This is a genomic window from Nitratireductor sp. XY-223, assembly GCF_004959855.1.
Lineage (GTDB): Bacteria > Pseudomonadota > Alphaproteobacteria > Rhizobiales > Rhizobiaceae > Hoeflea_A.
On record NZ_SPNT01000019.1, the window covers coordinates 1 to 40,894 of the forward strand.

The following is a 40,894-nucleotide window of genomic DNA, read 5'->3' on the forward strand; positions in this document are numbered from 1 at the left end:
ATGTGCTAATCGTCTTCATGGTGTTGCTTCCTTTCAGGTTCAATGCCCTGAGCTTAATGCTCAGGGGAAGCAACGCCACCCAATCCTCAGTTCTTTTTCAACAGAGAACGGGACATCCCCCGCCGGTGTCCGGGTTCAAAGCAACGATGGATGCCAGAAACAGGTTGTCGCCGCCCGCCGGACTGCGCAGATGGCGGTTCCAGGGGCTGCCGTTGCCCGTGCCGACATAGAGCATGTTCAATTCGGGATCGTAGGCCATGGCATCCCAGATCGTCCCGCCGCCACCGGCCTCCCAGTACTTGCCCGACGGATCCCAGGTCTCCGCGGCCATCTTCATGGATTCGTTTTCGTATGGCTTGGACGGATCGCCCGGCACGACATACCATCGCCAGGCCATGTCGCCGGTTCCCACGTCATAGGCCGACACATAGCCGCGCACGCCATATTCGGCGCCTCCGTTGCCGATGATGACCTTGCCGTTGATGACGCGCGGCGCCCCGGTGATGGTGTAGGACATTTCGCGATTTTCTATCGTGTCCGTCTTCCAGACCCGTTCACCGGTGGCGGCGTCCAAAGCATGCAGGTATCCGTCAAAGGCACCGACAAAGACCTTGCCGTCATAGACGGCGACCCCCCGATTGACCACGTCGCAACAGCCCTTATGGGCGAACTCGCGTGGAACCTCCGGATCATAGACCCAGAGTTCTTCACCCGTTACGGCGTCCACCGCGTGGACAACAGACCAGGACGCCGTGACGAACATGACGCCGTCGACCACGATGGGCGTCGCCTCGACACCGCGGCGTGACTCAAGGCCCAACGACCAGGCCAGGCCCAATTCGCCTACGTTGTCTTCATTGATTGCATTCAACTGCGAAAATCGCGTCTCCGCATAGTTCAGTCCATAGTTCAGCCAGTTTCGGTCATGGGCATCATTTTCGATGATCGCCGCCGTATCGACGGCGCCCACTGCGGCGCGGATCTCCTCTTGTGTGATCACGTCTGCCGTGGCCAGTGCCTGCGTGGCAAAAAGGGCGATCGCTGCCCCGATAATGCGTTTCATTCCTTCCTCCCTTCTGAATGCTGCTGCTGTGGATTCCGCGCCTCTACGGGGGCTTTTCCATTCCGGCCTTCAGTTCATCCATCATGCTGTCGCGCATGACGAATTTCTGCGGCTTGCCGGTGGCCGTCATCGGCAATTCGGTTTTGAACCGCACATGGGTGGGAACCTTGAAATGTGAAATCCGCTCTTTACAAAAGGCGCGGACCTCCTCATCAGTCAGGCTATCGTCCGATGGCACAATCCACGCGCAGACAACCTCACCGAATTTCTCGTCCGGAATGCCGAAGATCTGGACCTGAGAAATTCCAGGATGGGTGAACAGAAAGTCCTCGACCTCGCGCGGATAGATATTCTCGCCGCCGCGAATGATCATATCCTTGACCCGGCCTGTGATGTCGCAATAACCCTCGCTGTCGATGACGGCCAGATCACCGGTATGCATCCAGCCGTCGCGGATGCTCTCGGTCGTCCTCTCATCGTCGTTCCAATAGCCTTGCATGACGGAATAACCCCGGGTCAGAAGTTCGCCCTGCTTGCCAACCGGCAAGGTTTGACCTCGGTCATCGACGACCTTGCATTCGACATGCGGGTGGATCCGGCCCACAGTGCTGACCCGCTTTTCGATCGGATCGTCGACATCCGATTGAAACGACACCGGAGATGTCTCGGTCATGCCGTAGGCAATGGTGACCTCACCCATGTTCATGCGTGCCTGAACCTGTTTCATGACCTCGATCGGACAGGAGGCACCGGCCATGATCCCGGTCCGCAGATGGCTGAGGTCGAACCGGTCGAAATCCGGCAATTCCAGCTCGGCGACGAACATTGTCGGCACTCCGTAGAGCGCGGTGCAGCGCTGGTCAGAGACAGCCTGAAGCGTCTGGGCGGGGTCGAACCCTTCGCCCGGGATAACCATCGTGGCCCCCTTGGTCACGCAACCGAGCGTTCCCATCACCATCCCGAAACAATGGTAGAACGGCACCGGAATGCAAAGCCGGTCCGCCTTGGAGAACCGCATCGTCGCGGTGACATTGTCGGCATTGTTGACGATATTGCGGTGCGTGAGGCAGGCGCCTTTCGGACTGCCGGTGGTCCCCGAGGTGAACTGAATGTTGATCGGCTCCCTGTTGGAGAGACTTTCGCTGATCGTATCGAGATGTGCAGGTTCAACCGTATCGCCCATGGACGCCACATCGCTGAAACTCAGAAAGCCCGGTGCCGTGTTCTCACCGATCTGGATGAGACGTTTGAGATGCGGCAGCCGTCCCGAACTGAGGTCTCCGGGTGTTGAATCCGCAATCTCGGGCGCGAGTGCGTTCAGCATGGCCAGGTAGTCGGACGACTTGAAGGCGGCCGCTGTCACCAACGTGCTACAGCCGACCTTGTTGAGGGCGTAGTCCAACTCGTGATTGCGGTATGCCGGATTGATACAAACCAGGATCGCGCCGATGCGGGCTGTCGCGAATTGCGTCAACAGCCAGGCGCTGTTGTTTGGCGACCAGATACCGACCCGGTCACCCTTGCGGACGCCAAGACGCACAAGACCGCCGGCAAACCGGTCAACCTCCCGGGCAAAGGTGCTGTAGCTCCAGTTCAGGCCTTCCTGAACGAAGACCGCTGCCTCACGGTCCGGGTGCGCAGCGACCGTGCGCGCCAGAACCTGAGGTATCGTAAGCTCAAGCAGGGGTTGATCAATCGTGCCGACGACATGTGATAGCCCTGATTGCGGCTGGCGGTTGCCCATTTCACTCCTCCACGAGATGGATCGGGCGGCTTGTGACGGACGGGCGGCGCAGTTCTTCCTGTCTACGCCGACCGCGCCACGTTGATGACTTGCATCTGGGTATATTCCGCCAGACCCTCGACCGACTGTTCGACACCGAGCCCTGACCCTTTGAAGCCCGCCATCGGGATGTGTGGTCCGATGTTAAGTTGCTGGTTCACCCAGACGCTGCCGGATTCGATCTGCCCGGCAATTTCGGTTGCTCTGTCGACGTCCTTGGAATGGACGGAACCGCCGAGGCCGTAGTCGCAGTCGTTTGCCCGTTCGATGACGTCATCCACATCATCGAAGGAGATCACCGGCAGGATCGGGCCGAATTGTTCCTCGTCGACAACCTTCTGGCCGTCCCTTACATCGCGTACGATTGTCGGCTCAACGAAATATCCCTGGCGTTCCACCGTCGCACCGCCGGCAATGATCCGGCCATGGGTCCTGGCATCCTCAAGATAGCCTTTGACTTTCTCGAACTGCTTTTTGTTCTGGATCGGACCTATTGTCGTTCCCTGTTCAAGTCCGTCACCGACGACCGCCTGAGCGGCGATATCGACGAGGGCATCACAGAAGCTGTCATAGATGTCTTCGTGCACATAAGCCCGTTTGACCGCGAGACAGACCTGGCCGGCGTTCAGAAAAGCGCCGGCATAGACCTTTTCGGCAGCAGCCTGAACGTCCACATCGGGCATGACGATGGATGGATCATTGCCACCCATTTCAAGCGTAACCCGCTTCATTGTGTCGGCAGCGCCGGCCATGATCCGCTTGCCGGTTTCCGAGGAGCCCGTGAAGCCGATCTTGGAGATGCCCGGGTGCGCCGTCATCTTCGGGCCAAGGTCGTTATTGTCGGTGATGATGTTCACGAGACCCGCAGGGAAGATCTCGGCACAGATTTCTGCCAGTTTGAGGGCCGCTACCGGTGTCGTCGGCGCCGGTTTCAAAACGATGGCATTGCCCGCCATCAACGCCGGACCGATTTTCCAGCAGCACAACAGCAGCGGGAAATTCCAGGCGATGATGCCGCCCACCACGCCCAGCGGCTTGTGGCGCGTCTCGATGAAGAACGCTTCGTCGTCCTGAATGACACGATCGGGCAGTTCCAACGTTGCGGTATGCCCGAGATATCCGACACTCCATTGGACCTCGCCGGCTGCCTCGGGAAGCGGTTTGCCCTGTTCCAGCGTGATCAGCCGCGCCAGTTCGCTCTCGCGTTCGGCGATCGCGGCTGCAAGCGCTTCGACCTTCGCGCGCCGCTCCGCCATCGGGGTCTTTTCCCATTGTTTCTGGGCTGCCGCTGCCGCCGCCACTGCTTCATCAAGATGCGTTTCCGTTGCGTGCGGCACGCGCGCGAACACCTCTTCCGTCGCAGGATTGATCACATCTATCAGAGCATCCGATGTAACAAACCGCCCACCGATAAGCATTGCCATATCCATTTTGGTTTCCTCCCTTGTGCCGGGCGGCGCACGGTCTGAGGGCGACCGTTCCCCGGCATCTGGCCTGAGTGAAACCAAAACGCATCATCCTGTCTTGGATGAGCGCGCCAAACTTTTGGCGTTACGCGCCAAAAAAATCCATCAATTCAAATAGGCTGGGCGATTTACCCTGTTGATTTCGAAATACTCGCGCGGAGCCACGCCATAGTGCTGCCGGAAGACCCGGTTGAAATGCGACTGATCGTTGAAACCGGAAGACAGAACGAGTTCGGCAAGCGAAACCCGGTGACCCAAACGATCGCCGCGGGTTTTGGACGCGATCAGGTGGCGTAGACGCCGCTGTTGGAGCAGACGTGAATAGGTGGTCCCCGAGGCGGTCAGCTCGCGCTGAAGCTGGCGGCGGGACAAGCCGACCAGTGACGCCAGCATATCGATGCAAAAGCCCTTGCGCTTCAGGTTCAGATCGATGGTTTCCCTGATAAACCGCATGCGTCCATGGCGATTGCGGAAGCCGGAAGCTTGAGAGGATTGCTGGTCCGGCCCGAATACCATCGACACATAGTCAAAAAGGTAGTCCGCCGCGCCGGCCTCATCTTCCTGGTCTTTGCTGAACAGGATGTTAGCCAGGCTGGAATGCAGCGGATGGCGGCGGGACAGATTGCTGCCCACGCACGGAACATGGCTGCGGCCGGCCAGAAACAGGCTGCGCGGCATATGGATCGAGCGGAAATCGGACATGCCGCCGTCAAAAAGGAGTTCTGCCGGCCGAACCGAGTCGAGCAGCAGAAAATCTCCGGGCTCCATCGTCGTTTCACGGCTGTTGTGAATGACATGGGTCTGACCGGCGACCTGATACAACAGGAAAAGATGTTCGGCGTCGTCGCGGCGGATGCCCTGGTTGGTTCGCGAGATCCGGTCTATTGTGCATCGAATGGAGGCCACGTCCATGCCGTGGATATCCAGCACATCAAATCCATTCGAAGTCTTTTGGCGGCGCGTCGGAACACTGTAATAGTGGCCGCAACATGCACGCAAGGCAGCGTTCCACTCTTCATAACACATCATTTCTGATGTCCTCCCGATTCAACCCAGTGCCCAGCTATCCCTTGGCTAAACCCCTCTGACGCCTTGTAAATGTCTTGACCAACATTGTCAGGAATTCGATTTCACGCGAATGACAATAAGATGCGGGCAGTGCTTTTGCAAAATTTTTGAGTCTCCTAGCCAAGCGCCGGCCAAAGCGAACTGACGTTTCGTAGCGGGAAAACATATCGCAGGTCCTGGCCGGTCACAGGCTCGGCATCAAGGAGGTGGACGATGGCATTTGGCTCATTAGTTTCATGAGCTTTGATCTGGGAAACATCGACCTGGAGCAAAGAACACTGCAAACAATCGACAACCCGTTCGGCACGAGGTTGTCACCCATGTCTTAGGTACGTTCTGTTACCTAATGTCTCCAAACCGGCTCCAAACCGCGTCGGAGAATTGCAAAATGATTTTGGCTAAGTCGTTGAAAAACTTGGTAGCGGGAGACCGCTACCACTTGTCACCCCCGACTGGAGACGCTGCCATTTTCGTGTTTGTGGTGCGGGGCAACTGCAGATAAAAGACATCGGACTTCTATAGGGCCACAATCAAACACAAGAGACCGAAATTTCAGGATTGGTGATGGAAGGCGTGGCGTTCAATGCCCGCCAGTGCATAGAGGCGCTGGATACGGCCGGGCATTGAGCAGCGAGATACGGCTGGCTGAGGGCGGCGCCCGGTCCGTCACCTGGTGCCAGATCATCGCCGACTGTTTGGGGCGCCGGGTTGACCTGATCTCGGAACGCGACACATCCGCCGCCGGGGCTGCAATCATCGGTCATGCAGCGCACACGGGCGCTGCCGTCGAGGAGATCGCGCAACGCTCGGTCCGGATCGATCGCGCGTTCGAACCCGGGGCACACAACCGGGAAGTGCTGGAGGCGTCGTATCAGCGCTATCGGGCGATGTGCCCCCTTATCGGCTGCTGATTTCACGTTCGTGCGGCATCTTGATGTGCCGCGGCTTGGGGAATGAGCGCCCGTGCGAGCAGTTTTCCGCGATCATCGAGATCATCTCGAACATGATCGCAGCGGCGCGAAGAGCGGTGATCTGGTTGGCGCTGTCCTTTGTCGGCATCAGGCACACGACATCGCCGCCGACAATGTTCAGACCCCGCACGGCGCGCACCAGTTCCACCGCCTCATCCATCGAAAAGCCGCAAACCCCCGCCTCGAGGTTGGAAACGCCGGGGGCAACCGCCGGGTCGAGGCAATCGAGGTCGAACGTGATATAGACCGGCCGATCGCCGAGAACATCCTTGATCTGCGCAACCACGTCCGCCGCGCCACGCCGGCGGTAATCCTTCATGGTTACGATGTTGTAGCCGACGTCGTAGGAGGGCTGAAGCCAGTCGAGTGTGCGGGTATGGCCGCGCAGGCCGATCTGCATGGAATGTGTCGGATCCACATTGCCCTGGTCCGCGAGATAGGCACCCCAGTGTGCCGCCGATTTCTTGGCGCCAAGGAAATGATCCACGGTCGTATAGACGTCCGTATGGGCGTCGAGATGCAGGAAACAGACCGGTTCCCCGCCGGCGATGCTGCCGCGCCCCAGCGCCTGGACGATGCCGCCCGTGATCGAATGGTCGCCGCCGATCGACACCGGCCGGGCGCCTGCAGCATCGATATCGCCGTAGAACCGCGTGATCTGCTCGATGCAGTCCTCGTTGTCATTGGCGCGCGGAAAGGGAACATCGCCGACATCGACGATGCCGGCTGCCGACCAAGGATCGATCTCGAATTCACCGTGCACGCGCCGCAACATGGCCGATACGTTCCGCACCGCACGCGGCCCCAGGTGCTGGTCGCGCTCCGTCGTGCCGTTGCCGGTCGAGTGCGGAACGCCGACGAGTGCAATTTCCTGTCCGGCAGGCCCTCTGTTGTCGCAGCGAAACAGCGTCGGAACACCCCACCAGTAGAGGTTGCTCATCATGCTCACATCATGTTCTTCTGCCACGGACGGTTTCCTTTTCGGTTGAAATGCGGTCCTGCCCGTATGCCGAGACGCGACCGGTCGGAAGCTGGTTCCCTGTCCGGACGGTCAGCCGCCGCCGGCCCGCCTGCGATAGACCCCCTGCGCAATGCGGTCGATCACCATGGCACAGAACAGGATGGCCAGCCCGCCGAGCAGCCCCTGGCCCTTGGCGGCGTATTGCAGCGCCTCCAGTATGAGCGCGCCGAGCCCCTCGGCACCGATCAGCGAGGCAATCACCACCATCGACAGCGACATCAGGATCGTCTGATTGATGCCGGTCATGATGGATGGCAGCGCCAGCGGCAATTCGACAAAAAACAGCAATTGCCGTTTCGAACAGCCGAAGGCGACAGCCGCCTCTTTGGTCGTTTCGGGCACACCGCGCATGCCGAGCGCTGTCAGCCGGATGACCGGCGGCATGGCAAAGATGATCGTCGCCAGAACGCCGGGCGGCTTGCCCGTGCCGAAGAAGGCGATGATGGGTATGAGATAGACGAAGGCCGGCATCGTCTGCATGAAATCGAGAACCGGTTCCGCCAGCGCGTAGGCGCGGCGCGATTTGCCAAACCAGATGCCGAGCGGAATGCCGAACAGGATGCACAGGAACGCGCCGGCGCCGATCAGGGCAACGGTGATCATGGAGATCTCCCACAATCCCATGAAGGCAAGATAGGCAAGCGCCGCCGCGGTGAAGATCGCCACCCGCGGTCCGGCAAGACGGTAGGCCATGACCACGATCATCAGCATGACCACCGGCCACGGTGTCTGGATCAGCAGCACTTCCAGGCTGTCGAGCACCCAACGCACCGCCGCCGTCACCCCGTCGAAGACGCCGCCGAACTTGTTGGCCAGCCAGTCGAAACCCTCATCGCCCTTCCTTGCCAGATAGGCGAAATACTGTTTCTGGACGGGAAACTGCGTGATGGAAATCCTGTCGCCCAGCAGCCCGTTCGTCAGTTGCGCGATCCACTTGTTGGGATCGGCGACGGTGAAGCGGATGAGGGTCAGCGGCCAGATCGCAAGCAGCAGCAGGGCACCGATGCCGGCATTGGTCCAATTGACGCCGGACTGTATCTTCGGATTGGTTCGCCATTTGAGGTACTGCGCCTCATAGGCCACATTCGCATAAAAGCCCTCCGACAGCTTGACGACGAAAAGCACGGCGAGGCCGACGAGCAGGATCATGCTGGCTTCGTTGGAGGCGAGATCGGCCTGCTCCTTCGCCGCTGCCGCGACCTTTTTCAGGTTTTCCGCGATATTCAGCTTGCTCTCTGCCTCCGCCGCGTTTCCGGCGGCAATCAGTTCCCTGGCCTGTTCTTCTCTTCTGGCGATATTGGCCTGCAGGCGCTCGTACTTGGCCGGTTGATCCGCGCCGAGATCGCCCCACAATCCGCGCCCGATCTGGACAAACGCGAAGAGTTCCAGAATGAGGTATATCCAGAAGAAGCCCCAGACGCCGCGTAGCGCGCCCCAAAGCGGACCGAAGACGGCCGCCATTGTATTCCACGACCAGGCAAATCCCGTCGTGCCCTGGATCTTTTCGAATTCCGCCTCGTAGTAGGCGCTGTTTTCGCCGGCAAATTCGCCTGTTTGTGCGCTGGAGGCGTCCGCAATGGCGTCGATCGCGGTGTCGGTCATGCCTTGCCTCCCTGGATGCCGGCAAGCAGCGTCGACTTGTTGATCACGCCGATATCGGTGCCGTCATCGTCATTGATGACGATCGGCTGTTCGGTGGTGATCGCAATATCGATGAGTTGATCGAGGTCGGTTCCGTGATGGGCGCGCGGGCTCTGCCGCAGGTCCTCATTGGGCCCCGGACGATAGCTGTCGAACGGCTCCATGATGGTGTGCGCAAACACCAGCTTCAGCTTGGAAATGCCCTCGACGAAATCGCGCACATAGTCGTCCGCCGGTTTGGTGACGATGTCTTCGGGTGTGCCGATCTGGACGATCCGCCCGTCCTTCATGATGGCGATGCGGTTGCCGATACGGATGGCCTCGTCGAGATCGTGGGTAATGAAGACCGTCGTCTTGTTGAGCTCTGCCGACAGCGCCATGAACTGGTCCTGCAGCTGTCGCCGGATCAGCGGGTCCAGAGCTGAAAACGGCTCATCCATCAACAGCACGTCCGGGTCCGATGCCAGCGCCCTTGCAAGACCGACGCGCTGTTGCATTCCGCCGGACAGTTCGTGCGGAAACCGGTCCTCGTATCCATGCAGGTTGACCATCCGCAAGCAGCGCTGGGAGACATCCCAGCGTTGCGACTTGGGCTCACCGCGCACCTGCAGCGGAAAGCCCACATTGTCACGCACGGTGCGATGCGGCAGCAACGCCATATGCTGGAACACCATGCCGAGATTGCGCGCACGCATTTCGCGCAACTCGGCGCCTTTCATGGCGATCATATCCTTGCCGAGAACCGATATTTGGCCCGCCGTGGGTTCGATCAGCCGGTTGAGGTGGCGCACCAGCGTCGATTTGCCGGAGCCGGACAGGCCCATGATGCAGAAGATTTCGCCGCGCCTGACGCGGAACGAACAGTCGGCGAGACCGACGACGCAACCGAATTCATCCAGGACCTGGGATTTCGACAGGCCGCGCTGCTCAATCGCCTGCATGGCGTCGTCGACATCTGCGCCGAATATCTTCCAGACGCCGTTGACGACAATGACATCGTCGTTCACGGTCTCGTTCATATGCCCTGCTCACATTTCCGTTGCCTTGATCGCCCGGGCAAAACGGCAACAGGCTTTGCCCGGGCGCCACAGCAGATCAGTTCAGCCAGGAATCGACAAGGTCGGCATTGTCGGACACCCATTTGCGGGCGAACTCTTCCGGGTCCATCTTTTTGACAACCAGCGCGTAGGTCATGTCCGACACGATGTCTGTGTCCAGTTTGACCTTGGACAGGATGGCGGCCGCTTCCGGATTGGCTTCCTCGAGGGCGGCGGCATAGTGGATATGCAAATAGGCAGGGCTCCATGCCACCGGAGCATCCGACTTTTCCAGCCACTCGGGGTCGTCCGTCGGCTGTACGATCTTCCACTTGGCCGGATCGTGCTCCGGTTCCCTCAGGATGACCAGGTCATAAAGGGCGAACATGTGGTGCGGTGTGTAGCAATAAAAGACAATGTTCTCGTCCTGCGCGATCGCATTGTCGACCTCCGCGATCGCCAGCGCCTCGTCCATTTCCTTCAACTTCATGGTTTCATCGTAACCGTATGACTTGGCTCGGATTTTTTCGATGTTTGTCGATGCCCAGCCGGCACCTCCGACCCACATTTCGCCCTTGCCGTCGCCATCGGTGTCGAAAAGCGCCGCCATGTCCGGATCGGTCAGTTCCGACAGTTCGGTAATGCCGGTGCGTTCCTGCGTGGCCTTGGAAACGCATATCGCCTGATCGGACACCACGCCGTTGGGATTCATCCGGACGGATTTCTTTTCCCGTACGAACTTGTCGTTGAGATTGACCTGGTTGGGCAGCCACACCTCCGGATGCACCTGCATTGCACCTGAATCCATCGCTTCGAAGATGATCGGATTGGTGCCGTTCTGCAGCTCGACATCAAGGCCGAGATTGTCTTCAAGCACCACCTTGAGCACGTTTGCCGTCGCGCGTACCGACGGCCAGTTCGGCACACCGATCACCACGTCGGCCGCTTGAGCGAAGCCGCTCAATGTGAGTGCGCCCGCCAGCGTAAAGCCGGCCAGAAAATTTCCCGTATGCATGAAATCGTTCCTCTTACTTCTGATTGACATTTTTGTTTGAAACAGCAGGCCGCAGGCTCCAGACGCTCAGACGTCTTCGCGGCAAAGCGCCTGACAGAGGCAATGCACACCGCCACCGCCAAGCGTGAACATGGACATGTCCGGATCGTAGACCTTGAAGCCCAGCGCCCGCATCTTGGCGTTGAGTTCGTCGGCTCCTTTCATCGACAGCACCTTGTCTCCCCCAAGGGCCACCAGGTTCACGCCGAGGTTCCGGGCTTCGCGATACGAAACGTCGACAAAATCGAAACCCCAATGATCCAGCTGTTCCACGATCCACGGCTCCAGTGCGTCAACGCAGGCAACGAGAAGCTTCGCGGCCAGCGGCACGACCAACCCGTCCATGTGGACAAATTCGCGGCTGATCGGCGCGGTTATGGCCTCCCAGCCCTCCTTTCGAACGAATTCGGCGACCTGCTCTGCCCCCTCCTTCTCCGAGCGCTCGCCGCAATATCCGATCAGCACCTTGCCGGGTTCGAGGATGACGAAGTCACCGCCCTCGAAATGGCCGGCGGTCGCGAATTTCCAGATCGGAATGTCACGCTCCTGATAAAACCGGATGGCACTCACATAGTCCGCGCGGCGCACCTTGAGCTGCATATGGCAGATCAGGGCACCCCAGGGCGTCATGGCGGATGAATCGCGCGCAAAGAAATTGCGGTGAAGCGCCTCGTCCGGCTCGAGATAGTGGCATGTCACGCCGTTCTCTTCGTATATCGACACCATCTCGGCGTGCTGGGACATCGCCGTCTGCAGATCGAACTTGATGCCGGTCTTGTGCGCATTCGCCATCGTGCGGCCGATCAGTGGTCCGGCTTCCACCCATCGATAGTATTCAGGCTTGCCCAGAAGCACATCGGTCAGGACGGCATAGTCATTGTTGATGCCCCAATTTTTCGTCGAAGTTGCAGCGTCAAGCATGAATCCCCCGCTTCAGAAAATGACAATTTCGCGTTTACAGCGGTAGAACCTGACAGCCGCCTTATTCAAAATAAATTACAAATGTTGCATATTAAGTTGTATATAAATGAAACTGATTTGAGGTCCTTATGCGCCTGTCCCGCCTGTCAAAAGTGGATCTTCACCTGCTCCAGGTCTTTGTTTCCGTCGTCAAGGCACAAGGATTTTCTGCAGCCCAGGTCTCGCTGAACGTTTCGACATCCACAATCAGCCGGCAGATTGCCGATCTCGAATTGCGATTGGGAATGCGTCTTTGCCAGCGGGGCCGTGTCGGGTTTCGGCTGACCGACAAGGGACAGCTGGTTTACAACGCGGCCTTGAAGCTGTTTGCATCGCTTGAAGAGTTCAGTGGCACCATCGAAGGATCCCGCGGCAAACTTGTCGGGCAACTGTCCCTGGCGGTGATCGACAACTGGATCACAAACCCCGAAGCCTCGATCGTCCCTGTTCTTGCGAAATTCTGCATGGCAGCGCCGGATGTCCATATCGAACTGCATTCGCTGGCACCGGACGACATCGAATACAGCGTTCTGGACGGCCACATAACCATCGGTATCGGCGTGTTTCACAATCACAAGCCGGGCCTGCTCTATCAGCAGATCAGTTCGGAATTCATGGGGCTCTATTGCGGGCGCGGCCATCCGCTGTTCGAGATCAGCGATCCGCAGGAAGAAGAAAGACTCTTGCAGGCCGCCAATCTTGCGAAACGCGCCTATCTGTCCGAGGAAAAGGTGGCGCCTGTCTCGATCGGCCTGAAATCGACCGCCAACGCACACCAGGTCGAAAGTGTCGCACTGTTGGTCCTGACCGGCAATTTCGTCGGCTATCTGCCGGAATCCTATGCACATCCCTGGGTGGTGGAAGGCCGGATGAAGAAGGTCCTTGACGGAAAATACGACCTGCCGACGAACATAGAGATCGTGACGAAACGGGGAAGCAAGCTGAATCTGGTTGCCAGGACGTTCCTTAAATACGTCGGGGAAGAAACCGGTACAGACTCATGCCCCTGATAAGGTTCGGCGAATTTCAGGTGTTGTTCAGATTAAGGCCACGGAGAAATATCCGGGTTGCCAATTGCCTCGCGTCTTCGAAATCGCCTTTGTCGAGAGCGCTTTTTTTCAGAACCATTTCTGCCTGCGCCGCGTCCTCGGCCAGGGTCTGGGTGGAAGCCCACAAGAGAAACAGGAGATGATGCGGGTTCACCGGTTCCATCTTGCCGGCGGCGATCCAGCCATCGATCACATTGCATTTTTCTTCTACGATATCGAACACGCGTTGCCGCAGTTCAGCCTGAAAATGTCTGGCGCCTCCGGTCATCTCCATGGCCCAAAGCCTTGTGGGTTCCGGGTAGATTCTTGAATATTCGATCTTTCGGGCAACATAATTCTGAATCGCGACATGCGGCTCCACGTCCGCGTCGATTTCCTCCAGAGCGCTTACCCAAAGATCGAGGATGCGGTTCATTACGGCTTCATAAATTTCTTCCTTTGTGCCGAAATAGTAGTGCAGCGTCGACTTCGAGACGCCTGCCTTCTTGGCGATTTCAGCCGTTGTGGCACCGTCAAATCCACGAATTGAAAAAACCCTTTCGCCGGCTTTCAATAGCTTTTCAGTGTTCTGTGCGCGCATGAGGACCTGTTTTTGGTCCACCCGCTTGCGTTGCCGGCCGTCAACGCCGGCTCCGGTTTTTTCCGTTTTCAACTTCATGCAGGTTCCCGTTTCCAGAAGTCCGTAAGTTGTCGCTCATATACGCCGAATGGTCAAAGTGATCACTCGCTCGAAGAGGAGCGAACCATCTGAAAATGATCCCGGGCGCGTGATCTCCTGAAGCGTGATTGGAGCAATCCTCCGTCGATCCTGATTCCGTTCGGCACGGCTTAAACGGTAGAGGCAATCACAAAATAAGGTTGACCAATTGGTCAGTCTTATGTTTGGATTGTGTCGCGATCGCTCTTCCACGCCACTTCCGGGATCGAAGTTCCCGGTCGCAGATGCCAACAGGGAGGGAAACAAAATGGAAGCAACAAATTCAATGAGACGCTGGGTGCTTGCAGGCAGCGTCCTGATGCTCGGGCTGACTGCCGCTTCATCGGCAGCCACGGCAGCGGACAAAATCACCGTGGCCGGGGTCTATACCGCGCCGATAGAGCAACAGTGGATCAACAGGATCCACGAAGCGCTTTCGGCGGCCGAGGCGCGGGGCGATATAGAGTACACCTTCTCCGAAAACGTCGCCCAGGTTGACGCACAGCGTGTGCAACGCGAGTACGCAAACAGGGGGGTCGACCTGGTCGTCGGAGATTCCTTTCACGACGAGCGCGGCTTTCGACGCCTGGCCGAGGATTATCCCGAAACCGATTTTCTTATGGGCTCCAGTTTTCCGCCGCAGGGACAGAACTTTTCCGTATTCGACAACTTCATTCAGGAGTGCTCGTATCTGACGGGAATGATCGCCGGCGGCCTGACGGAAACGAACACCATCGGTCTTATTGGCGGGTTCGCAATTCCAGAGGTGAACCGTCTTATGCACGGGTTCATGGCCGGCGTGCGGGAGGTAAACCCCGACGTCCGGTTCATCGTCAATTTCATCGACAGCTGGTACGACCCGCCGAAAGCCAAGGAAAGCGCCTTCGCCATGATGGATGCCGGAGCGGACATCATGTACGCCGAGCGCTTTGGCGTGTCGGACGCGGCCGAAGAACGCGGAGCACTCGCAATCGGAAATGTGATCGACACGCAGCATCAATATCCGGACACGGTCGTGGCGTCGGCCATATGGAACTTCGAACCGACGGCCGATGCAGCGATCGCCCGCGTCAGGGATGGAACCTTTACCGGCGAAGATTATGGCAAACTGTCGCATCTCGCCCACGGCGGGTGTGAATTGGCCCCGCTTGGAACGTTTAAAGGCAAGGTTCCTGATGATCTGATGGCCAGGGTGAACGAACGTGCCGGGCAGATCAAATCGGGTGAATTCACTGTCGAAGTCGACGATTCCGAACCCAGGTCAAACTGAGGCTTGCGAGGCACCTTTCCTCCGCACCCGGGTGTGACGAAATCGATCCGGCAACTGTCGCGAACGATCGGATCGACCCGAATTGCGTGCAGGAGAGGTGCCGGTTTTGTTGAACCGCAATCATCAACAAAGGGATATTGCCTTGTTTGACCTGATCATAAGGAACGCGACCCTTCAGGACGGCCGTCAGAACATTGATATCGCGTGCCGCGAAGGAAAGATCGTCGCTGTGGCAAGCAATATTGACGGCGATGCGCGCGACGTCATCGACGCAGAAGGGTTCCTCGTCACGCCACCATTCGTCGACGCGCACTTCCATCTGGACGGCGCTCTCACCCACGGCAATCCGATGTCAAATCAGAGCGGCGAGCTTTACGAGGGCATCAACATCTGGAACAGGCTCAAGGACACATTGACAGCGGAGGAAGTGAAGGACCGAGCGCGAAGGATCTGCCTTTGGGCCCTCGCCAACGGTACTTTGCACCTGCGGGCGCAAACCGATATTTGCGATCCGAAACTGCGCGCCATTGAAGCGCTGATCGAATTGCGGGACGAACTCAGGCCATTGATGGACCTGCAGATCGTCGCATTTCCCCAGGACGGGTATCTGCGTACGCCTGGTGCCGTCGAAACCATGGCACGCGCCATCGAGATGGGCGTGGACGTGGTTGGCGGCATCCCTGATTACGAATTGACGGCCGCATTGGGTCAGCAGTCCGTGCGGGAACTGTGCGAACTTGCGCACCGGCACGGTTTGCTGGTCGACATGCACACCGACCAGACGCCCGACCCGCAATCGCGCCAGGTGGAAACGCTGACCGCGGAAACCATCCGTCTGGGGCTGGGGTCGCGCGTCTCCGCGTCCCATTGCCCCTCGCTCGCGAATTTCGACGACTATTACGCGAACAAGCTGATGGCACAGATGGCTGTATCGGGCATGAACGTCGTGGTCTGTCCTTTGACTGCGGCGACCTGCTGGGGCGTCATGACGCGTGTCGGGGAACTTTACGAGGCGGGTGTGAACATTGCCTTCGGCTATGATTGCGTGCTTGACCCATGGTATCCGCTCGGCACCGCCGACATTTTGGATGTCGCCCACATGGCGGTCGTATTTGGCCGGCTGATGAGTGCCACGCAGCAAACTCGCGTATTCGAAAGCATCACATATCAAGGCGCCAAGGCACTTGGGATCGACCGGTACGGTATTGCCGAGGGTTGCAATGCAGATCTTGTCCTGCTGCAAGCCCGTAATCCGATCGAGGCGATCAGGCTTCAACCCCCGCGGCTTGCCGTGGTCCGCCGCGGAAAAATCATCGCCACACAGCCCAAGCGATCCGCAATGTTGCTGTTTGAAGGCGACGAGCGGCTTATTGACTTCACTCAAAAGAACCTGATGGACACGAAGTTCGATACGAGCCTTTCCAATTGAATTGCGGACCGGCCTCTCAAAAGGCACCGTCAGAGTCCACGTTCAGCATGCAGCCGCGCGGCCTGTGCGGACTGCAGCGAAGCAGAGCTGCCTGATCGGGCATTCAAGCCCCAGGAGACAGCGCTGAAGAGATTGTCCATGAAGAGACTTGCAACAATTCTCAATCTGGGCTCCCCAACGAAATTGCCAAGCAGAAGATGCGTCCCAAATCGGTTGCAAAACGTGCCAGTACGATATCGAGGACTTGAGGAACTGGATAAGGTCATCCGGGGCAACAAGGTATGAGACTAAAGAGAGATGATGGTCGTCCCACCTTCAGCCAAGGGTGCATTTGTCTACGATGGCCGGGTTGTTATCATGATGGCGACCGGCGGCAGCCGGCAGACATCGAAAGGGCCTGCTTCCAGAATGGCGACGGTTCGCCATAAAGATGAACCTCCATTTGATATTTTTGAGCCGGCGCTCGATACCGTCAACCCAATCGAAAACGTTCTGCGCGAGGGGCAGCTATGCGATTATGACGGCCGGCGCGGTACGCTTTTGCACTCCGAATACTGGTTCGAGGAACGCGAAATTGACGGATATGCCCAATACATCATCACACGCCTTTTCGTTTCGGATATTGAACAAGACGACGTTGTAGAAGTTCCACAAGAACGGTTTCGCTTTCTGACCATTCTGAAGGGGCATTGGCCAAGGCCGGACTGGCTTCAATACAAAATCGGCAATTGGTTTGAATACGAAAACCGTATCGTGAAAATCGACAGCTACATCCATCTCGCCGATCAGTGCATATGGGGTATGCCGGAATGGATCACCGTCAGGTCACCGGAAGGACGCTTGGGCAAGATCGATATCATCCACCGCAGCGACTTTGCCAAACTCGTGCGCAGACCCGAAAAAAGTGAGGCAGGGGTTCAGAGAATCACGGTGTTTGAATCGGTCGTGAACGAGAAGGGACTGCATGACGGCGAGGGTGTAACGGTTGTCGGCAGAACCACATGGAAAAGCAAAGACAATCCGGCGGTGGGGTACACGGTCGTCCACTTCGGCAAACGCGGCCAGCCCGAACCGGTCAAATCAGTACAGAACGCGCCGCTCGAATTTGTTTTGCATTGTGAAGACTACGGGCGATGAACATTCAGTCCAGATAAAGAAAGGCTTTTCCCAAACATGGTGGAGATCGCATTGGGAAATCGCACTGGCCGATTTACCGAATGTGATCAATCGGCTTCACCCCCACATTCGTCCCGCGATTTCCAACTCCTCATTGCCGACCGCGTTGCCGTAGATCGCCGTGGTGATCATGGAGGTGTGACCCATCCAGCGCGAGAGGAGGTTCAGGGGTATGCCCATCCGGAGAGCGTGCACACCGTAACCATGGCGCAGCCCCTTGGGGCTGGCTTGGGCACCGCGAATATCCGCCTTGTCCATGACCCGCTTGATCCACCGATAGCCGGTGATCCGGTTCAGGGGCCGGCCTTTGTGGGTCCAGAGCGGCAACGCATCCTTGTCGGACCGGTTCTCGTCCAGGCGCTTTTCCTTGAGCGTCACCAGGATGTCTGCCAACTCGGGCGGTATCGGCACCTCCCGTATATGATGCCGATCCCGTTGCTTCAGCGTTCGAATGGAAACGAGCCGGCTTTCCGGATCGATCGAGGCGGTGGTGAGATTGAGCGCTTCGGACAGGCGGCAGCCGGTATACAGGAGCGTCAAGCAAAAAGCACGCACCGGTAGTAGTGATTTATTGGCTTCGCGCAAGAAGCGCAGCCGTTCCGGTCCGTTTATATACAACCTTTGCTGGCGCTCATCATAGAGCCGCATCTTTGAATTCATAAGACTGCTTACAGAATGCAACATTATTCTTCTTCCGGTAGCTAAAATACTGTCCGTAATATCACTCTTTACCGTCGCTGTAGCGAGCGTGCAACACTATTAATCAATAGTGTGTCCCCAACAAAAAGTAAAGTGTTTTCAGTCTGATAGCCAACCAGTACGCTCTTGATATCACAGCCGCAGCCCCTTCACAAGAAAACAAAAGGCCGAGCACGGCCATTCGTACAAAATTGATTAATAATGTTGCACTCCGCTCCCGTTCAGCCGGTCGCCGACTTTTGCTCAAAACAGTTGGAGATCAGCGAATGCGAAGAAAGACAATTTTATTGGCCACCACCCTCCTTGGAGCGGCATCATCGCCGGCTTTCTCAGCCGACGCCATAGTGGCAGCAGAGCCGGAGCCGGTCGAATATGTGCGCGTCTGCGACGCCTTCGGCGCCGGTTACTTCTATATCCCGGGCACCGAGACCTGCCTGAAGCTGAGTGGATTCGTCCGCTTGGATATCGGATTCCTAAGCGAAGCCGATAGCTATTCTTCAGCCGTTCGAGGCCGCTTGAACATACAGGCCAAGGAAGACACGGAACTCGGCGTTCTGCACGCCTATCTTCGTTTCCAGGGTCAGAACGCCGGCGGCGGAGACTCTACAGCAGTTGTCGACCAGGCCTATGCTGAACTTGGCGGCCTCGTCTTTGGTTACACGGAAACGACATGGGTTATGTCCAAGAACGGCGGCGCATCCGGTTTCGGTTCGCACTCCGATAACGGCCTCGCCTACGGCTACGGCCAGGCAAACCAGGTCGGCTACAACTTCACCGGCGAAAACTTTTTTGCGGCAATCTCGCTCAACGACGACGGCGACGCGACCTCCTATATGCCGGATGTAACCGGTCGTATCGGCGGTGTCTTTGGCGGTGCTACGATCTACGGAGCATTCGGTTACGACCAGTCCGCTGAAAACTTCGGCGTCAAGCTCGGCCTCAACACCGATATCGGGCCGGCCGGCAACCTGATCGTCCAGGGTTTCTACGCTGACGGTCCGACCAGTTACGGCGCGAATTTGACCTATGAGGTCGACTTCTCGGCTGTGACTGGAATAACCCCATCGTACGTAAGCGCTACATTTACGCCTGAGTGGTCACTCATGGCTTCGTACCAGCACCAGTTCGCACCGAACTTCAAGGGTTCGGTCGGTGGTCAGTACTCCGGCAATTATTATGCGGCCCCCATCGCCACCTCTGCCGCCATCGGCGGCATCGCCGCGAGTGCGGCCCACCCGCTCGGAGCGGGGAGCGCTACAATGGATGTCAGCACGTGGGCGCTCGAAGGTGTTCTCGTCTGGAACCCGGTTGACAACCTCGAAGTCCGCGGCGAAGTCCGCTACATCGACATTCAGAACAGCACGGGCTCCATCGACAATCAAACGACGGGCCTGTTCCGTCTTCAGCGCAGCTTCTAAGGCATCGGAATCTGCTTCGGGTGCCCGGATTGACCTCCAGTCACCCCGGCCCGGCACTTGGCTACCAATCTAGCTGCCGGGCCACTTTCACCTTTCCCAATGCATCAACAGATAGCGGTGATTGTCTCGCCCATTTCAATCACTGCCGCGGCCCGGCACCAAAGCCGTGCCGGGCCGCCCCTTCAACTTCGACTCTTTGGCGGCAACGTTCGCGGCAAGGACGGATTGCACCACCTTAGGCACGGAATGTGTCTACTCTTTCCTTTACGGGAATTTTGAACCTGCCATAGACTCTGCTCAAGAACCGACGATTCAGCCTGGCACACATCCAGGTCCCGACGGGCAGGCTGCCGGTTGAATTCTTCGGCAAAACAATCTTCACAGCATGTCCTCGTCGCACAGGATCCGAGGTGAGCCATGGCGCCCGGTGAGCGTAAATGCAGGCATTCGAACGCTCACCACCGGCGCCGCAAGGCCTCCGTGCAAGCGGGCCGGAATCGCCCGGCGATTTCAAGCGCTGCAGACGAAACAGGTTTTCTCCAGTTCTTCGAGGATCTTCGCAATGGATACGACGCGCGCGGTCCTTCGGCGGTCCCGGACACGCGGGCAACCAATGGTCCGGAGATTTGCATGAAGCCAAAGGTGCTCACTGCCCGTGACCTCGGAAACCTGACGTTCATTTTTTTCGGCATTTTGGACGGCTTCTCGTTTGAGGGGGACGAAATAATCGCCTCGCCGCAAGGCTTTGCCGATGCCCAGTTGCGGCTCGAAAAAATAGCCGGATTTTTCGAGCGATACAGCATCGCCAACAGGAAGGCCTGTGGTGCGTGGGGATCGCATGAAGGCATGGTTCCGTCGATCAAGGCTGACGACATACTGGCGGCGGTGCCGGTCGCTCCGGACTGGCCCGAGGCGCGAATGCACATGTACCATCTGATGCACTGGGCGCACGGTCCGGACGAATATCCTTATGCGTCGATACGCATGCGATTGTCGCTGCTCACACTGATGTCCGCCTTCGCCAGGGTCATCCGTTGCCCCGATCCCGAAGCCGGCCGGCATGGCTCGATGCGCGGACAGGATTCCGTTGGCTGATGCAGTGCTGAAGATGCGAGCAGTTCCGCTGTGCCGTAATCGGCAGCCGGAAGCCAACCGTCAGGTGGCAAGCGTTTCCGCCATCGCAGCGCGTATTTTTTGCCAGCCGTAGTCCAGATATGAATGCTGTTGATCCGCCGATGGATCATTACGCCTCATGCCGTTGCGATAGTCCTTTGGCGACAGGCCGAACTGGGACTTGAATGCCCTTGTGAAGGAAGACCGGTTTGCAAATCCGACGCGGTGAGCCAGCCTGTCAATGTTGACGCCAGCGCCTGTTTTCAGCATCCCCGCCGCTTTTCTCAGCCTTTCCTGCCGCAACAGGCCCGCTGGCGTGTCGAAATCCTCGCACAGCCGGTACAGTTTCGATTTGGATACGCCGAGCGCACCGGCGATGGAAACGACGGAGAAGTCCTGATCATGGAGATTGCCCCTGATCTCGCGCTGGATGGCGGCAAAAACCGACCTGTCGCTGATCTCAACACTGTCCATGCTGCCGGTTTTCTCGAAATTGAGAAGGTCGACGACACCATTCATAACCTGTTTCGATATGCGGTCCGATTCTGCAATGGTTGCATGCGGCAGCTGATTGAACGTCGTCTGCAGGAGTATTTTGAAGACTTCCAACAACGGACCTGCGGTAAAATTCAGCCCGTGGTGGTGGTCCAGCCACCGGACACGGTCCAGCAAATCCTGCCGGTTAAATTGTACGCAAAGCGCGTGGTATCCCGGCAGGACATACCGCTGCTCACGCGAGTAGTCGCCTATGTGAACCTGTCCCGGCGCTACAATGGACGTCGCACCGTCATATGAGCAGCCGCCCCTCCCCTTGACCCGCAAGTCCACGTTGAAAAAGTCAAAACTGTCACGCGCGATGTGACAGGAATGCCGTTCCAGGGTGCTGTTTACCTTGCAGCTGACTTCATGAAATGCGGCGCTCGGTGTTTGATAAAACTGATGCTCGTAAGGAAATGCCTCTTGATGGTCGCCTTCACGCTCAACGAGAAACGCTGTGCTGATGTGCTCGCGCAGCCAGGCGAACTGGTCTTTGCGCGGGATGCGGGAAGTATCTATTTTTACCGAAACGATTGATTTCGGCTCGGCAAGATCCGTCATCCTTCGCCTCAGATGTTTGCGGAATAACCGGCGACAAGGTTTGCAACCCCGCCGGGGATCGGGATGCGCCGCGACCTGCGAATTGTGTTTGGAATGCCTGCTCCTGCACCTTCACCGACAATTGGCCGAACCGGCGACCCGAAAGCCCGCCGATGAGAAAACGGCGACAAATCCGAATGAGGTGCGCTTCCGGAATCGGCGGTTTCGGACAGACGACAACCATATGTTGTCTCACGGCAGCAGAAACCGTTCGGATTGGCCGACTTAATTTGCAGACCACGCGCAAGGGAAAAAGGCGAAAGTCTCATGGCGGAAATTCATTCAAAAAAGTCCGGGCGATAAACTGCCTGTAAATTTATCGTGATCGGACAGTCGCCTTAAGATGTGCCCTGTCTCCTACCTTCTCTAATTGGTCGCAATTCGTCTCAATCGCTGCAAACGCTTTTGGTTTGTGAAAAACATTCATGTTTGTAGGGGGTTACGACGCTTTGTAGGAACATGACGGCTTGAGCGGCACGCCGCTTGACCGATGCCGATCCGGATCGAAAAGCTACCGTCCTCACCATAACCCCTTGGCCCAGGCGGCATCCGGATCCGGGTGTTCGCTCACTTTCCCACCTTCAGCCAGTCAACCGCGGTACGCAATCTGGCGACGCTGTTAACCATCTGTATTCAAACGAAAAACGTGATTTACGCTCGCTGACTGCAGAAAGAAGCAAAGTGTCACGCATTTGGGGCGAAATGCACCCCACCGTTAAGCGTTGCACGATGCATCTCAATGAGACTGGGGCCAGGTATCGGCCCCGTGTCCCATGCTTCGTTCCGGTGAACAACGGTTCGGAAATGCGGCATCGCGGAACCCAGCAATCAAGCTCTCAATGACCCGGAAAGGCATCCGTATCGAGATCGATTGCAGTCGGTTCGGGGCCCGCCGGACACGCTGCTCTTCGATCCGAGACATCGGGAGCGTGTTCTTCAGAGATTTGAGGAGTACTGAAGATGGTTCACTATTTTCCGAAACGGCTGCTTGACCGGTTGCGTCGCGACAGGAGCGGCAATTTCATAGTCATGTTCGCCCTGTGTGTTACGGTTATTTTCGCGGCCGCTGGTTTGGCTCTCGATTATTCGGTTGCCTTGATGAACAAGACGCGGGCCGCCAATGCACTGGACGCCGCCACATTGGCGACCGCAAGAGCCATTGTCGCCGGCGACATCTCTTCGGACGATGACGACGAGATCGAGACATACCTGAAAAGTTTCTTCGCCGCCAATCTCGGCATCGATGACCTGGACGCCAGTATTTTCGCCATCGACAGCGTTGTCGTCGACACCGGCGAGCAGTCGGTTTCCGCGACGGTTGTTATCGACCAGCCTCTCCGTTTGCTGCAGGTCGGCACCGGCAGGGACACCATCACGGTTAGAAACCACTCGGCGGCAAACTACGGCGTAGGCAATGTCGAGGTGGCCATGGTGCTGGATGTCACGGGGTCGATGGATGACTCGGTGTCTTTGACAGACAGCACGAAAAAACTGGCGGTACTGGAAACTGCCGCGAAAGCCGCGGTCGAAACACTGTTGAGCGCGGCGAGCGACGCTAATTCCGTCAGGATCAGCCTTGTCCCGTATTCGCGCGCGGTCAATGTAGGCAACTACCTTGTCCGCTATGTCTATGCCGATCACTACTACCCGACCAGCGATGCGCCCCTCTATGATCCGAGTCTCTACAACACCACCCGCGTCGGCTATGACTGGGTGAGTTTTCAAAGCGGCTATGCGTCCTGCCCCACCTCACATAATTTCGATTTTCAACCGACATTCAGGTTTGCCGGCGGGTACGGATTTGGCGGCGGTTTCAGCCGCGGCAGCACCTACGGGTATGACGGCTATCGTTTCGGTGACGCCTGGGTATTTCGGGCCGCCGAAGGTGGCGGCGGCGGCGGCGGTGGCGGAAACAAAGGCGGCGGGGGAGGCAACAAGGATGCGACCGATTGCTGGGATTTTGTCATCGAAAGCGACGGAACCAGCCCCGACAATTGCGCCACGGACCGCAAGGCTCCGGCAACCGCGGGCAACACGTCCTACCAATATGCCGATGCAAATCCGTCGTACGGCATGATCAGCCGTGATGCCCGGCTCGAGGAAAATGAGTGTCCGGATTCGCCCATCATCGCCCTGACCGACACACAGGATGCGCTGGAAACGGCTATTGAGGGTTTGATTGCCGATGGATACACCGGCGGTCATATCGGATTGCAGTGGGGGTGGTACACGATTTCCCATGACTGGAAAAACTATATGCCGGCCGGCTCGGAGCCAGGCGACCATACTGACCCCGATGCGGATCTGAAAAAATACGTCATCATGATGACGGACGGATTGTTCAATACCGCATTTGCGGATGTCGAACCTGACGGCTTCAGACAAGGAAAACAGCAAGCGCAATCCATTGCGCATTTTGATTCTCTTTGCACCGCCATCAAAAATGACGACATTACCATTTTCACAATCGGCTTCGCCATCAGTACCGATCCCCTGTTGTCGCAGTACCAGAGAGACGATGCGCTTGAAGCACTGGACGATTGCGCCACCGACGACACGACCACGACGGTCTATTTCTACGATGTGACAACCGCGGACGGCCTCACGACGGCCTTCGAGGACATTGCAAGCACCATCAATGCCCTGCGTCTGACGCGGTAGCGCCAAGACGCCCGCACCGTCGACACGTTTGACCGGTTGCCGGTTTGCGCGGGGTCTGTGGGACGTCATATCCCCTGGGCTCCGTGCCGTTTATAGAGTGAAGTTTTGTGAGCAAATCGACCAAAATCATTGCCGCCTGTCTGTTTCTGGCCGTTGCCGTCATTGTGATGCTGCCGACACAGCAAATCAGGAAGGCACCGCATTGCCAGCGCTTTCATATGGAGGCCGCCGCACTGGCCACAATCCGAACGGTCTCGTCAAGGCCTGCCTGAAGTCGCCGTGCACCGGGCGGTTCGGCCACATCAGCCTCGAAACCGCCGGCGACTGCGTTTGGTCGACCCGCGCGCATGTTGATGCTCAGAACGGTTTCGGCGCGATGCGTCGCACACGGTTCAACGCAACGATCAAGTTCGATGTCGGGCGCCAGAAATGGGAGCTTGTAAGTTTCAGATGGAGCTGACCCTGGTATCGACGGGCCAGGTGACCGGTCAGGACGTGAGCGACTGCACCATCCCCGTTTGCATCTTCACCCACCCCATGTCGAAGGGGTTCGTTTGCGGCAACGGATCGGAATTGATTACGGGTCCGTTCCGGTAATCCCGTGGAGACAAGCCGAATTGCGCTTTGAATGCCCGCGAAAATGACTGTCGACTGGCGAAACCGACATTGAATGCCAAACGGTCCAGGTTGGTACCGGCGCTCCCGCCAAGCATCTTTGCCGCTTTCCTCAATCTCTCGTTCCTCAGCAGTTCCGCGGGGGTGCCGAGGTCCTCACACAACCGATAGAGTTTGGATTTCGATACGCCAAGATCGCTTGCGATCGTAACCGCCGAGCAGTCAGGGTCATGCAGGTTGCGCCTAATTGTGTTCAGGATCGCGCTGAATACGGAGATATCGCTGATTTCGACACTCTCCATGCAGTTGATCGTCTGATAATTCATCGCGTCCGCGATCAGCGATATCAGAAAGTCGGTCATGATGGATGCGTCATGTTGCGTGGCGCCCGGCAACTGATCGAAAACGGCGAGCAGCGCGGAACCCAGAACCCGTGACATCGGGCCGTCGGGGAGTTTCCACCCGTGGAAGCGGTCGAGCATCAAAACACGCTCGGAAAGGGCCTGTCTGTTCAACGCCACGCATATGGAATGATGCTCGGGAAGGACGAAGCGGCTGTGTCGTGTAAAGTCGGCAATGCGCATCTCACCTGGACGCACCGTCGATTCCTCGCTCCCGTACGAACAGGCCCCCGTTCCCGAGAGCCGCATATCCAGGTTGATGAAATCGAAGCCGTCTTTGGCGATATAGTGGGGCTTTCGCTCCAGCGTGCAGCTTGTCGTGGACAAAACCTCATGAAACATCGCGTTCGGAGCCTGGTAGAACGAATGCTCATAGTGAAAGGGATCGCCGTACGCACCGTCGCGCTCGAGCAGCATGGTCGAGCTGATGTGCTCGCGCATCCAGGCGAACTGTTCATTGCTCGGGACTTGGGACGAGGAGACCTTTGAGGATATCACGGGTTGGGATTCTGACATTTCGGTATCGCCGATGCATTTCTGGCATTCATTGCCTTGCAAAACAGGGGATCGTTATTCCGTTGGAATCGGAACAACGCTCGTTACTGCCGACGCCAAGGAATTCACCGCATCGCGCCGGAGCCACCAGGTTTACGGGCTCCATGCCGTTGATCGGTTCCATTGAAGGTGCGCGCCTCAGGGCGATCCTTCGCGGGCTGATCAATGACGGCACTTGAGACGATCGGTGCTACGGAGCAGCGTTCCGAGTTTGTCTCAACGACGCAGGATTCAGTATTGATAGGCATCCGCTGGCGCTTTTCAGCACAGGTAACTCAGCTGGTATCGGGTTCGAAGACACCGATACAATTGACCCGGCTGGCTGCGGTATGGGCGATTGCAAACCCCTTGATCAGGTGACATTCACGCCTCCCATTTCATGCTTACTACTCGCCCCGAGTAATGTTATAACAAAATATCCTTTCAGCAACAAGCTCTCCTCGATTGCAGCATGGTCAAACGGGGACAGCGGCAAACCGGAAACATGGCGCAAGACATCCTTCATCCTGACGCATCAGGCACGGCCGCCTGCAGACCCGACGGCCAGCCGCCGTCCATTATCAGGAAGCTTGGCCCGGCCGCTTCGGGAAGCGCTCCAAAAAGGATCCTTGCGTCGAACGCATAGTCTTGCGCCTCACCATGCGGGTGAGACAGTTCCACTATGACGGGCCTGTCCAAACACCCCTCGACCGCGACAAGAGCCTTTGGAGGATCTGCTTCGAAGCGATCCGCGTGCTCCGCCCAAAACCGGAAAAAATCAACGAGTGATATGCTGCCGGATTTCCGTTCGAAACGATCTGCAAAACAGGCGACATTTGCATTCATGCCCGTCAACATCAGGGTTGATCCGTCGAACCGGAAACCCTCGACGAATGACACATACTTGACCGTCGACTGAAAACACCCGTTTGCCGCCGAGCCGCGGTGATAAACCGTAAAGGCGGATAGAGCAGAGGCGAGCGCCGTAACGAATCTTCCTGCCATCGCGACCTTTGATCCCCAAACAAATCAATGCAGACCGGTCTCCATGGTGGAGGATTGGATTGTCGATTGAACGCCCAATGCGTCGCAATACACGTCAATTGTGACGCACTTCGTGCCAATTCGCCGTGGGCCAATTGAAAAGAAATCCCGGCTCTCCGATGATGACGGTGCAACATGGTTTTGTGGCCCGTGAACAGAGCAGGTCTGGGTTAGATTGGACCGTCTGGTGCTGGAAATTCAGCTCACTCGGCAAGGCGCGTCCCGATGCCGAACACCGGGAAAGCGGCTTGGGTGACGCTGAGGGCGCGATTTTCCTCACCCTTTACGGAGCTAATTGGTTGATAGGCTGCGTTGAGTGGACCGGGCGATATAGCCCCCAGTGTCGTTGGCTTACAGCTGCGGTGGTTCTGCACCACCGTGTGGCCCGCCGAGCCGGCGACCTAACAACCACCCCGGTCCAGCGGTTCAATCTAGCCCAGAATTGCTCTAGCGGACGTGATTACGCTGACAGGTCGGTCGCCGCGGTTGCGCGGAGGTGAGGATGATGATGATGGTGTCCGCCACCATCATGGACCCCCGGGCGATTGCGACAACGCCAATACCACTGCATGGCTTCTCCCACCTTGAGACGGCGCTCGGGTTGTTGTCTGCATCACACAGTCCGCCCGGCACAGCCGGGGGTTCCACCACCACCACACCACAGCGGGGCTTTTTTGTCGCTTCTTCAAATCCAGGGGGACCGGATACAACGACGGGTGCATCCCGCTGCGTTTCTTTCAATCAACACGAAACCATCCGGTCCCGCGCCCTTTGATTCTCTCTCGAATGGTTATCCCATCCCCACCGGGCACGCGGGCCGTTGGCACATTTGCCCGGCTATGTGTCAGTTCAGGGGGATGTTGAGCCAGACCTGACCGCCGTAGGCGTGGTAGTCAGACAAGCCGATCCCGTCATATTTGGCCGAAAACCGGATGTTGAAATCGTCCGGTCTTTGCACGATGAGGCCGATCTCGGCTATGCCGCGAAATCCTTCAATCCCGTAGTCGATGCCGGCGATCGTTACATCGGTCCCGTCGAAGTCCCACAGGCCGCGAACAGCGATGTGCGGTTCAACGACGACACCCGACTCCAGCACGTAGCGTCGCGAGATCTCCGGACCGAAACGGAGCCTTCCAAGGCTCACCGTCTGCGCGGCAACGCTCGCGCCCGATGAATCGACGTAGCTGTCCTGACGCTCCTCGATATAAGCGATGCTGACCTCCGGTGACACGCGAACGTCCCCGAACAACAAGTTGCCGGTTAGCTGGCTGCTTACCAGCCAGCGCGTTGTATCGAAACTGGCCGTGACCCCCCCGACATTGACGTCGTTGTCCGACCGGCCCCAGGCGCCCCGGACATCGAGAAACAGATTGGGCGTAAGCCTTGCGGTGGCATAGGGACCGACCATCCAGCCGACACCTTCGGTGTCGGAATCGACACTGCCGATCCGGTCATCCATCCAGTCGACCTGACCCAGCACACCGGCAATTATCGCCGGATGGACCTGGCAGTCGACACCGAGATACCCGATCGCGAAATCACCGTTTCTGTCCCCGGCGTCCTGGAAGTCCACATAGTGTGCTTCGGCCCAAAGGTCCCAGCACCCGAAACGCGACGGTGCGGGCGGCGCCTCGGGAAAGGGCGGCTCCGATCCGATCGGAAAGTCGACCGCATTGACACTGGTCAGGCTTCTCAGGCTGAACTGGGCACCACCGCCGGATTGTGACATCCAGAACCTGCTTTTTTCGCCGGCTCCATAGGCCGAGACGGATGACTCGGAGCCGCCGCCCCAAAGCGCATCAAGGCGCTTGCGAACCATCCTTGCACGGTCGGGCGATTCCTCGAGAAGCCTGTGCGTGCGCTCGGCCAGAAAAGCCGTGACAACGGGAGTTGTTGTGGAGGTGCCAGCGGTATTCGGGGTGCATGCAATCGTGTAATTCACAGTTACCTCGATTAGGCCCTGGGCGTCGGGTAAATACTCACTGTTAAACAAGATGCTCGTTGACGTCTGGTCACCATCGGGATCATGTGAAATGTTGAATGTTTCATCGATGGCCACGTCGCGACTGAAAATCAAATCGGTGTCGACATCTATCTGCACGAATACGTGACCGAAATTACCGGTAACGCGGATTTCGATGTCGATCAGATCAGTGTCCGCAAGACTTCCTACAATTATTTCATCCGTTATGGTTCCACCGGTGGGAGTAGCGCCCCCAAGAGTTGCGCCGTCAAGGGCGGAACAGTCGGCATAGTTCGTCACGCTCTGCCCCATCGCCGGAACGGCCAATCCGCAAAGCGCCAACAAAACAAATACAAATACCCGCATGCATTCCCCCTGAAGCAAAGCCCGACCGGCGTTCCTGCGCGTCTGTCCGCACATGCTTAAAAATCGGTGACTTCCGGCCCTTTGGAAAGCGCGGGCACGTGGCGATCCTTCTCAATTGTGTCGCGATTTGTGCCGGCGCGATCAGATGCACGAGATGGCCGGGCCTGCCTTGTTCGCCGCTGCACGGGAACGGCAAATTCGGAAACTCAACGCTGATAATATTCGCGGTACCATTCGACGAACCGGCCGACTCCTTCCCGGTAGTCTGTTTGAGGCCGATATCCCGTCAGGGCATGGAGGAGTGTCGCATCGGCACAGCTCGCCGGTACGTCGCCCGTCTGCATCGGCATCAAATTTCGTTGCGCCGGCTTCTCGAGACACACCTCGATGGCTTCAACGAAATCCAGAAGCCTGACCATTTTTGTGTTACCGATATTGACGATCCGGAACGGCGCCACTGCCGACAGGCTGTCGCCCTCGATTGTGCCGGACCGGTTGCCTGGCCCCTCCGGCACGACATCCATCAGCAGTCGAATGCATCTGACGAGATCGTCCACATAGGTAAAGTCGCGATAGATGCCGCCATTGTTGTAGACGTCGATGGGGCGGTCCGACAGGATCGCATCGACGAACTTGAACAGCACGACATCCGGCCTGCCCAGAGGCCCATAGACGTTGAAAAACCGCAACATCGTGGTCGGCACGCCCCAGACATGCGCATGGGCGTGTGCCATGCTTTCATTGGCCTTTTTCGTCGCCGCATAGGCGGTCAGCTGGGTATCGGCCTTCTCGGTCTCGTTGAGCGGCATGTCATCATTGGCGCCGTACACCGACGATGAAGAGGCCATCAGAAGATGATCGACTTCCGGCGTCCGGGCCGCCTCCATGACGTTCAACGTTCCGATGATATTGCTGTCCAACAAGTCCCGGGGATTCTCAAGGCTGTGTCGCGCTACTGACTGCGCTGCCAGGTGAACGATGATGTCGGGCCGGAACCATTCTGCCGCGCTGCGAACGCGATCCGCATCCTCAAGCATCGCCTCATCGGTGGTGAACCGTTCGTTTCGAAGCAAAAGGCCGAGCCGGTGCCTTTTCAGCTTGAGGTCGTAATCATCCGTCAGGCCATCGATGCCGTGAACGAAAAATCCCTCGGCCAGAAGCACCCGTGCCAAGTGATAGCCGATAAAGCCGGCTGTTCCGGTTATGAAGATGCGCTTGGGCAATGGAGCCGCCGATTTGCTGTCAATTCAGATGAAAATCCGGGCTGGTACCGACGACACTAACCGCCCCGCGGTGCACACAACGGCTAGCCTACACCTGCGCTCTTGACGGCCTCAACACGCGTTCCGTTGCATTGCGTGCCAATTGTGTTGCGGTACGAATCAAAAGCTGAAATGCCGATGAACGCACCCGTCGATATAGTGGCGTTTTGCCCGTAACCGCCCCGAATCAATCGGCCGGGAGCTTCGAAAGGTCGACAGCCTGCCAGCCGAGCTCGGACAGCCGCGCAATGATGGCCTGCTGCTCGGCGGCGATCGCCTGCAGTTCCTCGGCAGCCTGGGGCGGTATCGTCTCGGTGGTGGTGCTGTGGACGATGTAATGCGCCAGCCAGTAATAGGTATCGGCCTTTTGAACTAGGGCGGCCGCGAATGTCGGATATTGCTGCAGCACATGATCCAGAATCGAAATCTGTTCGGCAAAGACAGCGGTGTTGTCGCCGGCCTGTATCGAATCCGACATACGGTCGGAGACGATCGTCGAGATAACGGCCGCGGTTTCCCGCGGCGACAGGGCACGCAGGTAAAGGCCGTTTTCCAACGCGGTATCGGTAATCGGCAGATATTTTCGCAGGTTCTCCAGGGACGACGGCAGGCCCTTGTCGGTGGCTTCAAGGGTGATGGTCTCGCCGGCCGCGTTCGTATAGCGGATCACCATGTGGCGCGGCGCCAGGGCAAGCTTCATGTCGAGCCCGATCCGGCCGCCCAGGATCGCCATCAGGATCGGCATGGTGATACAGTTACCCTCGCGTGTCCTGACATAGTTGGAAAGAAGGCGGTTCTTGAAGCGCACGCCCTGCGGATCCGTCTTTGAGTATTGGAACGGCTCATGACCGTTCCACGCGCCGGGCGCATAAAGGAACGTGCGCAGGATCTGCAGTTTTTGCGCTTCCGTCGCATCGCCGGGAATATATCGCCTGAGCCCGGACACAAGACCGTCGATATCGGCAAGGCCGGCATCGATGTCGGTGGAAGGCGCGGCGATCTTGTCGGCCGACAGTTTGAACAGCGCGAGATCGAAATTCTCGAAATCGGTTTGCGCGTACAGCAATTGCAGTTTGTGAACGTAGTGACTTTCCTTCCCGTGGGCGGGAAGGACGGCCAAAACAAAGACAACAAATGACAGCGACAGCCCGCGCATCAGAATTTTGCCCCTACCGCTGCCTTGGCTCCCCAGGTCGATGTGGCTTCGGCACCCGATGCGCCAATGGGGTCCATGCCAAGACCTTCCTGGAAGACACTGAAATCAATAATCCAGTCGCCATACGACCATCGAATGTCGGCATTGATCTTCGGCCGCAACGCGTTTTCCGAGAACAGATCCGTGGCGCCCCCGGTGTTGGCTTCGAACGCATAGGCGCCGGCAAGGCCAAGGTTGAGCGCAATCGTCGAGCCGTTGTCCAGCAGCCAGTCCCGCATGAAGTCGAAACCAAAGATCACATCGCCAAGCGAAACCGTCTGCTCCGGAATGGTAAAGCCGATCGTGTCGACATAGGAATGCTGGGTTTCGCGGAAATAGCTCACGCCCAGGGACGGAGAAACCGTCCAGCCGCCATAAAACAGATCAACGGAAACCTCACCGGCAATCAGGAAGCGGTCGGTCTTGAACTCGTCGACATAAAGCCCGACAGGATTGGTATCGTTCGTCGACCGCCCCCAGGATGTTTCCAGCTCGAATGTCAGGTTCTGCTCCGGCACGCGATAGACCAGATACGGACCGATCATCCAGCCGACGCCCTTGACGCGTGAGCCGGCGCTGTCGTTGCGCAGATAGCTGTAGTCGATCTGACCGGTCAGGCCCAGGGTCAAATTGTCATTCATGCTGCGCTGTATGCCGCCGATCAGCATGGCGAATTGCAGCTCATTGTCCCGGGACTTGGTTATGCTTGACGTCAATTGTGTCCAGCCAAACCACCGTTCGTTGAAATTCTGCCCCTTGAAGACGTTCAGAAGACCGGTAAGGCCATCCGTGCCGTAAGCGAAGCTGTATGCGCCGGACGGCTTTGTGCCGCGCAGGGCAATGGCCTTATAGTCCGGCCGGTCGGACATGATGCGCCTGCCGCGCATGGACATGAAAGCCGCATTGGCTTCCAGGGTTTCTTCAACATTGCCGGCATTGCCGATTGTTGCCTCGGCTCTTTCATTGCCGTTTCCATAGGCGTCCTCGAATGTGTCCGCCGGCAGCGCCAGGCCGATGGTATCGATGCCGTCAGTTGTGATGTCGACAGTGTATTCGCTCGCGGACACGACCGTGAAATTCGAGGCCGCGGCTTCGCTGACTTCAAGATCGTCAAGCGTAAATCCAACGACATTCTCGTTGAAAGTGATCGTGGCGGTGAAGGGCTCTTGCAGCTTGTAGGTATCAGGCACATCGATCGTGGCGATCGGACCTGTCGTGTCGGACGGATTGGCTGTGACCGTTGCGCTGAATTCCGCATTGCCATTGTTATTGCCGTCCATGACCGCATCGGCCGGCAGGGTAATGGTGATATCTTCCAGCGCATCTATCGGGTCAATGCTGATCGTGTAGATCGTTCCGCTGCCGGCAAATTCCACGACATCCGCATTGGCCAAGACGAGATCGCCGGCGTCGAAATCTGTAACCACTTCATCGAAAACCAGCTCAATGACAAACGCGTCGGGACCATCAAAATCCGACGGAATGCTTGTTGAAGCCAGTCCCGGCGCAACACCATCATTGAGCGTGAAGACCAATGATTCCGCATTGGGTACGCCGGCATTGGTCTCGGCAATGCCGGCCGGGATCTGCAAAGCGTGCGCAAACGTACTCGTCCCGGCAAAGACGATCAAACACATCAACAGACGAAAGAGCCGCACCATTCTTTTCCCCCTTCGAGTAGGCCGGCCGCCCACAACGGACGGCCGGTCGCCTTGATGTTATTCGGGTTGTCCGGTGCACTGCGTACAGTCCGCAGGGATGTTGAGATCGATCGTACCTGTGCCGAGAGGGGTCAGATCAATCGTCCATGTCTTGTTGTCGGAGGTCGACAGGCTACTACCGAGCGTGCCGCCCGTGACGGTAATGTCACCGACAACAAAGGTAGCGGGATCGATCGGTTCCGAGAACGTGATGGTCAGTTGCTGCGCGTTCTTCGTTGTATACGGATTGTGCTCAGCCACCATCTCTCCGGTTGGGCCGGCCTTGTCTTCAATGGCGCTCCAATTCGCTATCGCCGAATCGAACGAACCAACAGCCGCCACCTTGTTATCGCTTACATCAGCAACAACATCGCCGGTAAGGCCCAAGTCGATATCGCCGGCAAGATCGGCCGGTGGCGTGATGGTCAAGGTGTAAACGATATTGTCGCTGGTTTGGACGGTGTCGATGGTGCCAACGGTTATAGTGAAGGCGCCGGTAACGGTGCTGCTGTCAACCCATTCGCTGAACGTCACGGTGACGTCAAACGCAGTTTGATCCGTATAGCTCGTCGCCGACGACGCAACACCAGCAACTGTCGGCGCTACGCCATCCTCAATAGTCCCCATCGAGGCTTCGGCGTTCGTGTTCGGATTCGGCGTCGCAGTATCTTGAACGGCTCCGGCCGTCAAGGTGAGCGGTATATCGCCGGACACGCCAGCGGCAAGGGTAATTACGACCTGCCATTTTGTTCCCGTGTTATCGTTGGGATCGGCCGTAAGTGCGCCTATCGTGATGCCGGCATTGGTGTTTGTGGTGGTGACCGCACCTACACCGCCCGACACAAGGGAAACCCGCTCATCAAAAGTCACATCAACGGTTAAGTTACCAGCCCCTGTGTAATTCGATGGAACGGTATATGTTGCGGTCGGTGCAATGCCGTCTGTAACTGACAGGTTGACTAAGGAAACACCATTGGCTCCGAGATCGTTAACCGCATCGGCCGGGATGTTGAGGCTGAGCGGGCCGGTGCCGACAGGCGTCACCGTAAACTCATAAACGGCATCGTTGTCGGTGCCGCTTGTGATCACAACGGTGTTGGCTACACCACCTGAAACGATAGTCACGTCGCCCGCTTCAAAGCCGCTGACACCCTCGGAAAAGGTGACCGTGAATGTCTGGTCGCCTGTGTCTGTATACGAGGTAGCGCCGGATTTGGACGCAACGGTCACAGTCGGTGCTGGACCATCGCTCGGGATCTGTACACCGTTGTTGAAATCGGTCGAATAGACCTTGGCCGGCACATCGTTTCCGCCGCCATCTACAATGGCACTTGCATTGATCTCAAGATCGAGCCGGCCCGTGCCGTCCGGCGTCACGGTGATCGTCCATGTTTTGTTACTATTACTGGACGAGACAGCATCGACGGTTCCGTTGGTCGCCGTGAAATCATTGGTTGTGATGCCTGTGATCGGCTCGCTGAACGTCACCGTGAAGGTGAAATCCTGGTTAGCCGTATATTCGTCCGCTTCAGCGGTGAAAGCAGTAACGGTCGGAGCCATCGAATCAGTGATCGTGGCGATATCCTCAGCAACAATAGAGTTGCCTGCGTCATCCTGAACTGCGCCGTCGTCTAATGAAAGAGTGATATCACCCCCTACGTCGGTTCCAATAGTGAGCGTCGTTTTCCACTGAGTGTCCAACGTAGCGCCAGTGACGGATGTCAAAGCAGTTGTTGACATCGTACCAGTGGCTCCGGAAATGATAATCGTGCCCGAATTCACTTTCACCGGCTCATCGAACGTAACGATAATTTCAATCGTGCCGGCACCGGTGTAGTTCGCAGGCGCGTCATCGGACGCGACGGTTGGCTTAATGCCGTCTGCAATTGAAAGTTCATCCGATACCGCATTATCATTGCCGTCAAAATCAGCAGCAGCACCGGCCGGGATTTGCAGCGCCTGTGCTGGCGGCACCAGCAACATCAGACCGCCAAGAATTGCGAATGCTGAAAGAATCGGCAAACGGGTTCGTGATCTCTCGAAGATTTTCATGCTCGTGTCATCTTTCGTTCATTTGTTTCGGACGATACCGATGCGCTGTCGCCGCTCCCCGGGGATTCACTGGACCGGATCCCTTCCCTGATGGGTGCGGACAGGATTTTTCATACCGAACAACCGAATTGGCGAAGCATCGCGCTGTCAGAACGTCATGGCGAGGCTTTCGGCGGCCTGGTTCCCCCGTAGTTCCCCTCCGACAAAAATCCGTGATTTGCGGGATTTTTAGAAGCGCGGGCATGGAGCGTTGCTTCTCAAATGCGTCGCAATTCGTGCCGGTGGGAATGCAACCACAGTTGCGGGCAAAGACCGTCCTGCGCTTCACTCATCTGCGGAACGCTGTCGGAGATACCCGGTCTGTCCGGCCGGAGATGGCTGCGAAGGACCGTCCTTAGAACGTCACGGCAACGCTCGCATTGGAACGGATTTCCCGGTAGGCATCCGACCCGTAACGGCCCTCAACCGACGTCCTCAGCGACCATTTGCCGTAGTCGTGATTAAGGCCAATGCCGGCAAAGCCGACCACCGTGGCGTCCGTGACATTGACCGGGATCGCCTCAAACGGCAGTCCGGCAATGCTGATCTCGACGTCGTCTCCACCGAGATTGAAAAAGCCGTCGACACCGGCCCAGGTTTCTACCGACATGATGCCGTTGTGCAGTTTGCGCTGTTCGGCGAGGTAGCGCGCCTCGGCCCTGACCGCCGCCACATGCACGTCACGGCTTGCAACCGTCATGCCGGCCATACCGGACTCCGTGTAGCCGTCGATGAAGAGGCCCGCATAATTGCCGCCGACGCTTACTTCAAGGCGGTCTCCCAGTGAGCGGCCGATGGTGAAGGACGGCGAAATAAAAGTGCCGTCATAATCGGCCGAGACCGTCTCCAGGCCGCCGGCCACCATGTTGTTGGCGACCGTGCGCTCGTAGGAAAAATCCGTGTGCCCGCCGAGGAATGCCGCCTCGATCCAGAACGGCCCGGTGCTCATGCCGCCATAGAGCCCGCCATAGTAAGATAACGCATCAGTGGTCAGTGCATTCTTCAACTGCGAATAGGCGCCGCCCAGGAACGCGCCGTACATGCGATCGCCGGAGGCAAAGCCGCCGCCCGTGACAAGGCCGCCATAGGCCTGCCTGGCGCCCTGTTTCTGAAAGCCGCCGAATCCGCTCACCCAGCCGCGCGGGCCGGTGTTGTCAAAACCGGGCGGCTCCATGCCGTAGGCAAAGGTGCCGTTGCCGGAAAAGCCGCCGCCGAACCTGTTGCCGCGCCCGGCGCCGTCGCGCACCGCCTGGTGCACGGCATCGGCCGTCGTCTGGATGAAGGCCTGCGACAGCTCGAAGTAGGATGGATCGACGGTGTAGACGATGCCGTTCGTTTCGTCATGAATAATGGGAAAGACGGAAGTCAGCGTCTCAATGGTTCCGTCATAGTCGAGATAAAGGTTGAGGCCCTCGCCGATATTGAGCCTCAGGTTTGGGCCGTCGAAAAGCACGCCGCCGTCGATCACCGAGCCGGCGAGAAGGTTCACAGAGATGTTGGTGCTCGTGCTGTCTATGCGGATTGCATGGTCGCCCCCGACAATCGTGCCGCGATTGGTGATCACGGCTCCGGCGCTGGCGTTTCCAAATCCGTCTGTGGTAATTGTGATGCCGTTAATGTTCCCGGTTACCGTGCCATTGTTGACGATCTTGGTATCCAAGCTGCCTCTAACAATAACGCCGGTGTTGACCCCCTTGATCGTGGCTCCACCGGCGTTGGTGATCGTCGCGTTGTTGCTCTTGTTGATACCGATGCCTTCTTCACCCCCCTCGATCGTCGCGCCGCCGGTATTGATGATCGTGGCGTTGTTGCTGTTGTAGGCCCAGATGCCGTATCTCACACCCTCGATCGTCGCGCCGTCGGCATTGGTAATCATGGCGTCGTTGCTAAGGTGAAGATAGATGCCTTCGAACGCGCCCCCTTTGATCGTGGCTCCGCCGGTGTTGGTGATTTTGACCTCGTCGCTGCCGAAAACGTACACGCCATACATGACAGAAGTGATTGTCGCGCCGTCGGCGTTGGTAATCTCGGTGTTGTCGCCGGCGTTTGCATTTGAGCCGTTTACATAAATGCCGTAGTCGCTTTGGAGCAGTCCGTAGTTGATGACATGGGCATTAACGCCTTGAATCTCGATCACATCATCGCCGCCTGAAATTGTTCCGGTCGAGCCGTTGATAATGGTGATGTTATCACCGATGGAGTGGATACCGTCGTGGCCAGTTGATGCAATTGTGCCGTCATTGATCACGGTCTGATTGTCCGCTGTCGCAAAGACAGCATGGTAACTTGCGTCAATGGCACCGCCATTTTCCACCGTCAGCGTATCGCCGTCGTCAGTGATTCTCTGTGTTATGGTCTCGGTCGTCCCGTCCGGAACGGTGACGTCGGCCGCCATTGCCGCCTGGACCAGGAAAAGTGCCGTTGTGCAAAAAAGCACCCGCCTTGCGGGCCGTCCGGAAACTGGAAAAAAGGACAAAGAAGCATTCCCCCGAAATCGGCTTAATAATGAAGCCGCTCCGACGCTGCCTGAAAGCGGACTTCAAAAACGTCACACCCGGAAGCACCACGGAATTGCAAAGCGTCTTCCCAGGTACGAAAATCCGTGATTTCCCGGTTGTTTAGAAGGGCGAGCACGTGGCATTCCTTTTCAAATGCGTCGCAATTCGTGCCGGAGCGCGAGCAACCGCCCCTGTGCGAAGCCTTTCGCGTTCTCGGGGTTCCGGACGTTGCCGACGCCCTGGCCGAAACAGAAACGCTGCCGGTTTCCGAGATCCCGCTGTTTTTGCGAAAAGGCAGCGCGGGCTGAAGCCCAACCGGCACGCCTCAAACATGAAGGCCGCCGCGGTTGCCCGTGGCGGCCTTCGGGCGCTTTGGAGACTATTGTGCGCCCTCAGAATTTCATGGCCGCCGCAGCCGAGCCGCGGATTTCGGTAAAGGCATCAGTGCCGTAGCGGCCCTCAACCGATGTCCTCAGCGACCATTTGCCGTAGTCGTGATTAAGGCCAATGCCGGCAAAGCCGACCACCGTGGCGTCCGTGACGTTGACCGGGATCGCCTCAAACGGCAGTCCGGCAATGCTGATCTCGACGTCGTCTCCACCGAGATTGAAAAAGCCGTCGACACCGGCCCAGGTTTCTACCGACATGATGCCGTTGTGCAGTTTGCGCTGTTCGGCGAGGTAGCGCGCCTCGGCCCTGACCGCCGCCACATGCACGTCACGGCTTGCAACCGTCATGCCGGCCATTCCGGATTCCGTGTAGCCGTCGATGAACAGGCCCGCATAAGTGCCGCCGACGCGCAACTCAAGGCGGTCTCCCAGTGAGCGGCCGATGGTGAGCGACGGCGAGATAAAGGTGCCGTCATAATCGGCCGAGACCGTCTCCAGGCCGCCGGCCACCATGTTGTTGGCGACCGTGCGCTCGTAGGAAAAATCCGTGTGCCCGCCGAGGAATGCCGCTTCGATCCAGAATGGCCCGGCGCTCATGCCACCGTAGATCCCGCCATAGAACGATGACGCATCAGTGGTTATTGTGTCTTTCAGCTGCGAATAGGAGCCGCCCAGGAACGCGCCGTACATGCGATCGCCGGAGGCAAAGCCGCCGCCCGTGACGAGGCCGCCATAGGCCTGCTTGGCGCCCTGGCTCTGATAGCCGCCGAAACCGCTCACCCAGCCGCGCGGACCGGTGTTGTCAAAACCGGGTTTACCGGTGCCATAGGCAAAGGTGCCGGTGCCGGAAAAGCCGCCGCCGAACCGGTTGCCGCGCCCGGCACCGTCGCGCACCGCCGCGTGCACGGCATCGGCCGTCGTCTGGATGAAGGCCTGCGACAGCTCGAAGGTGGATGGATCGATGGTGTAGACGATGCCGTTCGTTTCGTCATGAATAATGGGAAAGACGGAGTTCAGCGTCCCGATCGTCCCTAGCGTCTGGTCGTAATCGAGGTAAAGGTTCAGCCCTTCGCCAATGTTGACCGTCACGTCGGCACCGAGATACCCGAAAACGACGTCTCCGTCGATCACCGAGCCGGCCAAAAGGTTCACTGTGGCTTTACCGGTGCCACCTATAAAGATTGCCCAATCGCCCCCGACAATCAAACCGCGATTGTTGAGTTCAAAGTTGTCGGAGTTGCCGACTGTAATACCGACTTCCCTCCCGATGATCGAATTGTTGTTGTTGATTGTGACGTATTGGCTGTCGTCGATATCAAAGCCGTCGTCGTCCCAACCGTCGATCAATCCGTCGTTGTTGACCGTGACGTTGCTGCTCTCGTCGATACGGATGGCGTCGTCGTCCGATGGTCCGCCAATGATCTTTCCGGTGTTGTTGACCGTGATGTTGTCGCTGCCGTCTATACGGAGGCCTTCGTCATACTGCATACCCAAAATTGTGCCGGCGTTGTTGACCGTGATGAAACTACTGTCGTGGACATGAACGCCATACTCGGCCCCTTCGATCAAGCCGGTGCTGGCGTTGGTGATCGTGGAGTTGCTGCTGTTCCAGATTTCAACGCCGTCATCGTTACTACCGTAGAAATTGCCACCTCTGATCGTGCCGTAGTTGATTATTGTGTAATTGTCCCCTTCCGCCCTTACGCCTCGGTCGCCGGCGGCGGTTCCATCGATGGTGCCGCCTTCCTCCACCGTCAGCGTGTCGCCCCCGCTGATCCACGTCGTGGGCAAGGTCGTTCCGGGGGAAACGGTGACGTCGGCCGCCATCGCCGCCTGGGCCAGGAACAGCGCCGTCGTGCAAAAGAGCACACGCCTTGCGGGCAGCCTGGAAACTGGAAAAAGGGACAAGGAAACACTCCCCCGAAATCTGCGTGAAAATCGGTAAAGCAAGGTCGCCCGGGATTTTGCGGACCTCCCGGCCGGTCGCTGCGCGCAATCCGGTGGATCAGGGCGCCAACCGCGCTTCGCAATAGGATTTGGATCGAAATATGATTTGCAGTCAGAATTCCGGATGGGCCCAGAAACCGCGCTGTCTCGGGATGCCTGGTGTCAGCTGGCACCTG

General features: G+C 57.8%; 29 protein-coding genes and 1 pseudogene. 9 read left to right on the forward strand and 21 right to left on the reverse strand.

The annotated features are described in order from the left end of the window. Positions 1-121 precede the first annotated feature (121 nt). From E4M07_RS26860 to E4M07_RS26875, 4 genes and pseudogenes are all read right to left on the reverse strand, one after another. Positions 122-1,063, reverse strand: a pseudogene (locus E4M07_RS26860) (PQQ-binding-like beta-propeller repeat protein); the annotation flags it as partial. A 43-nt stretch (positions 1,064-1,106) separates the two neighbouring features. After that, the gene (locus E4M07_RS26865; RefSeq protein WP_136661503.1) at positions 1,107-2,807 is read right to left on the reverse strand and encodes an AMP-binding protein; all 1,701 of its coding nucleotides are present in this window, start codon (positions 2,805-2,807) and stop codon (positions 1,107-1,109) included. A 62-nt stretch (positions 2,808-2,869) separates the two neighbouring features. After that, positions 2,870-4,276, reverse strand: a complete 1,407-nt coding sequence (locus tag E4M07_RS26870; RefSeq protein ID WP_136661504.1) for an aldehyde dehydrogenase family protein — start codon at positions 4,274-4,276, stop codon at positions 2,870-2,872. Positions 4,277-4,417: 141 nt separating this feature from the next. Beyond that, a complete protein-coding gene (locus E4M07_RS26875; RefSeq protein ID WP_136661505.1) occupies positions 4,418-5,341 on the reverse strand; it encodes a helix-turn-helix domain-containing protein in 924 nt (307 codons plus the stop codon). Between the two features lie 662 nt (positions 5,342-6,003). On the opposite strand from E4M07_RS26875, the gene E4M07_RS29225 reads away from it, so the two are divergent. Further along, a complete protein-coding gene (locus tag E4M07_RS29225; RefSeq protein WP_169054420.1) occupies positions 6,004-6,291 on the forward strand; it encodes an FGGY-family carbohydrate kinase in 288 nt (95 codons plus the stop codon). Here E4M07_RS29225 and E4M07_RS26890 read toward each other — a convergent pair. The 5 genes from E4M07_RS26890 to E4M07_RS26910 form a co-directional block, all read right to left on the reverse strand. Next, positions 6,278-7,318, reverse strand: coding sequence for an arginase family protein (locus E4M07_RS26890; RefSeq protein WP_136661507.1), 1,041 nt, complete (start codon positions 7,316-7,318; stop codon positions 6,278-6,280). The two genes, E4M07_RS29225 and E4M07_RS26890, sit on opposite strands and share 14 nt — an antisense overlap. Positions 7,319-7,402: 84 nt before the next feature. Next, positions 7,403-8,974 (reverse strand): ABC transporter permease subunit, encoded by a 1,572-nt coding sequence (locus E4M07_RS26895; RefSeq protein ID WP_136661508.1) that lies wholly within the window; start codon positions 8,972-8,974, stop codon positions 7,403-7,405. Beyond that, positions 8,971-10,032 (reverse strand): betaine/proline/choline family ABC transporter ATP-binding protein, encoded by a 1,062-nt coding sequence (locus E4M07_RS26900; protein ID WP_206057410.1) that lies wholly within the window; start codon positions 10,030-10,032, stop codon positions 8,971-8,973. The genes E4M07_RS26895 and E4M07_RS26900 overlap by 4 nt, the downstream gene beginning before the upstream one ends. Positions 10,033-10,108: 76 nt before the next feature. After that, entirely contained in the window at positions 10,109-11,065 is a 957-nt protein-coding gene (locus E4M07_RS26905; protein ID WP_136661509.1) for a glycine betaine ABC transporter substrate-binding protein, read from the reverse strand. Between the two features lie 66 nt (positions 11,066-11,131). Next, a complete protein-coding gene (locus E4M07_RS26910; protein WP_136661510.1) occupies positions 11,132-12,025 on the reverse strand; it encodes an arginine deiminase family protein in 894 nt (297 codons plus the stop codon). A gap of 128 nt (positions 12,026-12,153) precedes the next feature. On the opposite strand from E4M07_RS26910, the gene E4M07_RS26915 reads away from it, so the two are divergent. Beyond that, entirely contained in the window at positions 12,154-13,074 is a 921-nt protein-coding gene (locus E4M07_RS26915) for a LysR family transcriptional regulator (protein ID WP_136661511.1), read from the forward strand. 16 nt (positions 13,075-13,090) lie between these two features. Here E4M07_RS26915 and E4M07_RS26920 read toward each other — a convergent pair whose 3' ends face one another. After that, the gene (locus E4M07_RS26920; RefSeq protein ID WP_136661512.1) at positions 13,091-13,771 is read right to left on the reverse strand and encodes a TetR family transcriptional regulator C-terminal domain-containing protein; all 681 of its coding nucleotides are present in this window, start codon (positions 13,769-13,771) and stop codon (positions 13,091-13,093) included. 358 nt (positions 13,772-14,129) lie between these two features. On the opposite strand from E4M07_RS26920, the gene E4M07_RS26925 reads away from it, so the two are divergent. The 3 genes from E4M07_RS26925 to E4M07_RS26935 all read left to right on the forward strand — a co-directional run bounded on the left by E4M07_RS26925 (position 14,130) and on the right by E4M07_RS26935 (position 17,646). Beyond that, on the forward strand, positions 14,130-15,080 hold the full coding sequence (locus E4M07_RS26925; RefSeq protein WP_246660635.1) for a BMP family protein: 951 nt from the start codon (positions 14,130-14,132) through the stop codon (positions 15,078-15,080). A gap of 142 nt (positions 15,081-15,222) precedes the next feature. Next, complete coding sequence (locus E4M07_RS26930; RefSeq protein WP_136661531.1) at positions 15,223-16,509, forward strand: cytosine deaminase; 1,287 nt, start codon at positions 15,223-15,225, stop codon at positions 16,507-16,509. Between the two features lie 297 nt (positions 16,510-16,806). Next, positions 16,807-17,646, forward strand: a complete 840-nt coding sequence (locus tag E4M07_RS26935) for a hypothetical protein (protein ID WP_136661513.1) — start codon at positions 16,807-16,809, stop codon at positions 17,644-17,646. 96 nt (positions 17,647-17,742) lie between these two features. Here the strand turns inward: E4M07_RS26935 and E4M07_RS26940 are convergent, their stop codons facing one another. Next, positions 17,743-18,333, reverse strand: a complete 591-nt coding sequence (locus tag E4M07_RS26940; RefSeq protein ID WP_169054421.1) for a site-specific integrase — start codon at positions 18,331-18,333, stop codon at positions 17,743-17,745. A 317-nt stretch (positions 18,334-18,650) separates the two neighbouring features. Here E4M07_RS26940 and E4M07_RS26945 point away from each other — a divergent pair, with 317 nt between their 5' ends. Next, entirely contained in the window at positions 18,651-19,802 is a 1,152-nt protein-coding gene (locus tag E4M07_RS26945) for a porin (protein ID WP_136661515.1), read from the forward strand. Positions 19,803-20,432: 630 nt separating this feature from the next. Continuing rightward, positions 20,433-20,897 (forward strand): hypothetical protein, encoded by a 465-nt coding sequence (locus E4M07_RS26950; RefSeq protein WP_136661516.1) that lies wholly within the window; start codon positions 20,433-20,435, stop codon positions 20,895-20,897. Positions 20,898-20,957: 60 nt separating this feature from the next. Here the strand turns inward: E4M07_RS26950 and E4M07_RS26955 are convergent, their stop codons facing one another. Continuing rightward, positions 20,958-22,013 carry an AraC family transcriptional regulator gene (locus tag E4M07_RS26955; protein ID WP_136661517.1) on the reverse strand — a complete coding sequence of 352 codons (1,056 nt, stop codon included), beginning with the start codon at positions 22,011-22,013 and terminating at the stop codon, positions 20,958-20,960. 999 nt (positions 22,014-23,012) lie between these two features. On the opposite strand from E4M07_RS26955, the gene E4M07_RS26960 reads away from it, so the two are divergent. Both E4M07_RS26960 and E4M07_RS26965 read left to right on the forward strand, forming a co-directional pair. Beyond that, positions 23,013-24,713 carry a pilus assembly protein TadG-related protein gene (locus tag E4M07_RS26960; RefSeq protein WP_136661518.1) on the forward strand — a complete coding sequence of 567 codons (1,701 nt, stop codon included), beginning with the start codon at positions 23,013-23,015 and terminating at the stop codon, positions 24,711-24,713. 202 nt (positions 24,714-24,915) lie between these two features. Then, positions 24,916-25,173, forward strand: coding sequence for a hypothetical protein (locus tag E4M07_RS26965; RefSeq protein WP_136661519.1), 258 nt, complete (start codon positions 24,916-24,918; stop codon positions 25,171-25,173). Positions 25,174-25,201: 28 nt separating this feature from the next. Here the strand turns inward: E4M07_RS26965 and E4M07_RS26970 are convergent, their stop codons facing one another. From E4M07_RS26970 to E4M07_RS27010, 9 genes are all read right to left on the reverse strand, one after another. Further along, on the reverse strand, positions 25,202-26,170 hold the full coding sequence (locus tag E4M07_RS26970) for an AraC family transcriptional regulator (RefSeq protein WP_169054423.1): 969 nt from the start codon (positions 26,168-26,170) through the stop codon (positions 25,202-25,204). 615 nt (positions 26,171-26,785) lie between these two features. Then, positions 26,786-27,121: a hypothetical protein gene (locus E4M07_RS26975; protein ID WP_136661521.1), complete on the reverse strand. Its 336-nt coding sequence runs from the start codon at positions 27,119-27,121 to the stop codon at positions 26,786-26,788. Positions 27,122-28,151: 1,030 nt separating this feature from the next. After that, positions 28,152-29,654, reverse strand: coding sequence for an autotransporter outer membrane beta-barrel domain-containing protein (locus tag E4M07_RS26980; RefSeq protein WP_206057411.1), 1,503 nt, complete (start codon positions 29,652-29,654; stop codon positions 28,152-28,154). 188 nt (positions 29,655-29,842) lie between these two features. Then, entirely contained in the window at positions 29,843-30,859 is a 1,017-nt protein-coding gene (locus E4M07_RS26985; RefSeq protein ID WP_206057412.1) for an NAD-dependent epimerase/dehydratase family protein, read from the reverse strand. Positions 30,860-31,085: 226 nt separating this feature from the next. Next, positions 31,086-32,054: a transglutaminase family protein gene (locus E4M07_RS26990; protein WP_136661524.1), complete on the reverse strand. Its 969-nt coding sequence runs from the start codon at positions 32,052-32,054 to the stop codon at positions 31,086-31,088. Continuing rightward, positions 32,054-33,754 (reverse strand): Ig-like domain-containing protein, encoded by a 1,701-nt coding sequence (locus E4M07_RS26995; RefSeq protein ID WP_136661525.1) that lies wholly within the window; start codon positions 33,752-33,754, stop codon positions 32,054-32,056. The genes E4M07_RS26990 and E4M07_RS26995 overlap by 1 nt, the downstream gene beginning before the upstream one ends. Before the next feature lie 57 nt (positions 33,755-33,811). Next, on the reverse strand, positions 33,812-35,845 hold the full coding sequence (locus E4M07_RS27000) for an Ig-like domain-containing protein (RefSeq protein WP_136661526.1): 2,034 nt from the start codon (positions 35,843-35,845) through the stop codon (positions 33,812-33,814). 394 nt (positions 35,846-36,239) lie between these two features. Next, entirely contained in the window at positions 36,240-38,279 is a 2,040-nt protein-coding gene (locus E4M07_RS27005) for an autotransporter outer membrane beta-barrel domain-containing protein (RefSeq protein ID WP_136661527.1), read from the reverse strand. A 495-nt stretch (positions 38,280-38,774) separates the two neighbouring features. Continuing rightward, the gene (locus tag E4M07_RS27010; RefSeq protein ID WP_136661528.1) at positions 38,775-40,679 is read right to left on the reverse strand and encodes an autotransporter outer membrane beta-barrel domain-containing protein; all 1,905 of its coding nucleotides are present in this window, start codon (positions 40,677-40,679) and stop codon (positions 38,775-38,777) included. Positions 40,680-40,894: the final 215 nt, after the last annotated feature.

Excerpts from the sequence above, each read along its gene's own strand:
- E4M07_RS26945 (WP_136661515.1), top strand. The coding sequence starts at position 18,651 with ATGCGAAGAAAGACAATTTTATTGGCCACCACCCTCCTTGGAGCGGCA.
- E4M07_RS26995 (WP_136661525.1), bottom strand. The coding sequence starts at position 33,754 with ATGGTGCGGCTCTTTCGTCTGTTGATGTGTTTGATCGTCTTTGCCGGG.
- E4M07_RS27005 (WP_136661527.1), bottom strand. The coding sequence starts at position 38,279 with ATGGCGGCCGACGTCACCGTTCCGGACGGGACGACCGAGACCATAACA.
- E4M07_RS26920 (WP_136661512.1), bottom strand. The coding sequence starts at position 13,771 with ATGAAGTTGAAAACGGAAAAAACCGGAGCCGGCGTTGACGGCCGGCAA.
- E4M07_RS26870 (WP_136661504.1), bottom strand. The coding sequence starts at position 4,276 with ATGGATATGGCAATGCTTATCGGTGGGCGGTTTGTTACATCGGATGCT.
- E4M07_RS26865 (WP_136661503.1), bottom strand. The coding sequence starts at position 2,807 with ATGGGCAACCGCCAGCCGCAATCAGGGCTATCACATGTCGTCGGCACG.
- E4M07_RS26925 (WP_246660635.1), top strand. The coding sequence starts at position 14,130 with ATGCTCGGGCTGACTGCCGCTTCATCGGCAGCCACGGCAGCGGACAAA.
- E4M07_RS26940 (WP_169054421.1), bottom strand. The coding sequence starts at position 18,333 with ATGCGGCTCTATGATGAGCGCCAGCAAAGGTTGTATATAAACGGACCG.
- E4M07_RS26905 (WP_136661509.1), bottom strand. The coding sequence starts at position 11,065 with ATGCATACGGGAAATTTTCTGGCCGGCTTTACGCTGGCGGGCGCACTC.
- E4M07_RS26960 (WP_136661518.1), top strand. The coding sequence starts at position 23,013 with ATGGTTCACTATTTTCCGAAACGGCTGCTTGACCGGTTGCGTCGCGAC.
- E4M07_RS26970 (WP_169054423.1), bottom strand. The coding sequence starts at position 26,170 with ATGCGCGAGCACATCAGCTCGACCATGCTGCTCGAGCGCGACGGTGCG.
- E4M07_RS26955 (WP_136661517.1), bottom strand. The coding sequence starts at position 22,013 with ATGACGGATCTTGCCGAGCCGAAATCAATCGTTTCGGTAAAAATAGAT.
- E4M07_RS26900 (WP_206057410.1), bottom strand. The coding sequence starts at position 10,032 with ATGAACGAGACCGTGAACGACGATGTCATTGTCGTCAACGGCGTCTGG.
- E4M07_RS26935 (WP_136661513.1), top strand. The coding sequence starts at position 16,807 with ATGATGGTCGTCCCACCTTCAGCCAAGGGTGCATTTGTCTACGATGGC.
- E4M07_RS26950 (WP_136661516.1), top strand. The coding sequence starts at position 20,433 with ATGAAGCCAAAGGTGCTCACTGCCCGTGACCTCGGAAACCTGACGTTC.
- E4M07_RS26990 (WP_136661524.1), bottom strand. The coding sequence starts at position 32,054 with ATGCGCGGGCTGTCGCTGTCATTTGTTGTCTTTGTTTTGGCCGTCCTT.
- E4M07_RS27000 (WP_136661526.1), bottom strand. The coding sequence starts at position 35,845 with ATGAAAATCTTCGAGAGATCACGAACCCGTTTGCCGATTCTTTCAGCA.
- E4M07_RS26975 (WP_136661521.1), bottom strand. The coding sequence starts at position 27,121 with ATGTTGACGGGCATGAATGCAAATGTCGCCTGTTTTGCAGATCGTTTC.
- E4M07_RS26910 (WP_136661510.1), bottom strand. The coding sequence starts at position 12,025 with ATGCTTGACGCTGCAACTTCGACGAAAAATTGGGGCATCAACAATGAC.
- E4M07_RS26875 (WP_136661505.1), bottom strand. The coding sequence starts at position 5,341 with ATGATGTGTTATGAAGAGTGGAACGCTGCCTTGCGTGCATGTTGCGGC.
- E4M07_RS26915 (WP_136661511.1), top strand. The coding sequence starts at position 12,154 with ATGCGCCTGTCCCGCCTGTCAAAAGTGGATCTTCACCTGCTCCAGGTC.
- E4M07_RS26895 (WP_136661508.1), bottom strand. The coding sequence starts at position 8,974 with ATGACCGACACCGCGATCGACGCCATTGCGGACGCCTCCAGCGCACAA.